The following is a 57,032-nucleotide window of genomic DNA, read 5'->3' as shown; positions in this document are numbered from 1 at the left end:
CGTCCTCGCACTCCGATAACCCGGGGCTGACTCGGATGTGCACTCGGTAGAGCGAACATCGACTCGCCCCGCAAGCATCGGATGACCGCGCGCCTCGCTCCAGCACCCCGGCTGCCGATCGTTGTCCCACGTCTACGAGGGGTGGGCTCGACAATGGTCGGTCAGGTCCCCGTTGTCGAGAATTGGTCCGAGCGTGGCCCACTGTCTGGCGGGATATGAGGGGTCGGCGCGTATGTACTCAGCCCAGCCTGCTCCGACGACCGAGATGTTCTTGAGTAGTAGACGATTGACCTTGACGGTGGGGATCCGTTCGGCGGTGAATCCGAGTACCACCGCCCTTCCACCGGGGGCGAGGCTGCGGAGGCTGTCGGTAAATCGTTCGCCGCCGACAGGGTCGAGGATGATGTCGACCCCGCGGCCTTGCGTGAGTTCGAGGACGTGGTCCTTGAAGCCGTCGACTCCGATGACGTGAGTGGCCCCGTGTGCGCGGGCGACCTCGGCCTTGGCGTCGGTGCTGACCACGGCGATCGTGTCGAGACCGAGCACCGAAGCGACCTGCAGGGCAGTCACACCGACGCCGCCCGCCGCGAAGGAGACCGTGTCCGGAAGTGGGAACACCGACCGGGGGTCGACGGCGACAGTCTGCTGCCAGGTCCCTGCGTCGGTGAATACCGCCACCCGCTGGCCGGGTCTGAGCCGTGGCCTTCGGGTGCGCTGCGTACAACCCCCGCTCCTTCCATACCGAGGAGTGCCGCCAGAGGGCGGACCACCTGATAACCCGCCCGGACTGCAGCATGTCCGGAAAGGCGACCCCAGTGGCGTGCAGGTCTACCAGAACCTTTCCGTCATCGACCGGTTCGTCGGTATTGAGGATCCTCAAACCATCGGGACCGGTGTACTCGACGAGGTGGACTGCGCGCACGGATGCCTACTAGTGGGTGTGCAGCTTGATACTGGGGCACCGGGCCCGGGGGAAGTGCCCGTTCTCGGCGCCCGGGTGTACATCGTCGTTGTACAGGTTGGGTACCGCGGTCAGTTACCCGACCTCGAGCACGATCTTGCCGAGGTGCTTGTTGATCGCGAGCCCTTCCTGGGCGGATGGCTTACAAATCACTCCTCTCGGGGAGGGTGCCGCGGCAGTGAGCGTCATGTCCGAAGAAGCGGTTCGGCGTCACCAGGTTCCTCGCGACCGGGTGGTTGATCGCTGGACGGCCTCCTCCGCGCCGACCGGTGGAGCACTGCGACGCTCAGAGTCATCCGACAGATTGCTTACGCCCACATTTGCCTGCGTTACACCCTGGTGTGCATCGAACTGGCAGAGGCAGAGGGGACCGTCAGAATGACGGTTAAAACCGCCGACTCGTGGCCTCACACCGATCGCGTTTGAGACAAACGCAGCCTGAGTTACCCAACCCGCGTGTTCAACCGAACCGGGGGGCAGTCTCCAGTACAGGACGGGTGCGAGAGGTGGGTGTGCGAAAATGTGGTGGTGTCTTCCCAGCTTCGGTCCGGTACCACCCCTGCACGGGAAGTACGCCGTCGAAACAGACTTGCGGACATCAAACGCGAGGAGTTGCTGATTGATCTCGAGGCGATCTTTCTCGCCGAGGGTTTCAGCGGGTTAACGACCGATGAGCTTTGCAGGAGGCTGAGTTGCTCTAAGTCGACCCTGTACAGCGTCGCGCCGACCCGGGAGCAGATCAACCAGGCAGTGGTTCGGCACTTTTTCGCACGGTCGACGGTCGAGATCGACGCACGGGTTGCTGAGGAGTCCGATACGGCCACAAAGATCTTGACGTACTTGGCAGGCGTGGGTGCGGCGATGCATCGCAACTCGCCAGCTTTCTATTCCGACATGATCAGCTACCCGCCGACCGCTGAGATCTACCGGCTGAACTCCCAGGCTGCCGCCCAGCGGGTGCAGTCGCTGATTGAGGACGGTGTGCGCGAGGGGGTCTTCCGGCCCACCGATGCCGCGCTCGCGGGTTTGACAGTGGGGTATCTGATGGACGGCGTTCAGTCTGGGGGGGTCCTTGAGGCGACGGGTCTGAGTGCTGGCGATGCATTCACCGAGTTGGGTGAGTTGTTGGTTCACGGCCTCGCGGTGCGCGCGAAATAGCGAAGGGCGCGGAGACTGGAGGTCTCCGCGCCCTTCGATCGTGGTCGGGGTCAGTCTTCGACGATGGGAACGATGATCCGGGACGGTCGCTTCTGGTCGTGGAAAATCCGGTTGTTCGCTACCCGCATGGCTGTTCCCTCCGTAGCAGGTTCGCCGGTGTTCAGGTTGCGGTCCCAGCGGGGGAAGTTGCTCGAGGTCACGTGCACGCGCAAGCGGTGACCTGCCTTGATGAGAATCGAGGTTGACCACAGGTCCACTTCGACCTCGTCGATACGTCCGGGTTCAGTGTGGACACGTTTGATGCCGTCGACGATATTGCGGGAGACGTCCTGCTCGTCGACCTCGCACAGTCGTACCACCCAGTCGGTGGACGGGCCGTCAGTTGCAGCGAACAGTGTCGCGCGCACACGTCCGGTGATCTCGAGATCCTCCTTGAGCGGTGCGGTGGTGAAGACGAGTACGTCGTCGCGGGACTCCACGTCGCGCTGGTCGAAGATTCCGGCCGGGAACTCGGTCGACATCACCAGGTTGCCTCCGCGTGTGATGACTGGGTCGGCCGGGTCGTAGGCGAATCCGGACTCGGCGCCTTCGGCCTCTGGTTCGGTCCACGTCAACGTCGAGTCCTGACACAAGTGGAGTGCGGTGTCCTTGGCCCGACTGAGCGGCCATTCCTTCTCGGCGCGCCATTGGTTGGCGCCCATCACGTACAGCAGTACGCCGGATTCATGCGCCTCGGTGGCCGGCATGTCCTTGAGCCAGTGGTCGTACCACTCACGCTGTACGTCCGTGATGGTCAGACCGTTGACGGTGAACGCCGACATTCCGAAGTTGACCTCGCCGACCTGCCCGCCAGCTTGGCCATTGTTGATAGTCATGTGGGTCCAGGGGCCGACGACGAGGCGCGCAGTCCTCCCGCGGGTGTGCATGCCGGCGAAGTTGTCCAGCGACCCCTGCAGGAAGACGTCGTACCAACCCGCGAACGTGAGGCTCGGGAGATCGATCTCGTGGTACCGACTCGCCACGCGAGAGTCGTCGGTCGTCGTCGGGTCGGCCAGTGCGCGTGCGACCCCGATGTCGGGCTGCCCTGCGGCCTCGAGGGCTGGCAAGCTGCCCGCGGGTAGCTGTCTGTAGGTCTGCGTCGCCAACAAGTCGAAGTCGCGGAGGCTTGCCTCCATCCTCTTCATCATGTCGTCGGACTCGAGCCCCGCTTTCGGGATCTGCCCCATCGCAGTGAACAGGCCCCACCAGGTGTTGAGGCCCAGCTCGATCGCGCCACCGCGGAACATCAGCCCGTCTTCGGGGTCACTCCAAGTGATCATCGGTGCGATCGCAACAAGTTGTGGCGCCCTCGAAATGGCGGTACTCCATTGTGTGCTGCCGAGGTAGCTGCCACCGAACATGCCGACCTTGCCGTTACTGTTCGGCAGCGATGCCGCCCACTCTGCCGTGTCGTAGCCATCCTCGCGCTCGTACTTCCAGGGCAGCCACTCGCCATCGGAGGCGAAACGGCCGCGAGAATCCTGGTGCACCACGATGTAGCCCGCCCGCACGACCGTCCTGGTGTCCAGAAAAGTATCGAGAGATCCGCTTTTGCCGTAGGGGTGGCGGGTGAGTAGAACCGGGTACGTGCCCTCTGCTGCAGGGCGGTAGACGTCGGCCCGTAGCACCGTACCGTCGCGCATTGGAACGGGAACATCGAACTCGATCCGGATCTCTTGCATCTGGCAGTCCCTTTCATGTGCCCTCAACCTTCGTGAGGGAACGTGTGACTACCCTAGCAAAGTGAGTACGATACCGCTATAGATCGTACTCATTCGGATACGATTACTTCTATAGTCGTACCATGGTGAGGTAGGCATGACCGGAACGGCGCAACCAATCGGGCCGCCGGGCAGTTCTCCCTGCTCGGCGATCCACTTGTCCAGGAATGCGCGCAGCGCCGCGGTGGCGCCGGGGTCGGGGTGTTCCCGAACGCGGGCGAGAAGTCGCTGGTGCTCGCGCCAGGCGGCGATGATGTCCTCGGCGAAGTCGAGGAAACGCAAGGACCAGATCAGCAGCGGTGACATCACCGCCGGATGGATGGCCGCGGTGGTGTTTTCGTTCGGTGTCGTGTCGGTGCGAGGTAGTGCTTGAGACCTTCGTTTTCCCAGGCGGGCATAGGGATTCGGTCCGTGGCCGGGCAGGTGTGGGGCGAAACCCCACAACAGTGTGACCGCGTTGAGGTCGTCCTGCGCGATGGCGATGGAGCAGCCGCGTCGGCCGATGTGGGCGGCGTAGTCGGCGAGCAGGTCGTGGTCCACCTCGTGAAGGCTGTTGCAACTGTGGTCGGTGAGCCAGGTGGCGATGCGCCGCCAGCCGAGGAACACCTGCGCCACGCCCGGCGCCGGCCATTCGACGCGGGCGGTAGCGGCTCGATGCAGCAGAGCGGCGGGGGTGGGCAGGTTCACCAGGGCCCAGCCTGCTCGGCGGAACGATTCGCGCAGTGTCCCGGGCAAGGCGGCCCAGTTCACCGTCTTGCTGCTCTCGGCGCGGCGGTGGCTCAGCACGGTGTAGTTCCGTCGCCGAACCGCGACATCCGGTCCGGGTCGGCGCCCCCGGGGAGTCGGCCGGAGGTGGCGAACGGGTCTTCGGGCCGAACGTGCCAGGTCTCGTCGGCCCGGCCGATGGCGGCGAGTGATGTTCTCACGTATCGAGCCTCCGATGCAGAAGTCGGTCGATCAGCGTTCGGTCGGTGTCGCTGATCGCGCGCAGCGCGACCGCCTGCTCCGCGGTGGTGGTGTGTTCGGCGAGCAGCAGGTGCAGGCGGTGGAAGTGCTCGCGCCAGTCCTGATCCCACACGGCCTGGTCGACGGTTCCCCATAGCTCGTTCAGTCCGCGGTGCAGATAGACCAGGCGCGGCAAGTGCCAGAACTTTCTTCACCTCCGATGTGGGAACGCCGGCTGGATGGCACCGCAATCTACCGTTCGGGGCCTCTGTGGAGGATCTCCCGTAGTCGCTGTGCGAATCGGGTCGGCGACATTCCGAACTGGATGAAGATTTCGTGGGCTGGTGCTCCGCCGAAGGGTGACCACCGGCGGGCGAACTGGACGATTTCCTCGGCTTCCTTGTCGAGTCTGATTCGCCCGTTTCGGGTCTGGTCCGCCTCACGGCGTTGGTCACACCACTGTCGGAACGCCCGGATGTCCATTCCATCGGTCGTCGCCAGGTCTTGCTGCGATGCAGCGCGTTCACTCACTGCCTGCGCCGTTTTCTTGTCATCCATTATCTTCTCGGTTTCGGCTGATGAAATTGCGGGTAGTGACGCCCACCCAGCGCCTGCTTAGCCGACTTCGCGCTAACACAAGGCGTGAGCAGCAGATGTGTTCTGCCGAACTACTTCTGCGGCACAGGCGCTGGGGGTTTAGTCGATCGGAGCTACCGGATTGATGATCCGATGCCGAGGCCGCCGTCGACGTCGAGGACGATGCCGCTGACGTAGCCGGCGGCGGGGGAGCACAGGTAGGCGGCGGCTTCGGCGATGTCGTTCGGGTCGCCGGTGCGCTTCTGGGGGACCTTGGAGACGAGTTTGTCGCGGGCGGGAGCGTTCATGGAGGCGAGCATGGGGGTTTCGATGAGGCCGGGGGCGATGGCGTTGGCGGTGATCCCTTCGCGCGCGGCTTCTAGGGCGATGGTGCGGGTGAGTCCGACGATGCCGGCCTTCGCGGCAACGTAGTTGGCCTGGCCGAAGTTCCCGCGCCAGCTCATCGAGCTGAACGAGACGATCCGCCCGTAGCTGCGGGCGCGCATGTGCGGCAGGACGGCCTGGGCGCACAGGAACGATCCGGTCAGCGACACGTCGATGACGGCGTGCCAGTCCTCGACAGTGATCTTCTCGATCCGGTTGTCGCGGATGATCCCGGCGTTGTTGACCAGGGCGTCGATGCGTCCGTGGGTGTCGGCGATCGTGTCGACCCAGTCTTGCACCTGCGGGGCGGAGGCGACGTCGACGGGGTGGCTGGTGGCGGGGCGGCCGTAGCGGTCGGTCAGCTCGGCGGCCAGTGCTTGTCCGGCGGTGTCGTGGATTTCGGCGATGGCGACGGTGGCGCCTTCGGCGGCGAAGCGGTGGGCCATGGCGGCGCCGAGTCCTTGGCCGGCGCCGGTGATGAGGACGACCTGGTCGGTGTAGCGGTTCATCGTGTTCCTGTCGGGGCGGGGTGGGAGTGGGTGGTGGTTGTCCTGCCGTGCAGGAAGTCGCTGAGAGCGGCGGGGACGTCGCTGGCCTGCCAGTGGGCGTCGAAGGCGTCGAGTTCGTGTGCGAGGCCGCGTTGTTCGTCGAGGCCGGTGAGGTCGACGAGCAGCGATTTGTAGGCGGATTGGGCGGGCCCGGCGTGCTCGGCGAGTTGAGTCGCGGCGGTCAGGGCTGTGGTGTGCAGGTGTTCGTGGTCGACGATCGCGTGCAGCCACCCGGTGTGCTGCAGGTCGGTCGCCGGGAGCAGGGCTCCGGTCAGGGCGAGCCAGCGGGCCATGGAGTCGCCGACCTTGCGGGGCAGGCGCACGCTGGCGCCGCCGGCAGGGAGGAGGTTGTTGCGGACGTGTCCGTCGCCGATTCGTGCGGTGGGGGTGGAGATGACGACGTCGCAGGCGAGCGCGAGTTCGAGTCCGCCGGCGACGGCGTGTCCGTGGATCGCTGCGACGACGGGCAACCGGCTCGCTTCCAGCCGGGTGGCAAACGCCGAAACCTCGCGCAGGAAGCCGAGTGGCGTCTGCCCACGGGAGTGCAGATCGAGAAAATGTTGGAGGTCGGCGCCGGCGCAGAAACTTTTGCCGGCGCCGCTGAGGACGACGGCCCGGGTGTCGCGGTCGTCCTCGGCGGCGGACAGTGCGGTGTCGAGTGCCTCGACCAGTGTGTCGTTCAAGGCGTTTCGCCGGTCCGGACGGTTGAGGGTGAGGATGCGTATGGCGCCGCGCTGGGTCACGACCAGTGGTGAGAGGGCGTCGGTCATGAGTGTGTTTCCTGTCGGGAAAGTTCTGCTCGGAGTTGCTGGCGGAGCTGGGCTCGCTGGATCTTTCCGCTGGCGGTCTTGGGGAGAAGGTCGACGAAATGCACCCGGCGCGGGTAGGCGTGGGCGGCGTACTTGGTCTTCACCCACTGCTGCAACTCGCGGACGAGCTCGTCGCCGGGGACCTGGTCGTAGTCCGGCACAGGGATGACGTAGGCCTCGATCACTTCACCGCGCACCTCGTCGGGCGCGGCGACCACGGCGCACTCACGCACTGCGGGGTGCTGCGCGAGAACGGATTCGACGTCAAAGGGGCCGATGCGGTAGCCGGCCATGATGATGACGTCGTCGTCGCGGGAGGAGAAGTGCAGGATTCCGTCGGCGTCGATGCTGGCGGTGTCACCGGTGAGGAAGTGTTTCTTGTCGGCGGTGAATCGGCCGGCGTCGCCGCGCCCGGCCGCGTATTCGGTGAAGGTCATCAGCGGGCTGGTGGTGACCACCACCGCCAGGCGCCCGACGGTGTCGGCAGGTGCGGGCTCGTCCTTGTCGTCCGCGAGGACGGTGAGCTCCCACCCGGGTAGCGCGACACCCATGGCTCCGGCGACCACCGGTATTGCGACGTCGGGGTGGTGCGGGAAACCTGCGGGCATGCCGAGTTCGGTTTGTCCGTAGTGATCGTGGACGAGTAGGCCGAGTGTCTTGTCGGCCCACAGGTTGACCTCGGGGGTCAGCGGTTCACCCGCGCTCGAGAGGCGGCGCAACGCGAGTGTGTTCGGCCGAGAGTGTTGTTCGGCGCGCAGGCCCCGGTACACGGTCGGCGCTGCGGCGTAGTCGGTGACCTCCAGCTGGGAGAGCACATCCCAGGTGGAGGCGGCGGAGAAGCCGCCGCGGGTCAGGATGGTCGGAACTCCGGCGGCCAACGGCGCGATGATCGCGGTGTACAGCCCGTACGCCCATCCCGGGTCCGCCGCGCACCAGAACACACTGTCCTCGCGGACGCCGAGTGCGAACCGGAGATAGCTGTGCCATCCGGCGATGTATGCGACCGGATGGACGACGCCCTTGGGTGTGCCGGTGGTGCCCGAGGTGAACATGTGCACCAATGCGCCGCTGCCGCCGACCGCGACGGACGGCCGGTCCTCGGTGCTCACCGATGCCACGGCGGCGGTCAGACTGTCCTCGTCACCGCCGGCCACCAGCACGTCCCAGTCGTCACTGGTAGCGACCTTGGCTCGGTACTGTGCGTCGACGACAACCAGTTTGGTCTCCGAATTGGTCAGGCGGGAGGTCACGGCGTCCTCGGCGAATGCGGTGAACAGTGGGACGTAGACGGCTCCGACCCGCCAGATGCCGAGCAGGACGGACGCCAGGTCGGCGCTTTTGCCCATCAGCGTGGCTACGCGATCACCCCGTCCGATCCCGCGATCGGTGAGCACCTGAGCGAACCGGGTCGAGGATGCCACGAGATCGCCGTACGTGTAGCGGGTGGTGGACAGGTCCTCGTCGACGATGGTGAGGGCCACGGAATGCGGTGGGTGCTGATCGCACAGCAGCCACGCCACGTTCGCGTCCTCGCCAGAGTACGAGGACAGAATCTCGCGCAGTCGCGCGTCGATTTCGGCGGGCACAGGGAACTCCTAGCGGGTACGTTAAAGAGTTGATAAGTACCCAACAATGTACCCAAAGCTGGTAGTGAAGGGAACCCCATGAGGAATGGGATTGAACCGGGTTGTGAAACACTCGACCGCATGGCACGTGCAGGAGCGACGCCGAATCGCTCGACGATCAACACCCCGCGCCGACGACGGGTCGACACCGCCCGCCGGGACGAACTGCTCGCGCGGATCGAGGAGATCTTCCTGACGGAGGGCTTCACGTCGGTCACCGTCGACGACCTGACTCAGCGTTTGCGGTGCTCGAAGGCCACCCTCTACAGCGTGGCGTCGACGAAAGAGCAACTCGTCGTCGCCGCCACCAAACACTTCTTCGGCGCCGCGGCCGAGCAGATCGAGGATGCTGTCGCCGACGAGTCAGATCCCCGCAAGCGGATTACCACCTATTTGGGCGGTGTTGCGTCGGCGATGCGCCGCAACTCCCGGGCGTTCTACGACGACATGGTCTCGTACCAGCCGACGGCGGAGATCTACGGCCGCAATACCGCGCAGGCCGCGCGCCGGGTGCACGAGTTGATCGACGAGGGCGTCGACGCGGGCCTGTTCCGGGCCACCGACGCGGCATTCGCCGCCCAGTTGGTGGCACTGGCGATCGACGCCGTCCAGTCCGGAATCTTGCTCGAACGTACCGGGTTGTCCGCGGCCGATGCGTTCAGTGAACTTGGTGACCTTCTGCTGCACGGACTCCTGCGTACCGACTCCTGCACCGATCGCGATGCGACCAACGGTCGCGGGAGCACGCCCACGGTCCGGTCGGTTCCCGCACCGTGACTGTGGATCTGGTCCATCCACTTTCGAAGGGCGGGGTCCTTGATCCCGATGAGAGATGCGGTGTTCACCACCGAAGCACGAGATCCGGAACATCGGAACCCGATGGCCATGGAGGTCGTGCCGTTGGCATTGCCTCCTTACCGGGTGAGGCAGCCCCGGCTCCGCGACGTCGGTCGCGGAGCTGACTGGGCTGGACGATCCTCATCCATGAAGGCGGGCTATGTCGTATTCGTGATCGGGTGATCCACGAACGTCTTCCCCGTAGGCGCCGTTGTAAAGCGAGAGCGGCGCTACCGTCACGGGAGATGATGCGCCACCGGAGTCGACGCGTTCACGCAAGGCGGACGTGGAGGGCCTGACTGTCGACGAACTCGCCGGTGCTCTCGAGCCGAGCGGCGAAGTCGTTCATGTACTGCACGTGGGCGGAGATCTCTTCCGGTGTCCACTGGTCCATCGGGACGTCGTTGGCCGATGCGGGCGCGCCACGGTAGTGCTTGAGCAGCAGGTACTTGGCCATCGTGTTCTCCTTGGTGTGGTACGGCCCATTGTGGCCGTGTTCACTTCGGGGACGAAGCTGCGCGCGGGTTCTCGACATCCCACGGCGACATTTCTTGACCATCTTCTCTGTCGGGCCACAATCCATCGCGGTAAGGGGAGAGCCGCGCAGTGGGGTTCACCCCGAATAGTGGACACCGAGATAGCGGGACCGATGGTCTCGCTGGAAGGATGTTCACCATGTCCCGTACCCGTCGGTCATATACGACCGAGTACAAGGTCGAGGCGGCCCATCGAGTGATCGATTCGGGTCGGACCATTGCCTCCGTCGCCCGTGATCTCGGCCTGAATGAGAGCCTGCTCGGGTCGTGGGTCGCCGACGAACGCCGCCGCACCGAGGCCGCCGCCGCCCAGGGGGACACGCCGTTGACCCCGGCCGAGCGCGACGAACTCACCCGCCTGCGCAAGCAGGTCGTCGAGCAGGAAAAGGACATCAGCTTCTTGAAAAAAGCAGTCGGAGACCTCGAGGCGGGTCGTGCGGATCACCAGCATATCCATGCGTACTTTGCGGCGAACCATCAGAAGTAGAGCGTTTCGAGCTGATGGCTGCAGAGTGCGCCGACACCGGCGTCAGCCGGATGGCGCGTCTGCTGGGCGTGTCGACCTCCGGATACTACGTTTGGGGTGAACCTCAGCTGCAGGTGATCCGGATTCCGGCGATGTCGTGGATGTTGCCGCGGATGGAGTCGAGAGTGAGCGGAATACCCTTGCGGGCGGCCTTGCCCAGGACGCTGTCGGCCGACTTCAGCCTCGACTCACGCTCCTACAGGGATGACAGTGCCCGCTACGTCTTCATCGGCGTCTTCATCGGTGACACCTCGGCCTCTACAGCACGGGTGATGCGCGTGAGAGCTATCGCTGCGAGGGCCGCGAGGATGAGAGGCACGACGACCGCGAGGTACATTGTGCGAGGTGTCATCACGCTGAGTGCGTATCCCGCCAGAATCGGCGCCAGGATACCCCCACCGCGCGCGACCCCCAACATCGTGCCGTACCCTTTGGCGCGCGCGAGTACCGGATATACGCTCGTCGACGTCGAGGTGTATCCGGCCATCGCCGCGAACGTACCGCCACCGAGCAGGCCGGCCATGGCCAGTGCGAACGGGCCCTGGAGTGTGACCGCGAACGCCGCGATCGCCACCGCGGCCACGAAAGACGACACGAAAGCGATCCGCGCACCACGGAACCGCAACCCGAAGGCGCCGAACAAGCTTGCCCCGACAACCGCGCCGAAACCGATCATGATCCCTGCGAGAGCACCGCTTTCCGCGTCACCACTGGCGTCCGTGATCAGCTGCGGCGTCCAGCTGCCGACAAAGTAGTACGCGGCGGTGAGCATCGTGTAACCGAACACCAGGAACACGGTGCGAGATCGCAGTTCACTGCCAAACAGGCGGATCGCTTCCTGCGGCGCGGCGTCTGTCGGATCGGCCACTGCCTTCGGGTCCTTCCGCGCAAAAAATTCTTCCGACTCCCGAAGGAAGGCCGCGGTCACGACGAACGACAGGACCCCGAGTGCCGACCCAATCCAGAACATGCCTTGCCATGCCCCGCCCGCCATGGACACCAGTCCTGCGCCCGCGAAGCCGGCGAGCATCGTGCCGAGCGGGTTACCGACCATGACCAGTCCGAGCGCTAAACTTCGCCGATTGGGCGGGACGATTTCCTGGCACAGGACGACAATGACGACGGTGATGGTTCCGATGGCGATGCCTGTGAGGAAACGCGTCACGAGGAGCGTCTCGAAACTGGTCGATAGCGCCGACGCCGCCAGTCCGACCGTGTTGACGGCTAGACCGATCAGCAGAACGCGTCGTCGACCGATGGTATCTGCGAGGCGGCCGATGCCGATCGCACCCACCGCCATACCGGCGAGCGCGGCGCTGATCAGATACCCCTTCTGAGTGCTGGTAGCGAAACCTTCGGGCAGATGGGGCATCGCAAAACCCATCACGAGAAGGTCATAGCCGTCCAGCATGTTCAAGAACATGCAAAATAACACGGTCGCAATCTGATACGGGCGCGAACCCGCCCGTGAGGTCCTTGTCGATTCCGAATCGAACACGCTGGACTCCTTCTATCGTGGCTGTAGGTCGGTGCTAAAGAAGGTGGAGATCGATCAGTAGTGGGGGTACCGGCACCGGTTCGCGACTTCATCGCAGTTCTAGCGAGCTGACCGACCCTTGAGTGCCAGTAACCCAGATCACAGTACTGACCGATCAGTACAGGCGCAAGGGCTGCTGAAACATTCGTAGAGTATCGAGGCGTTAGCCTCGATACTCTACTGATGGAATTTCCATGTAGCGGAGTGTCGAACCGAAGAAAGTGTCTACCTGAGCTGAGAAGATTGGGTTCTCACACGACAAATCAGACAGCTCACAGGCTGATCACAAACCCGATGGTTCACCGATCCGAAGTACACCACTCCATGGGGGCGCTATCCATCTGCTCGCCGACGAATTTTCGATCGCCACGCGGAAGATCGTCTCCGGAGCGGCAGATTCCGCAACGAAACTGACGACGCTGATCGTAGCGATGTGCGCCGGCGCCGACGGTATCGACGGCATCGACCTGCCGATCCGGCAATGAAAAACTTTGCGCAAGTTCAGCTTCGGGCACAATTGCCAATTCGAAATCGGTACTACGCGAGCATCACTTGCAAAACGTCGGTCAACTCCTGATATCGATCTATCGCCGCTGTCACCGCAAACATGTTGTTGTCGCATAACACCCCGAATCATTGGGAGACATGCCCTAGCTAGTCTAGGTCGAGCTTCGCAAATTACGATCGCGGCCGCATCAGCTAACCCCGGCAGGGGGCCTACCGATCGGTGCAGAGTCAATATCTTTACGCGACATACTCAGACCCGGGGATCTTCCGGCCCTTGCCTGTGTACTGGTCAGTCAGTACAATTGGGGTGTCCATATGAGAGATGGCGTTGAGGAGACCAAACTGATGACACAGGCACCAACGCGGCAGGACTGCGTGCGAATTGAGCGCCGAGGACATGCCCTCTGGGCGCGTCTTGATCGAGCCGAAGCCCTCAACGGTCTGAACCCGAGCGTCGCGGAAGGCTTGCATCAGGCCATGGACGTCGCGGCAGGCGAAGCTGGCATTCACGCCCTGGTGGTGACTGGTGATGGTCGCGCCTTCTGTAGTGGTGCTGATTTGAAGTATCTGCAGGGGGACGGCGACGGACGTCAGCCAGACTTTTCCGCGTTCCTTCAACGGGTGGGCGACGTCTTCGACCGGCTGGAGCAGTTCCCGAAACCCGTCGTCGCGGCCGTGAACGGGTTCGCCGTGGCAGGAGGCCTCGAGCTCCTGCTGTGCTGTGACCTCGTGATTGCAGCCGAGTCCGCCAAGATCGGAGACGGTCATGCGAACTACGGTCTGTTGCCGGGCGCCGGTGGTTCAGTACGCCTCTCACGCAAGATCGGCATCACCCGAGCCAAGCATCTGCTCTTCACGGGCTCCCTGGTCCAGGCAAGGGAAATGCTGAACGCTGGGCTGGTGAATCAGGTTGTGCCCGACGCCGAACTGGACCTCGCGGTCGACGCGCTTGTAGAAACACTCGCTGCCAAGAGCCCCATCGCACTCCGTCGGACCAAGCAACTCGTCAACGATGCCGGCGAAACATCGCTGCCTGTTGCCCTCCGCGCCGAGCAAGCCCTGAGCGAACTACACCGCCATTCGTACGACATGGCCGAAGGGCTAGCAGCGTTCTCGGAAAAGCGCGGACCACTCTTCAAAGGCTGTTAAGGGAGGAAATTGTGGATCTTCATGACAAGGTTGCACTCATCACCGGCGGAGCGTCCGGGCTGGGGCGGGCGACTGCGATGTCGCTCGCGGCTCGCGGCGCCAAGGTTGCGCTGTTCGATCGCGACGAAGGCGTCGACCAGGTCGCGCGTGAAATCGGTACGGAGGCCATCGCAATTCAGGGCAGCGTCACCGACGCAGCTGACGTACAGAAGGCAGTCGATGCTGCCTCTGACCGTTGGGCACGGCTGAACATTGTCGTCAATGGCGCCGGCGTGGCGACGCCGGGACGCGTGCTCGACGGGACCACTCCACATGACTTGGAACGATTCGCGCAGGTCATCAACGTGAACCTCGTTGGCACCTTCAACGTCCTTCGGCTCGCAGCTGCACGGATGGCGGAGAGCGAGCCTGAAGACGGTGAGCGCGGTGTCATCATCAACACCGCCTCCGGCGCCGCATTCGATGGTCAGATCGGACAGGCAGCTTACGCCTCATCCAAGGGCGGGGTTGCGTCCATGACGCTTCCGGTCGCCCGGGACCTGGCGAGCAGGCTGATCCGCTGCGTGTCCATCGCTCCGGGCATCTTCGAGACCCCAATGGTCTCGAAGATGCCAGAGTCCGTCCGCGAGGCGTTGGCCTCGAATGTTCCACACCCTCGCCGGCTCGGATCGCCCTCGGAGTTCGGGAGTCTCGTGATTCATATCGTTGAGAACCCCATGCTCAATGGCGAGGTCATCAGAATCGATGGCGCCCTCAGGATGGCGGCTCGCTAACACACACGGGCATCCCCCGGCGCGGTGGACCAATCATCGACAGCATGAGGAGATGCGTGCCGGACAACGAACATTCAGCCAACAGAAGGGTCCGAGATGACCGGATCAAACGTAAGCGAGGCAGTCCGATGACTGAATCAGATTCGTCCGAGACAGCAAAGTATCTTGAGGGCCTCGCCTCCGGCAAACTGCTCTATCAACAGTGCGCGGACTGCGAGGCTGTCGTCTGGCGTCCTCGCCATCTTTGTCCTGAATGTTGGGGCACATCGCTCAATTGGCTTGAATCAGCCCGTACCGGAACGGTCTATACGTTTACGGCCGTTCATGTTGCCCCCACCCCGGCTTGGGCGGAACGGGTGCCGTACACCATCGCGTCGATCGAATTGGGCGAGGGCTTCTGGGTCATGGTTCATATCGCTGAGGACGAGGTTGACACCGTCCAGATCGGCGATCAAGTCGAAGTCATCGCCGGCGATGGAGACGTCCCATTGGTGGCCCACAAGCGCAAGAAGTCAGTTGGAGGCACTCGGTGAACTTGAACGGAACAGTCGCGATCGCGGGTTTCGGCGACATCTACGGCGAGGAAGGCCGGGACAACCTGCCCACGCACCTGGCCGCCGAGGCGATTATCGCTGCGACAAAAGATGCTGGGCTGACAAAGGCCGATGTCACCGACCAAGCGCTGCTGACAGGTCGTTCCCCTTTCGGCGAAGGACGTCCACAGCAGTGGAACAGCAAACTGTCGAGCTATCTCCACCTTCCGACGCGCGTGAGCACTGAGATCACTTCGCACGCTGCTGGAGCGAATGCGATGCTCAAGCATGCGGCCTCTCTCATCCTGAGTGGCGTCACGGAATACGTGATCTGTGTCCACGCCGACACGCCTGGGCTTGTTCGGATGCTTGAGGAAGCGCCGATGGAGGACACACACGTCGATTTTGAGCAGCCGTTTGGTCCAACCATGCCCGCGCTGTACGCGATGATCGCTCGCCGATACATGTACGAGTTCGGCGCAACCTCCGAACAGCTGGCGCAAGTCGCCGTTCACGCGCAGAACTGGGCCGTCCATCACCCCTACGCCGCAAAGGCCAGCAAGGGTCAGATCACGGCGGAGGACGTTCTTTCCTCCCGCGAGATCGCCTCTCCCTACCGTCTGTGGGATTGTGCCCTGTGGGGTCCGAAATTCGGTACGGCGGGATCTTTCGTTGTGACCTCTGGTGAGCGGGCGCGCGATCTGACCGAGAATCCGCTGTACATCCTTGGGGTGGGGGAAGCGCAGGTCAGTGAGACGTTCTCGGAACAACTCGAGTCACGCGCCAATATGCCTGCAACCCTCACCACGACGAGTTGCGCCGCGGCAGCAGCACAAGCCTACGAAATGGCTGGAATCTCACCGAACGACGTTGACGTGGTCGGAGCAGGCGTCAACTTCACGGCCATGGCGCCCATTCTCCTGGAAGACCTTGGCTTCGCCGCAAAGGGCGAGGGCCTGCGCCTCTTCGACGAGGGGCGCACCGACGTAGGCGGAGACTTGCCGTTCAACACCAACGGCGGGTGGTTGTCGTTCGGCCAAGCTGGGGTCTCGTGCGGAATGGACACGATGATCGAGGTGGCGCGCCAGATGCGAGGAGAGGCACTCGGCCTGCAGGTTCCCGACTGCCGATTGGGAATCATCCAGAATCAAGGTGGCCCTCTGGCGTACAACACCGTCACAGTTCTCTCCACACAGCCGAATTAGGCGATCGACTCACGCACCCCGCCTTGCCGTAATCACGGGCCAGTCCTCCCCGACGCGATTACTTTCGCGGACACGAAAGAAACCATGGTCGAAGCGGCAGCTGTTGAACCAAGTGAGAAGTCACGCGTGGGACAATCCGCAGCATTGTCAAGTTGTTCAGATCCGCTGGTCTGAGACGACCAATTTACCGTTTGATCGGTACATAACTATGTACCGAGGACTCCGCTCATGTCGAGCAATGTAAGTCCCGAGCATGGTGTCATGCGTGTGAGCGGGCCGAGCTCATTCCCTCGAAAGGACCAATTTATGTCTGACTGCAGGTGGACTTCTGCCGGCCAGAGCGAGCGCCCTCCAACGACGCCGGAAATGGCCGACCGTGTCGCTGGTGTCCCCGGAGGGTGTGCTGGAAAAGTCGTACTCGTCATTGGCGGCACCCGCGGAATCGGTCGCGCTACAACGCTCGCGCTGGCTGAAGCGGGAGGGAATGTCATCGTGACCGGCCGCTCCGAGGCAGCAACCGAGGACGTCGTATCGGAAGCAGGCAGATGCGGCGGCTGCGTCACCGGCAGAGCGCTCGACGTCCGCGATCCGGAGGCCTCACGGAGCCTCGTGGCCGACGTCGTATCTACATTTGGGTGCGTCGACGGGGTGGTTGCCAATGCGGGCATTAACCCCTATTTCGTTCGGCCCGAGGACCTCACTCCTGCAATGTGGGATGAGATCATGGACGTCAACCTGCGTGGCATCTTCTTCGCCGTTCAAGCTGTGGCTCAGCAGATGCTCAAGCAGGGGTTCGGAAGTGTCGTCTCGATCTCGTCCGTGACAGCTCGCATGGGAACCGAGCGAGGCATGCCATATGTCGCTTCCAAGGGTGGACTCGACTCGATGACCCAAACCTTAGCGGTTGACTGGGCGAGTCGGGGGGTGCGTGTCAACGGCGTGGCACCCGGCTACATTGAAACTGATCTGACGTCAGGTCTTCGTGAACACGAACAACTGAGTTCGTCGATCTTGAAGAAGACTCCTATGGGGAGATTCGGTCGAGCAGAGGAGATCGCAGGAATGGTCGAGTTTCTCATCTCGGACCGTTCCAGTTACGTCACGGGTCAGACGTTTGCCATCGACGGGGGCATGGCCTCGGCCCGCTAGTGTCGACGAGATGCTTGGTGCCGACAGGCTGGCAGGTAAGAATGGGAAGCGATCAGAGTAGCCGCAGGTGGGCGCCTGCACGCGTGGCCATTTGTGCAGGTGCTCACGACTGGCCGTACAGTGTTTCGCTTAGGCGCGCGTAGTGGGCGATCTGCTCGGCAGCATCTTCGAATGCGACCCAGCGCTCCATGTTGGCGCTGCAATACCGAGCGGATGGCCTGCGGTTGACCGTACGGCTCACACCCTTCGTGGTGTATCTCTCCGCGGTCTCGGAGCGCAATCAGTAGCCAATACCCGGACTCTTTTACTTTGAATGCGCCGGTGAATTGATCCAGTTGGCGTGAATGCCCTTGCAGGGAATATAGCGCGGGTTAGCATGGACAATCACCGACCCCGTGTCGGACTGCTCCACTGGCTCTTTCGCGTTGTCGACGGGCAGAGTCGAGGGCGTTCGCGCCATGATTCGCAGTCTTATCCCGAACACGCTCTGGAACAACATCATCCACGGTTTCTCCCACGGCCAGTCTATCGGCAGATGCAGCGCCGGTTTCGGGCGGAGTCGGCAATCCGCGCCGGGCCGAGACCACCGTTCGGCGGATATTGTCGGTCCTCGCTTTCGCCAGCGCTGGGTTACCTGTCAGTGTCTCGGCGTCCCGGGTGAGATTGAAGGCCGTGACCGCGCCGACGAGCCACAAGTACGGATTAACACACCTGCATTGGCTACCAGTACGTCGATGCGGCCGAGCGCGCGACGACAACGGTCGCCTCGGCGTCAGCCAGGGTGATCGCGCGGCCGATTCCGCAAGTGCCGCCGATCACGAGAACGACTTTGTTGGCGCAGCTGATCGAAGTGGCCCGAGACTTACGATCCAGTTGCCATGGCCGGGAGACCTCTCGGTTCGACAGCCTTCCGTCGGGTCGAGGTTGGCGAACGCCTCCTCGACCCTCCTCCACGGTGTGAATGTCGCCCATTGGTCTTAGCATCCTCGATGCGCTTTAGCGACCGAACGGTACATAGTTAGATTTGTAGACATTACGTAGTTGGGATGGGTGAATCCGGCGGACTCAAGCGGGTTGTTTCGACCAAAAAGGCCTGTATATGAGTCTATTTGCCCACACATGTAGCTGCAATTTCGACCGAATGTCGACGATTCGCCTGCATGTATCTGTCGATGAACAAGCGGTGTCTACCGCGAAAAGTTCTTGCCATTGTACCGGTCAGTCGATAGTGTGGACTGAGGATCGGCCGGCACCTCGTCAGAGTGGCCCAAGTACTTCTAACTGTCAGGCGCGAGCCCCAAGTGGTCGACAGCTCTGTCGATTCACTGAGAGAGGACACGATATGTTTAGGCTAAGCAATTCGCTTTCTGAGCCTTATGAATCGCGTGATATTAGCTCCATCTTGGAACACCAGGCCATCGAACTCGAGGACCGCCCGTTCCTAGTATTCACCGACAGTGGTGAGTCCGTTTCGTACGGCGAGTTCAATGAGCGGGTCGATGCGCTCGCGATGGGCTTGCGTCGGCTTGGCGTCGGACTCGGCGACCGGGTCTGCATGATGCTCTCCAATCGGGTCGAGTTTGTGCTGACCTGGTTCGCGACTACAAAGCTGGGCGCCGTCCACGTACCGATCAATGTTCACCACAAGGGAGACGTTCTCACATACGTCGTCAACGATTCGGGAGCCGAGACGCTGGTCCTGGAGAGCGAGTACGCCGGTCGGATTGCGGCCCTTGTACCCGAGCTGACCCGCGTACGCCGCATCGCGATGGTGGGAGATGACGGGGGAGCCTTCGCCGGCGCCCGGAACGCCCATGGCGAGGCCGTCGAGATTGTCGATTTCGCCTCGATTGCGATCGCAGGAGAGCGTCTAGAGAACCGGCCCGCAGCCATGCCCTGGACGCCCGAGGCGATCGTTTACACGTCGGGCACGACCGGGCCTTCCAAGGGTGCGCTGGCGTGCCATCATCACAGGCTCGTCATTGCCGAGAGCTGGATGCACGCGAACGAATTCGGGCGGGGTGACACACTCTATGCGCCATTCCCGTTCTTCCACCCGATCGGAACAACGCTCGGCATTCTCCCCGTATTGCTGGCGGGCGGGACGATCGTTGTGGCGCCTCGGTTCTCGGCGTCACGCTATTGGCGCGAGGCAGGTGAGCATGGCGCTACGCACGGTCATATTCTGTTTTCGCTTGCCTTCATATTGCTCAAGCAGCCCCCATCGCCTTACGACCGCGCACATAAGGTACGGCGCGTGCACATCGCATCGTCGACGATCGCCGACGAATTCGAGCAGCGATTCGGCGCGCGCATCACAGAGGTCTGGGGCGGTGGCGAGGCAGGCATGTTCACCTACACTCCTCCGGGTATAACACCGCCGTCCGGCTCGTGTGGCCTGGCCAGCCCACGTTATGAGGTTGCGGTCTTCGATGATAATGACCTCGAGTTGCCCAACGGTCAGATAGGCGAGATGGTCGCCCGACCCAAGGAGCCATGGATCCTTCCTCTGGAGTATCTCAATAAACCGCAGCAGTCGTTCGAGAGTATGCGCAACGGCTGGTTCCACCTGGGAGATCTCGGTTATCGAGACGACGACGGCTTCTTCTACTTCGCCGATCGCAAGAAGGACAGTATGCGCCGACGAGGTGAGATGGTGTCCTCTTACGAGGTCGAGAGCGTGATAAACGCTCATCCGAGCGTGCTCGAATCGGCCGCCCTTGGCATCGATTCCGGACTCGCGAAAGGGGACCAGGACATCTTGGTGCACATCGTGCTGGCCGAGGGCGCCGCGTTCGACCCGGAGGCGCTCATTAAGCACTGTGACGACAATATGGCCTTTTTCATGGTGCCCCGATTCCTCTACGTGCGGGAATCCATGCCCAAGACGCCGACTGACAAGATCGCGAAGTACCAGCTGCGCGACGAACTGCTACCGAACGGTGCCTGGGATCGTGAGTCGGCCGACATTCGGTTGACACGATGATCAAATCCGTGGTGACCAGTTCGACGAATCGAAGCTCGACTGAGGAGACGACCCATGAGTGAAGTTCTAATTACCGGAGCGGCGATGACGCCATTCGGAAAGTCTCCCGAGCGCAGTCTCAAGGAAATCGCGGCGACGGCCGTTTCGAGCGCGCTAGCCGATACGGAACTAAGCGTCGAGGACGTGGGAATGGTCTTCTTCGCGAATGCGGCCGCCGGAGTCATCACGGGTCAGGAGATGATCCGGGGGCAGGTCGCGCTGCGCGAGACCGGACTTCTCGGAATTCCAATGGTCAATGTTGAGAACGCGTGTGCATCAGGATCGTCAGCCTTCCATCTCGCCTGTATGGCCGTCGCGTCAGGTCGCTGCGACCATGCGCTGGTGGTGGGCGCCGAGAAGCTGGCCCACAAGGACCGCCGGCGGCCGTTCGAAGCGCTGTTGACCGGCGTCGACCTCGAACGGCGCGAGGATCTCGACCGTTTCGTTTACAACGGCGCCGATCCGGGCTCGGGCTCCCTATTCATGGACATCTACGCACGGCTGGCGGGCCAGTACATGGACCTGAGCGGCGCGACGGCGCGTGACTTCGCCAAGATAGTCGTCAAGAATCACCACCATGGGAGCCTGAACCCGCACGCTCAGTATCGCAATGAGGTCACGGTGGACGAGGTACTGGGCAGTAGGGCGATCAGTGGTCCGCTCACCCTACTGATGTGTTCGCCTATCGGTGACGGCGCTGCAGCGTTGGTCGTATCCGCGGCCGACAAGGCCGCTCACGGGGGCGTCCGGGTGCGGGCAACAGCACTTGTGACCGGCCGCGACTCTGGAGAGGCCGCGGTAGTGCGCGCCGCCCGCGCCGCCTACGAGGAAGCCGGCGTCGGGCCGGAGGACCTCGACGTCGTCGAGGTACACGACGCCGCTGCGCCCGCTGAGCTTCAAATCTATGAGGAGCTCGGGCTGTGCGGCCACGGGGAGGGACCTGCACTGCTCGCCTCCGGCGCGACAGCCCTTGGCGGACGAGTTCCGGTGAACCCGAGCGGCGGCTTACTCAGTAAGGGCCACCCGGTAGGTGCGACTGGCTGTGCCCAACTGGTCGAACTGGTCGACCAACTGCGTGGCCGCGCCGGCAAACGACAGGTCGGAGGGGCACGCCTCGCTCTCGCGGAGAACGCCGGGGGATTCCTGTCAACCGATCAGGCGGTCGCTACTGTGACCATCCTGAGTGCAGAGAACGGCAGTGGACAGCGATGACATCGTCGCGCGTGACCGTTGCCTCAATCCTTGAGACGAGCTACGGGCGCTTCGCCGCCCGCCCGATGCTGGTTGACGGATTTGCACACCGCACCTACGCCGAAATCGGTGACAGAGTCCATCGCGCAGTCAACGGTCTCCGTGCACTCGGACTCGCCGCCGGCGACCGGATCGCGATCATAAGCCCGAACGGCCCCGGGTTCATCGAGGCCTCCCACGCCGCTTTCGTCGGCGGGTTCGTCCGGGTCACGCCGAGCACGAAGCTGCATGCCGAGGAGATCCGCCACATCTTGGACGATTCCGGCGCGCGTATTGCCGTTGTATCGCCGGACTGGGCCGAGTCCGTGCTGTCCTTCCGCTCGGAACTGCGATCTCTCACCGCCGTCGTGGTGTTCGGCGATAAGGTACCCGGTGCTATCACGTTCGACGAGCTCGTGCTGAGCGGCGACCCGGAGCCACCGCCTGTTTTGCCAAGCCCGCAGGATCTCTGCGCGCTGCTCTACACGTCTGGCACCACCGGCCGACCGAAGGGGGCAATGCTCACCCACGCCAACTGGGCGGCGATGATCCGAAACTCGTTGACCGAGCTGCCGTCGGTAGAGACCGATGACGTCGTCCTGCACGTTGCGCCGCTAAGCCACTTCAGTGGCTATGTCGAACCGACCTACAGCGCCCGGGGCGCCGCGCACCTCGTTCACGAGACCTTCGACCCGCGAGCTGTCCTTGACGCGATCGAGCGTCATCGCGTTACGGTCGTGCCACTGGTGCCGACGATGTTGAACATGCTTTTGCCGGAAGCAGAGGAGGGCGAGTACGACCTTTCCAGCCTGAGAGCGATCGTGTACGGCGGCTCGGCGATCGCGCCTGATCGGCTTGCACGTGCGGTAAAGGTGTTCGGGGATGTTTTCGTGCAGTTCTTTGGGCTGTCGGAGGCTCCGATGCCGCTGGCCGCCCTGTCTCCCCGCGACCATAGTTTCGATCTGAACGGCCCCCCTCCACCCCGACTGTCGTCGGCTGGCAGGGTCCATCCGTTCGTCGAGTTACAGATCCGTGGCGCTGACGGTGGGGGTCTTCCGGCCGGCGAGGTAGGTGAGATCGCGGTGCGCGGCGATACGGTGATGCGCGGATACTGGAACCAGCCGGAACAAACCGCGGAAATGATCGACGCCGATGGCTGGACCGAGACTGGTGACCTAGGGCGTCTGGACGAGGACGGTTACCTCTATATTGTCGATCGCAAACGCGACACGATCATCACGGGTGGATACAACGTCTACCCGACCGAGGTCGAGAACGCGATCGCAACGTTGCCCGAGGTTCAGGAGGTAGCGGTGGTCGGAGTGCCGGACGAAATCTGGGGCGAGGCCGTAATGGCCGTGGTCGTCGTGCGCGAGGGACAGAGCCTTGATTCTGAAACCGTCCTCGAGGCGTGCCGCCAGCGGCTCGCGAACTACAAGAAACCACGCGCGGTGGAATTCGTCCGAGAACTCCCCAAGACCGGGTCCGGGAAAATAATGCGCAGGGCTCTGCGGCAATCCCACTGGATCGGCCACGAGCGGAGCATCGGCGGATAAATGGCGTCTGGCGGAGTGGGGGTGAGGTCATGGAACTTTCGGCCTCGCGGTAAGCAGCGAAGTCCGTGCGCAACTCACGTCGATCAGTAGAGTGCTTCAATTTCGGTCGTTGTACTGTACGGTCAGTACAAACTCAGTACTACCCTTGGAGTAGTTGGTTGCATGCGGGCGGTTCATACTGCCACTTAGCCATTCGGGTTTCGGTGCACCAAATGGGCTGGACGACGAAATGGGCTGTAAAATACAGGCCTTACGTGCGCTTCATGCCTTACGTGCTCCGCATATTGGCAACTCTTACAGCCACAGTCGGATCGCTCTTTTAATTTTTTGAAACATCAATAAACGGAATTGTACCGACCGATCACCGTTGAAGGGAAAAGATTATGGACGCGGCAACGTATGAAGAATTTCGGCTCAAGACGACCACCGCTATGTGGCGCGATCTCGCGCCGTACGAACATCAGATAGAGGACGAAGAGCGCATCCCGCGCGAGGCGCTGTGGCCGAAGCTCAACGAAATGGGCGCGTTCGGTTGGATGATCCCGGAGGAGTTCGGCGGCTCGGGCCTGACTGTGGCGCAGTATCTTCCCATCATTGCGGAGCTCGCCAAGGTGCACGGTGGCATTCGCGCCATGATCCACGTCCACAACTCCATCGGGCACGCATTCTGGGAACTCGCTGACCAGCGTCAGCGGGACGAGGTACTCCCGCGCCTCACACGAGGAGAGGCGTCGGTCGCCTTTGGATTGACCGAGCCCGAACACGGCACTGGGCTCGATACAGGAACGGTCGCGCGACACGATGGAGACCAGTATGTTCTAGACGGGCAAAAGTGGCTGATCACGAACTCGGACTTCGCCAGCCACTTCATCGTCTTCGCGAAGACCGACCAAGATGGGGGAGCACGCTCGCTGAGCACCATTCTGGTCGAGCGTGACACTCCGGGGCTCACCATCGATGCGCTTCCGGAGACGATGGGATGTAAGGGCGGTGAGCATGGGATACTCCACTTCGACGGCGCGCGCGTGCCGCGCAAGAACCTTCTTGGAGAGGAAGGGACCGGCAGCGAAGGCATGGAGCGGGCACTCGAAATCAGCCGTGTCTTCGTCGCGGCCTCGTCTCTCGGCACTGCCGAGCGTTCCCTCGAACTGGCGACCGACCATGCCCTGGGCCGCGTAACGTTTGGCAAGCCGATTGCCAGCCGCCAAGCTGTGCAGCGTTACCTTGCCGAGATGGCCGTCGACATCCACGCGCTCCGGTTGATGCTCGACGATGCTGCGGCGAAGTATGATGCAGGCCAACGAATCCCCATGGAGGCCAGCATCTGCAAGCTGTTCGGACTTGAGGCCGTAGGCCGCGTGACAGATCGTGCGCTGCTGGTTCACGGTGGTATCGGCTACACTCGCAAACACGGAATCGAGAGGTTGTACCGCGACGCGCGTCTGAACTGGCTCGAAGAGGGAACGCCCACAATCCAGCAGCTTGTGATCGCGCGCGAAGTCCTCTCCAATCACGATCGTCGCGCGCGCGAACTGGAGTAAGGAGTCCTGTGAGCGACGATCAAGTCGGAGAGACGACAAAACAACGTATTTTCCGAATTGCGGCGGAGCTGTTTGCGGCGCGAGGCTTCGCGGCCACCGGAGTGGCTGAGCTGGCCGAGGCAACGGGCGTCGGCAAAGGAGCGTTGTACTACCATATCGGCAGCAAAGAGGAGCTTCTCTACGAGATCGTCAAACTCCACGTGGAGGAGGCATTGGTCTACGGCGAAGCGTTGGTGAAGGCGGAACTACCGGCAGAAGCGAAGTTGCGGCGTCTCGGTCGCCAGCAGATGCGCGTGATCGCCGACCATCTTCCGGAAGTCACCCTGTACTTCCGAGAGGAGGCAGCACTGACCGGCGAGCGCCGGGTGTCGCTAAGCCTCATCCGGAAGCGCTGGGAAGACGTGTGGAGCCGAATCCTCGAGCAGGGTGTCGAAGAGGGCGTCTTTCGAAGTGCGGATTCCATTACGGTCAAAGGAATTCTAGGCGCCTTCAATTACAGTTGGGTTTGGCTGCGACCCGACGGAGCTCTGTCGCCGGAGGAGATTGCTGACCGGCTTGTGGAAACAGTACTGCACGGACAGCTGGTTGTGCGGAACCTCCCGGTCTCGGCATCGAGCGCAGTCGGTTGAGAATGCGCACACCATCCACAGCACGACGTTCCAGCCTCGGCCGAGCTGGGATGTGGGTGGTGTGCGCGCGTCGGTTTGCTGCCGGGCCGCCTCGCGCAACGCGGTCTTGACCGCGGTAACCCGCCATCCCCGATGGCGTTGCCAAGTTGTTGTGGTAGAGCAGTTTTCGGGTGCAGCAGGGCATCATGCGGAACGGTCGGCCAGGAAGCGACGGGCTGTTCGAGGACCTGATTCCACACCTGGAATCGGTGGTGGATCAGGTGGCGGGGTGGGCGGAGATACCACTGAACGAGGCCAGAAACCGTTGCGCTGCATGTGAAAACCCGAACACCCCTGTGTTGGTCACACTCGAAAGATGAGCCCGTTGAGTGCAGGGGAGTCGGTTCGGCCGGTGCTCGCGACACTGAGCGCCCCCGCCGACCGCTGAGCTGTGGCGTATTAACTGAACTAGCGTTTCGCATCATTGCAGGTCGGAGGTCGTGCTGATGCTTTCCTCAGTGTGTGCGGCGAGACGCGGCGAGCTGATCTTGCCGGGCTTGTTGTTCCCGACTCGAGGCGGTTGATTTCGACAGGTTCCGAAGGCGAGCCGTACAGGTTGGTCGATGCGTCAGGTGAGGTAATCGATACAGCGACACTATTTTTCGAGGCACTTCACGCGTGTGACCGATCGTCGGCGACGATCCGATCGTACGGGCATGACTTGTTGCGGTGGTGGAGATTTCTGGCAGCGGTCGACGTGGGATGGGAGAGAGCCGCTCCGACGGAGGGCCGTGATTTTGCACGTTGGATGGAGATTGCGGATAAACCCAAGCCGTGAACACTGGCTGAGGCGTGGCGAAAAAGTCTCCGGCACAACACTTGTAGGTGGCAACGTGGCCGAGAGTAGACATTCGGTGGTCGACGAGGTCACCGGCAAGCCTCGGCAGGGACAGAAATTCTCCCCGGGCCACTCGCGTAGGTCTAGCGTGAGTTTCCTAGGTAGCCGAGTTTTCGTGTCGCGTCGTGCGTGTTGAGCTGGGCAAACGCGATCGGAGAGTGTATTACCTATATATGGCCTGAGTTGGCTCATTTCGTTAGTGCGTGAACTCAGGGCTCCACAATCCGGTCGAGCAGGGCCTGCGTGTCGGCCTCAACGTCGGGTGGAAACGTTTGGCGAGTCCCGTTGATCGCGATGGTCGCCGACCGTAGTGGTCTCAGCAGTTTCACGACCTTCCCGATCGCGAATCCGCTACGTTCCTGCACCACCCGCGAGACCGCCAACGCCGTGAACACCACGGTCAGGTGCGCCTCGATCGCATCACGGGTCCGGTGGAAGATCGGCCGCGCCCGCAGATGCGTCTTCGACATCCGAAACGACTGCTCCACATGCCACAACTCGTGATACTTCCCGATCACCTCACCCGGATCAATCACCGACACAGGAAGATTCGTCACATAGCCCTTCAAGCCCACGAGCATCCGCGCCCGCTCCAGCGAGGCCGTATCCAGCCGTCGGCCCTTCGCGGTCGCCTTGACGAACCGTGTCGACTTCGGGACGGTGTCACCGTCGACCACAGCACGAGCCCGCGCCTCCTGCGCGTTCAGGGTCTTCTCGTCACGAGCCGCCCGACTGCGCGAGTACTGCCACACCGCCCGCCACGCATTCGGATGCTCCGCCTGATTCCAGACGGGTTCGGCGCGTTTACGGGTGTTGTTCACCACGGAGCGACCATGCCGCGGCGTGATCGTGTCGATGATCTGCCCATCTTTGAAAACTGTACCGTTCCAATGGAAATGGGAACAGAGATCACCGGGCGCCTTCGTCACCCGTGACCCGACGATGAACTTCAGGCCCGCCCGATCCAACGCCGCCAGATTCGCCGCCGACAGCATCCCGGCGTCGGCGGCCACGACCATCTCGACGCCCTCGAGGTCGTGGCGGGCCTGGAACTGGCGCACGATCGGCACAATCGTGTGGGTTTCAGCGGCGTTGCCTTCGTAGCATCCGATTTCGAGGGGGAAGCCGGTGCGGTCGACGAGCAACCCCACCACGATCTGCGGGTCGACCCGACGTTCCTTCGAGTACCCGACTTTGCGCAGGTCATCCTCTTTTTCGGCTTCGAAGTACAAGGTCGTCACATCGTAGAGCAAAAGGCTCAGGCCGCCGGTTTCGGCAGCGTGGGCGAAGCACTGCTCGGCGATCTTGTCCCGGTACTCGCCGGTGATGACCTGCTTGAGGTGGCGTTTGATCGTGGCGTAGCTGGGCGGGTCGGCGCCGAGGTCCTGCAGGACCCGGCCGGCGTCGAGTTTCGAACCGGGTTCGACGATGCGGGCGTTCACCAGATCGCGGAACACCTCATCGTCGACGATTCCGAAGCCGAGTTGCTCGTACACGTCGGTCATCACCTGACGCAGCAGCACCGATCCGGTGGATTCGGTACGTCCCGGCGCATCGATCCTCGCGGGTTTCCCGGCGGGGTCGAGCAGTGCCTCCTGACCGGTGGGCAGGGGTTTTTCGACCGGGATCTGGGGTGTGACATCCAGATCGAGAGCCTGCTGGTCGGGTTCGAGCCATGCCCGGGCGCGTTCGAGGAGCATCCCGAGTTCGATGTCGGTGTGGGCGGAGCCGATATGTGTGACGATCTCCTGCCGGCCGTTTGCGTATCGGGCGATCTGCACGGCCGTGGCCCCGGATTTGGTGCGCACCTTCCTGACAAACGCCACCCGCCGAGCCTAAACCGATGCGATTAGTGCGTGAAATCCGCCCGATCCGAATGCGAACAAGCAGGTCACAGGCGTGAGTACCCGTTCAGGGCCGAAACGTGAGCCAACTCAGGTGGAGAGGGCGCTCGATGAACACCCTCTTTCCCGGGTCCTGACCTCGATGCCCGGCATCGGTTTCTTCGGCTGCAGCCCGGATCCTGATCGAGGTCGGCGGCGGCTCCGCATTCGCCTCCGCCGCCCATCTGGCGGCCTACGCCGGCATCGCACCGGTCACCCGAAAATCGGGCTCCTCGATCCGTGGTGAGCACCCGGCCCGCTCCGGCAACAAAAGGCTCAAACGCGCGCTGTTCCTGTCCGCGTTCTCCGCCCTCCACGACCCCACCAGTCGCGCCTACTACGACAAAAAGCGTGCCGAGAAGAAGAAGCACAACGCGGCCCTGATCTGCCTCGCCCGACGCCGCTGCGACGTTCTCTACGCCATGCTGAAAAACAGGGAACTCTACCGGGCACCACTCCCCTCAGCGGCTTGACAGGAACCATAGGGACACCCCGTTACGTTATTTACGGTCCTTCGCAGAAGGGCTACGGTCGCCAGACCCGGTATGACTCGTTGCCCCTGTCTCACGCATGATCCGGGGGGTGGTGTCGCCGGGTGTGGTGGCGTCGACGGACCGCTGATAGGGACACGGCCAACCGAAGTAGGGTAGGTCTCTTTGTAACGTGGGTGCCGGGCGTCGATGCCGGATCGGAGGCGACCGGCCGACCGGAACCCAAGGGACGACCCCCGAAATGGACTCGAACTATGCGGTGTACTGCGGCATCGACGTCGGCAAAGGTGAGCACCACGCCGTCGGACTGACCGCCGCCGGAAAGAAGATCTACGACAAGGCGTTGCCGAACGACGAAGCGAAGCTGCGGGCGGTCTTCGACCGCCTGGCCAGCCACGGATCGGTGCTGGTGGTCGTCGACCAACCCAATACGATCGGCGCCCTGCCGGTCACCGTGGCCCGCGCCTGCAGCCACGAGGTCGGCTACCTGCCCGGACTGGCGATGCGCCGCATCGCCGACCTGTACCCCGGACAGGCGAAAACCGATGCCCGAGATGCCTTCATCATCGCCGATACCGCCCGCACCATGCCGCACACCCTGCGCCGGGTCGATACCGGCGACGAGGCCCTCGCCGAACTCGAGGTCCTCGTCGGATTCGACGACGACCTTGCCGGCGAGGCCACCCGGGTCAGCAACCGCATCCGCGGCCTGCTCACCTCCATCCACCCCGCCCTCGAGCGGGTCCTCGGCCCCCGCATCGCCCATCCGGCGGTGCTCGAGGTCCTCTCCCGCTGCGGCGGGCCGGCCGGAATCCGCAAGGCCGGCAAGCGCAAACTCACCGCGATCGCGGTCAAGCACGCACCCCGCATGGGCACCCGACTTGTCGGTGAGATCCTTGCCGCCCTCGACGAGCAGACCGTGGTCGTGCCCGGCACCCAGGCCGCGGAGACCATCCTCCCCAAACTCGCCGACACCCTGAAATCCACGAAGATCGCCCGCGCCCACTCGGCGGGCTCGGCGGGCTCGGCGGGCTCGGCGGGCTCGGCGGGCGGCAGATACCGCGGCACGCCCGACTTGGCGTCGACGGTGTGCACGATGACCGTGACGGCGAACCCGGTCGCCGCGGGAAACCACTCCGCGGCCGCGACGTCGAACGGTGCGACGGTCGTGTGCACCTGCAGCTCGATGTCCGTTCCGGTGCGCGCCGCCGCTGTGATGATGTGGGGATCCGCCGATGCATCCTGTACGGCCAGGTTCGGCAGCGCCTGGTGGTCGTCGGCGCGGATGCTGCCTGGATCAGCGGACATAGGGCAAGGGTACGGGCCGCCGAAACGCGGCCCGCGGGGTGACGGCGATTAGTCCGACCGGCGCCCGATCCGGCAGAATGGGGTTTGACCTGCAGTGATGACAGGTCCCCTAACGGAAGGACTGGGCCGGTACCGGAGTGCGCGCAGGTTCGATTGGGCCGTCGCATGCGGACTCCTCCGATTTCAGCTGGTCGCGGCGGTACACGGCGCCAAGTAGCCCTGCCCTCGATTTCGCTCGAAACTGATGGATTCCATGAGTTACGCGTGCAATCCGCGAGTTTCTCGCAGATTCCGATACTTGCCGCGGCTGGGAGCACATGTCTGCACCGTTTGACGCCCCCCAGTTCGGGATTCTTCACCGGACCACCTCTACGGGAGTTCGCAGGTCGGCGAGTTCCAGTCATGGGACGACAATCGGAACGTGCCGGTGAGGGTCCTCCACCGGCACTGGGGCGTTCGGACTGAGGACCACGGAACGGAGCGCACACGCGTCATGATGATGGGTGTGCGGATCTGGATGCTGGTGGACCTCGAACCCGGATACGAGCGCCTGCACGTCGGCGACCGAATCGAAGCCACTACCGCATGGTGTCGGCCGGAGATGCTGCCGGCAGAATTGGTGAGCTGGGACGTCCCCGTGCAAGTCGAACGCGTCGCCGCGAACCTCCCCGGCGAATACGACTGGGTAGCCCACGGCAATGGACACGTCTCCGCGCTGCTCTCGGACTGGAAAGAATCAGAGGGTCCCACCGCGATCTCCGGCTGTCTGATGTACGACAGATACCTGCACCTGTTTCACCACGTTGTGCCGACGACGCGTGGTCGTATTCTTCACCGCGCCTGCATCACTCGGGACGCACACCGCATCCCGACCTCACACGGGGGCTACTCGGTGAACCCTTTGGGACCGCCTACTTTCACCGAGCACGGCGACGTTGAGTCGGACAGGACCGTGACATGGGACTGCGTCGAACTCGACACGGACGCCGAGTAGGTCATCAGGATCCGCGGCCCGGCCACTCTCGCTACGGCTGCAGGGCTGGTGCGTACGAAAGGCCTATGATCAGGCCCACGGGTGATTGGAGTCGTGCGACGGTCTGCCCCCCACGGCTGGATCGGCGCGCCGTGGATGAGGGCGAACCCCTTCTGGACCAATTCTTCAGCAGCGACCTGCACGCTGTCCGCGACCTCGATGCTCGCCTGCGGCACGGCGTAATCGAGAACCTGACCGATCACCATCCGCCGGCGTTCGGAGTTCGACGCCAGCTTGCACTCGACGACCCAAATTATACCACTTGGTATTTTTTCGGCAGCGGTCCGGTTTCGACTCCATAAAGGTCTTCAGGTTGGTTTCTAGCAAGGTTTCCATGATCGACAGACTGCTCTGTCGGTTCTTTCAAAACGGGGATACTGTTATGTATGGCTCCGCGCTCGTCCCGGAAGGGCGAAAGGCGGGGTTACTACATCTGGGAGAGGGATTCACCGTCATGGCACGTCAGCAGGAGCGCGCGCGACGCACTCGCGCTGCGCTGGTGGAGTCGGCCGCGATCGAGTTCGCCAAGCGCGGCTATGCGGCGGCGCCGGTCAACACGATCCTCGAAGGCTCGAACGCCACCAAGGGGGCGATGTACTTCCACTTCCAATCGAAGGAAGAACTCGCCCGAGCCGTCCTCCAGTCAGGAATCGAGCAGTTCTCTGCTCTGACCGATCGGTGGACGCGTCGCACGGACATCGGGCCGTTCGAAGCCCTCCACGGCTTCGTTCTCGATCTCGCGAAGCTGTTCCACTCGAGCGTCCTCGTCCGGGCCGAGTTCCGGCTGATCGTCGAACCCGAGTTCTATCCGGACGTACAGTCCGGTGGCTCGCAGGTCTGGGGGCGGACCGCGCACGAGTTCGCGATCCGCGCTCAGCGCGACGGACTGCTCCGCCCCGGCGCCGACCCCGAGAAGTTCACCCGGGTCCTGGCGGCGTCGCTCGCCGGCCAGCGGTACATGCCCGACATGGCGGCGCTGGAGGGCGACCTCGGCGAGCGGTTCACGGAATCGCTCGAAGTGATCCTCACTGCGATGGCTTCACCCGAATGGCTGGAGAACTTTGCGAGGGAAGGATGGCCGGATTCCGGCTCAGAACTGCCCGATTCGTAGTCTGACCGGGCTATTTGGGAAATTCTCGATCCGTGTCCTAAGCGACGTGAACCTGCCGTCGCACCTGGCCGCGAACGCGAGCGGTTCGCCTGACTCCGCCCTACTGGGAGCTCTTGAAGAGAGAGTTTTTCGTCGAGGAAGCCGGCACGACCTCCAGCCGCTGTAGCTCAGCACCGGCACCGGTGACGTCACCGTCAGCTTGGTCGAGTATTTGCAGGCCTTTCTCCACTGCGCGCCAGTCCGCTGACAGATCGAAATATCCCAGGAGATCAACGACCTCGGCGACCCACCGTTTCGCGCCGCGTCTGTCACGTCGCAGCTGGGCGTAGTAGGTCACCATGGCGTCGCTCACCGACTTCTTGCGCTGCCCCACTTCTCGCCCTTCCGGGCCGCCTCACTGGCCAGTTGCCACAGCTGTGCAACGTCGACGTGCCGATCCAGCACCGGTTCCCTCACACCTGGCACAGTAGCGATCCAACAGGACAGGTGATAGCGACCCTGCTGCATGTAGCCGATCCGCTAGCGGTGACAGTTCAACGCACCTTGACGGCTGTCAATAGCGTTCCGGGCGAGGATTGACGGTGTCGCTGTCCCACTGGACGCTCATCGTGGCGGACACCTCCAGCGCTTCCAGATCCGGGCAGTTGATGATCGCGTCGATACACCTCGCGGATCCACCGACGTAGGTAGCCATGAGGTCGGTGTCAGTTGCCACGCACCAGGCGCGGTCGTCCGACCACCAGAGGTTCGGTGACAGGAGGCTGCGGAAGCGGTTTCCTGCCGCCGCGATGGAATCTTTGATCAGGAACATGCCCTTGTCGTATATCTCGAGGCGGCCGGCGTTTTGGCGGACGTCATCGAGGATCGTGTGGCTTCCCATATCGCGTACCAACACTGGTCGGTGGTTGTCGTGAAGTTTGCGAGTACACCGGCGAGGGCTTCGGCAGTGGGGCGGGCGAGTTCGCCGGTGCCAGGCGCCTTATCCCACAGCCCGGGTTGCCCTGTTCTGGCCGCGGTGGCAGGAAGCAGGAACTCCCATTCCATCAGTGGATGCGCGGTGCGCCCGTTCGCCGCAGCGACTGCACGCCAGGTGACCGGTTCGACCTGGCCAGCGGATGGGCCGGTGCGTCGGTGGGCGGGGTGGAATACCCTTGCGTAGGAGTCGAATTCGGTCGGCAATACCGAACCGACGACGACGGCGCGGTGGTCTCTGGCGAATCGCTTCAGACTCTCATCTATCCATTTTCCTGCCGAAACATCTCGTTGGAAGCTGTCCGCAGTCCACATGAACAGTAGGTTCTCATGATTCCGGCGGGTGGTACTGGAATCAGACCGGGCAGTCCCGGTAATGGATCGGCTTGCGTGCGTGCGGGCCCTCGTCGGCGGTTCCGGGAGGCCGGGTGTTGCGGGTTCGGCGTAGAGCCGTGCCGCGGTCACTGGATCACCGTCACGTTCGTGCGGGTACTCCGCGGTGGCGGGGTGGCGGGGCTGTACGTCGGCGACCTTCGGGCCTTCGTGGGTTTACTGGACAGCCGGTAGCCGGTAGCGGAAGAGCGGGCGCCGGCCCATGCCCAAATGGAACCGAGTCGGCGCGGGCGCGGTGCATTGTTGCGCCAGGACGGCTAGTAGCCGATCGACGGCAGCCATGCGCCCTGCGGCTCGTTGTAGAGCCCGATCGTCATCAGCGTCGACTGCTGGACGATCTTCAGTCCAGCATCGAAGCACCAGGCCATGAGGCGGGTGTTGCGTGAGGGCACGAGGAACCCGAGGCCGGTGAACTCGTCGGCGCCGGCCAGCAGCGCGATGACGTCGTCGTCGGCCTTGCCGACCGCGTGCCAGGTGTAGCCGAAACCCGTCGCATAGCCGGTGATCTGGCCGCCACGCTCGACCACGCGGGCGGTGCCGACATTGACCCAATGCTGCAGCTCGCCGTGGCGGTCGTGGCCGTGCACCTGCCGGCAGATCTCGTCGCAGGCGGCGATCTCGTCCGGTGTCGCCGGACGCACGACTGCGCCGGGTATCGCGGACCCGCGTGGCGTTCCCTGGAAGACGGACAACAGCTCACGCACGGCGAAGCCGAGCTTGGCGTACAGGGAGAAGGACCGGTAGTTGTACGCCGTCTGTACCAGCCGCACGCCGACGACGTCGCGCTCGCGCGATCGCTGAAGCAACGCAGTCATCAACGCACGGCCCGCCCCCGCGTCCGACGCCGCCGGGTCAACGGCCACGGGTCCTATGCCGACGATCTTTCCGCGCTCGTCCTGTAAGGCGCTGCCGACGATTCGGCCGTCCCGCTCGGCAACCAGACCATAGATGCCGTCAGTGTCCAGCATCGCCTTGATCTGGAAGTCGGCGAATTCGGGCGTGCCCGCTTCGATCGGAAAGTTATGGCGCGTGGCGAGCCCCTCGAAGGCGTCGAACATGAGGTGCCCACACACCTGGGCATCGTCCGGCGTCGCCTCGCGGATCTGCAGCTCGGTCATTCACCTATTGTCGCGCGTACGCTGCCGACGGTTGTCCAAATGGCGGATCGGCGACCGGTCAACGATCGGCTACTGAACAACACCGACCAGGCACGGACGACTACCGCGCCACAGGAGCTGTTCGATGTCTCGGTCGCGCGTCCACCAGGTGCGCGATGAGTTGTACAACCGCGACGAGGAACCCAACGACTGCCAAAGGGACAGCGATAAGCAGCAGCCCCCAGAATGAGGTCCAGTTCAGCAGTCCAACGAACCCGCGGGCCGTTCATCGCTGCTACGCCGTGTTGGATCGTCGTGAACACACCCACTACGGCGGTAATCCCGTGCCGCTGGACGATCCGCTTGAGGGATCACAAACTACTCCTCACATGGGTGTCAGAGCGCCCTGATCGCCGGCGCGGCAGGGACATCGTCACGACTCGTCTCGCTTCGTAATGGCTGAGGAAATGCCAGGGAATTGAGACTGATTGCTGTGGCCATGCCGTGAGGCAAGCAACAAGTCCGCAGTTCGCAGCGTCTCAAAACGCCACCGGCCGCGAGACCCTACAGAAGCTGTAGGGAATCAGAAATCGTGGCCAAATCTCAGCCCGGATGGCCACTAGGTGGCCAATTGGCCAATCCGGTGAGATTCGGCAGGTCAGGGGCTCGAGGTGCAGCGCAACCGCTACCATGAAAAGAACCGAATCTGGCGGGAAGTGGCGGACCGATGGCGGCTTCGCCACCTGGGCCATGTCTGGAACTCTTCCTGGCCGCCACCACGGATTCTCCTTCCTCCGTTGACGGTCGCTCTGCGACGGCCCATGCCTTCGGAGCGGTCGGCAAGTGGCCCTCGGGTGAGCCCATGCCCCCCTGGGGGGTACTTCCCGCACCCTAGGAGGGGATAACGGCGTGATCACACGGGAAGAGGATTGAGCCGGGTCATCACGCCCCCGAGGACGATCAGCCTGTTCATCCTTGTCCACCTCTCAGGACCCGATCTCATGAAACCCACCGGCCTCCGTGCCACAACTCGCCCGCCCACCCTGCCCGGAGGGCAGCCGACCACCGACACGGGCGGCAGGCAGTGCCATGTCTGACCAAGGACCCGTACCGTACGAAAGTCTTACCCCGCACCTCATCCACGCGGTGACCCCGCGTCCAGGAGACTCGGTCGGGACGTGGACGTCAAATTTCCTCCTATGCGTCGCCGCCCCGGTCTGGCTCCCGTTGAGCGCGATCAACGATGGATTACACAATGCGAGCGCGGCCTACATCAACTTCGTCGCAACCAAACTTCCGTTCGCGGAGAACGACTCGAAGGCCGTCAAGGCATTGAAATTCCTGGGAGGTGTGGCCCAACCGGTCCTGATGCCGTTCGCCGCGCTGTGGTGGAAAGGCACCGGCACACCCCTGGTCGTATGGGAAATGCTCGAAAAGGCCAAGGAACACGACGAACCCGCAGTGCATGCTCCCGAGCAACCCCCGGCGCCGGCACCGACACCGAGCGGACCCGCCACCGCACCGACCGGTCCGACATCGAGCCTCGCCCCGGCCGGCGCCGGGGGACTCGGCAGCACCGCTGCCAATGCCCTCGCACCCCTCGCGGCGGTACTAACGCTCGCCGCCGGTGGCCTCGTTTGGAGCCAGCACCAAGACACGCCGACGACCAGTGGGCCGGCCCCCGTCGTCGAGCCGGTTCACGGTACCGGCAATGGAGTGAATCAGCCCGCCGCAATTCCAGGCGATCCTGGGCCCGCCTCGGCTCCCGCGGATTCTGCTCCTGCCGACCCGGCTCCTGCCGTCGAGGCGCCTCCCGCACCTCCCGCGTCGCCCGCGCACGTCCCACCGGCAGCGGATGCACCTGTGGTCCTTGCTCCTGTCGCGCCCGCTCCGGTGCCTGATGTGCCCGCCCCGGCACTCGTCGCACCCGCCCCGCCTGCCCCGATGCCCGACGCCGGACATGGTGGCAGCGATCAAACAGCTATGAGCGGGCACGATGCACCCGCGCACCCTGCGCCTCCTGCGCCTCCTGCGCCTCCCGCGCCTCCGATTGAAGCCGCGCCTGTGGCGCCGATGCCCGACGCCGGACATGGTGGCAGCGATCAAACAGCTATGAGCGGGCACGATGCACCTGCGCCCCCGGCGCCCCCGATTGAAGCTGCGCCCGTGGCCCCGATGCCTGATTCTTCACATGGCGCACCCGCTCCAACTGACTTGGGCGGATACAGTGCGGATCCCGGAACCTACACGGAACCGGGGACGACGTATGCCGATCCGGGCACGACGTTAACCGAACCGGGGACGACGTATGCCGATCCGGGCACGACCGGCGGCTACACGGATCCGGGGACGACGTTAACCGATCCGGGCACGACCGGCGGCTACACGGATCCGGGGACGACGTTAACCGATCCGGGCACGACCGGCGGCTACACGGATCCGGGGACGACGTTAACCGATCCGGGCACGACGTTAACCGAACCGGGGACGACGTATGCTGATCCGGGAACCAGCGGCGGCTACACCGATCCGGGGACGACGTTAACCGATCCGGGCACGACGTTAACCGAACCGGGGACGAGGTATGCCGATCCGGGAACCAGCGGCGGCTACACCGATCCAGCTGACGTCGGCGGATACGGTGCGGATCCCGGCACGTACACGGATCCGGGGACCAGCAGCGGCTACACCGATCTCGGACTCACCGATAGCGGCACCACTGGCTAGATCGATGTGAGCGAGTGCCGTCATGCCGTGTTGAGCACTGCAGACACGGCAAAGCCCCGGCAGCCGAGCTTGCCGGGGCTTTGTCGTCTCCGTCGGTCAGTGCCGGGAGTTCCACCAGTCCAATATCGGGGCCAGTCACGGGGTCCAGATCTGTCAGCTGCCACCGAGTCCATACGGCGGAATCGGAATCGTCGTCATCAACCTCCTGAGTCTGTATCGGCGTGAAGAGTCGGATCGCAACGCGGTGAGTGACCCCTGGTGGGAGGCCGTGAACGGCGTGCAGCGGCTCGTTTCCGGGCGGGGCGTTCGGGCACCGGTGGGTTGGGCGCGTAATCAGCCGAGGAGGCTGTCACTCGAGGCCTGCATGCGACCGCCGCCGAGGTCGCTAGTGGCAAACGACGGCCGGAGACGGGAGGGTTACACGAGAACATTGTCGATATCCTCCGAACCGTGGAAGTCCGGACAGTCAGTGCCACCGCCGGTGTTGTGACAAGTCCACGCCGACTTCTCACGTCGGCGCCCCCGGATCGCTTCGGGTTGCTGGTTCACCGATGAAACGCCTGTGAAGTTCCTCGGTGAGTACGTGAATCTGGCGAGTCAGTTCGGTGTTGGTGAGCAACTCGAGTTCCTGGGCGTGGAAGTCGTGGTCGGCCTTTGCTTGTTGGAAGGCGGATTGACGGTTTTGGCCGATCATCACGAAGGTGGACAGGAAGATCGCTTCGAGGGACACGGCGAGGGTCAAGGTGGGCCAGGGACTTCGTTCCACAAGGAGCATCCACACCGTAAACAGCGCCACATGGAGCCACACGAACTGCATCGACCCGGCGAACGTGGTGATTCGGTCAGCCAGCCGCAGCTGCAGATTGCCGCTCCGCCGCTTCGCCTCCGCTAGTACGATCGGATGGTGAACGCTGTTCCCGCGTAGCAACCGGCGTGGTATCAGTTGTGGTGTGTGCCAGTCGGTTGCCGAGCGCTTGCTGGTCATTCCAATCGTCCCTTCGGGTGATTGGCCGGATTTCGGCGGATCGGGTTCTGGCACCGCGGCTGATTGTTGATGGGGTGATCCGGCCCTCGAGTGTGATGGCGGGTGCGTTGATAGTTCTTTCCACCGTGTTGCCCATCGTGCTCTTCCCTTGTCCATCGGGTCCAGAGGCCGGGTGACCGGATCGGACGGCACTGGTAGTTGACCGCGGGCAAGGTGATGACAAATGCGGGCCTGGTGTTGTCGGCGTCTACGCCAGCCTGACCACGACCCGACGTGCTCGTCGGGGTGGGCCTGTCGCAGGTCAGATGAACGAGTAGCTGCCGGATCTCGGGTACCGTGTGCGCTCGTCCGACCGACGACTGGTCCCTTAGAATGTGGCGTTGACCTTCGGTGACGGCAGATCCCCTGGCGGAAGTGTTGGCCGCGAATGCCACACTGCCAGAATTCTTCTCGAAGCCACCGAGCGGCACAATTCTGATCATCGCCCCCGTCAGGGCAGGATTAGACCGTGAGTGACCGAACCGCAGCACACCTCGAGCGTGAACTTGCCATGCTCGCCTCCGTGCGCGACCGCCTCCGGGCCTCGGAAGGCACGGCGTCCAGACGGCGCCGCGGCAGTACAAAAGACTTCCGTATCCCGACCACCGCCGTCGACCAGGTTCTCGATGAGCTCAACGGTCTCGAACAATCGCCGTGGGATCCGGCATGATCCGTCCGTGCAGAGCCCGAGGCAATGGTCACGGATGCCCGCGGGTGGCGTTCACAGTTTGCGGTGGGTCCCGTGTTTGTTGGCGGGCGCTCTTCGCCAGGTGATGGTGTGGCGTTGACGGGGTGGTCGTGGGGGCGCAGGCTCGGGGTTGTGAACTCGGTGGAGGAGGCCCGCCAGATGTCCTTGGTGACGGCTCGGCTGATCACGAGGTTCCTGACGGTGCCGCACGGTGCGGTAGGGCTCGCGGCGGAGCAGGCAGTGGCGCGTTTCGCGCAGGCGCGGATCAGAGATTTCGTGCCGTGATTCGTCGAGCGCGATGCGGCGGCGAAGCTGGCCGCGCTGATCGGCTCATGACCCCGAGGCCGAGGGTGGAGAACTCCGATTCGGCGCAGGCTCGCGTGTTCCTGGGAGTTCTGTGAGAGGAGATCGAGGCCGTCTCGCGAATTATCGAGAACGCGCAGGCGCTCGTCGAGAACACCCAGAAGGCCGGCAGGCGCGGTCTCCGGGACCGGTTGCGTGCGGAGGTGACCGTTGTGCGGGGCGAGTTGTATGAGGTGCACCGTCTTGTCGATGCGCTCGTGTTTCGGTTTCCGCAGCGGCGCAGTCTTTGTCCGAGACCCCGTGCGGCACGTACCTTCTGCCGCGCCGAGCAGGAGAAACGAGCCGATGACCCCGATCGCGCACGATCCCGACACGGCCCAGGCCGACGTCTTTCTGTCCCTGCTACTGGCCGAGACCGACGGCCTCCTCGATCACATCGCGCACGCACAGACCCAGCTCGAACAGCTCTGGCCCACCGATCGCGACCTCGAGCGGTATTGGCGGGCCGAGGAACACGCGTTACGCACCCAACTTCACCAGGCGCAGGTGCTGGTCGACCGGCTGCTGGTCCGGTTCCCGGTGCTGGCGGACCGCCCACATGCGCCCGCATCCGACCGGTCGGCGAAATGACTACCGCCGATTTCTCGCGGTCTGATCCAGGCGTGCCAGATCGAGCGTCGCGACCATCGGTGCCAGACCGATCCGCGCGGTACGTGCACCGTCCGGCCGTGCACGCCTGCAGATCCGGGCGGGCGAGGTACGGGTCCGCGACGGCGATCCGGTCCGTCCCCGCCCACACGTCGAGGTAGGACCACCGCGCCGACCGATCCGCCGGGTCGGTCAGTGTCCGGGTCTCACGGTGGGCTCGCTGGGCAGGGGTGCCGGTGGCCGTGAGCGCCAGGTACACCGCGAGCCCGCTGCCGAATGCGACGATCCGCCCCAGCTCCAGCGTCACCTGCGGATCGGCGGCCAACACGCGGTGACCGTGCACCCGGACGCCCCCGCACGGTGGTGGAGGGTTCGCCGGCCAGCGTCGTCGATGCACAGCCTGATCGTGCACCCATCACGGTGGTCGCAGCAACGGATGAAACCTGTGAATATCCTGAGTACCTGCGAAAACGCCGATTGCGGGCACGCCGAACACCCTTTCCGGGCTCTACACTTTGTGCTGACATATCACGGTGATGGGGAGGGCGGTCATGGAGCAGAACACCCGAGGTGAATCCGGAGCGGACCAGGACGTGCACCTGTCCGCCGACGACCTGGCGGGCGTGGTCGAAGCACTCACCGGCGAGCGTGTGACCCCTCGACCCGCACGTCGACCCGCACAGGACAAGCAAGCCGGGTCCGCGCGGCGGGCGCAGGGTTGACCCGCTCCAAGTCCTCGACCCGGACCGATCGGGGATCTATATCCAGGCGTTTCCCCTTGTAGGAGGGATGTCGGAGGCCTCCTCGGGAGTGCTCGCGGTAGTCCACCTCCACCACGGTGACGGGACGGAGCCACCGGACACCGGGTTGCTCCTCCCCGGTCGGTGATGCTCGGTGAACGGACTGTCGGACCGCTCGAGTAGGCGGAACTCCTCCCGGAGCTGACGGTGACTTTTCCCCCCAGCAGTTGCCCGGCCCGAGCCGACCTGAGTCAGCGGGCCTCTTCGACGTACGAGGCCAGGTTGGCCAGCGAGGCGGCGATCCCGGCCTCGTGTGCCGCTTGGTCGATGCCGGTGGCACGTCGGTGGCGGTGACGGTCACCTCGGTCCCGTCACCGGCGGCAGTGAGGTGCCAGGTCATCGTCATGGTGCCCGCGTACGACGGATCGTCAGCGTCGAACACCGCCCGCTGCACCACGCGCTCCGGTGGCGCGGTCGGCGAATCCGACAGCGACGACATCCGTCGCAGCTGAGGTCTTTGCCGGGGCTGTCGGCGGGGTCGAGGTAGGTGAGGATCATTCGGAACCCGCCACCGGGGCGGGGATCCCACCGCTCGACCCCGTCCGTGCATGCCGTCCGGCGGCAACCAGGCCTCGAGGGACTCCCAGTCGAGGAGGGCGCCGTAGACGGTCGCCGGTGGTGCCGCGATCACCCGGCTGGCGCGGTCGGTCCTGTCCAACTCGGCGTCTCCGCCATCATTCATCGACACCGGTGGTCACACGTAGTGGCGCGCCCCTATCGTGCCTTTACCGCACTGTGGAATTGTCAACGGGAGCAGATTTCACCGCATCGGGCGGGCTTGACCGGACACTTCACCCAGCGTCCACGAAAGCAGCTCTACCCGTGTTCGCGGAGTTCTCCAGCAGTTACACGCCGTGGCTAGCCTTGCCACACGAGCCAATAGGGAGCGTGAGTGTGGAGTTCAGGCATCTCGTCTCATTCATCACCATCGCCGAGGAATTGCATTTCGGACGGGCCGCGGCACGGCTGCACCTGACCCAGCCCTCGCTCAGCGCGCAACTACAGAAGCTGGAGAAGTCCCTCGGGGTCCGGCTGGTCGCGCGAACCTCGCACGAGGTGAAGTTGACGTCGGCGGGTCGGGAATTCGAGGCGCAGGCCAGGCTGATCGTCGCCCAGATGGACAAGGCGGCGCGGATCGCGAAGGCGACCGCGGACGGTCGCTCGGGAACTCTCAACGTCGGCTACAACATGCCGGCCAGCCGGCATGTCCTGCCGTCGGTCCTCGCCAAGATGTGTGCCGAGCACCCGGACATCGTGGTCTCGTTGTGGGAGAAGCGAACCGGGCCGCAGCTCGCGGACCTCGCGGACGGCGCCCTCGACATCGCCCTGGTGTACGGGCATCCCCGCACCGCGGATTTCCGGTACCACCTGGTCCTGCGGAAGATTCCCCTGGTGGCGGTCGTCGGCAAGGGGCACAGCTGGGCGGCACGGCCGGCGGTGCCGTTCGCCGAGCTGGCGTCGCAGGAGTGTGTGATGTTCTCCCGCGACCAGTGCCCGGCGATGTACGACTCGATTTTCGGCGCCGCCGCCGACAGCAGGATCTCGCTCGATGTCGCGCAGACCGCAGACGATCCGGGCGCGACCGCGCACATGGTGTCGGTCAAGCCGTTGGTCGGGTTCGCCTCGCTTGCGCGCGCCGGTTCGGGAGGATTCGGCGCGATGGGCGCGGATTCGGTGGCGGTGAAATTGGTCGATCCGGTTCCGACGATCGATTTGTATGCGGTCTGGCGGACCGCCGAGGTGAATCCGGCGGTGTTCTCGTTCCTCGACTGTATCGATCCTTCCGAGGAAGCGAGTCGCACCGAACGCGGGTTGGTCGCGATCTGAGACCGGCGGCCCGGACATTCGAGGAAGCTGCACCCGCGGGCAGTGGTCCTGGGGCAGTCCCGGGCTTACCGTCGTGGGAATGATGATCTCCTCTCTGCCGTCGATGGCAGCGAGCAGAGTGCCGCGCTGTTCGCCTGGCTCGAACCTGGCTAGAAGGCCGAGGACCGGGCGTTGCGGTGCTGACGCCGAATCATGCAGTGACACGGGCGGATCCGAATCGGACACAGGCCCGTCCCGGCTGGGGGCGGGAACCAGCATCGAGCAACTCGATGACGTGGCCCCAGGGCAGTTGGCCAACGGGTCGTTGACCGATTGCATCGTGGTCGGGCCCTGCCTCGGCGAACCTCGGCATGTACTCGAGACCCGGCCGCCGAGTTTGGGGGTATGTCCGAGAAGGTTCGCCGACACGCTGAGTGCAGCGGCCTTCCGGCTGGTGGCGTCGGGCGTGGTGCGCACTGCGCGGTGGCTGGGGTCGGTCAACCGTTCGGTGGGATGGGTTGGGGGCCAGTGGTACTGCTGCGTCTTCAGGTGTGGGGGGACGCGGTCTGACGGTGCCAGGCCAGTTCGCGGAGCCGGACCCAGTCGACGGTGGGTGCGGCGGGGCGGACCCCGGGGCGGTCGCGGGGGACCCGGACGCGGAGGGCGCCGGGCTCGATGGTGCACCGCACCGGGGTGGGCAGCAGCAGGGATTCGCCGTCGACGCCGACCGGGGTCTGACGTGTGTGGGCGTCGACGACCACCTCGGCGGTGGTGTGCTGGGTCAGCCCGCGGACGTTCGCGCGGCGCAGCAGCCCGATTGCCTGGTGGGCGCTGGCGACCGAGACGGTCACGGCGCCGAGGACGCCGCGGTCGAGTCGGTCGCGTCGGTTCAGGCCGGCGAGATCGCTGGTGCCGTAGGGGTTGTTGCTCACCAGCACCGCTTGTGGGTTCCGCACGGTGACGTTCCCGATCCGGGTGACGAGTGGGGCACCCGCTTGTCCGGCGAGCAGGTCCGGGAGCATCTGGAGCACGGTTCCGGTCTTGTCGTCGCGGTAGGCGGGGCTGCGTACCACCTCGGCGTAGACCCCGAAGGAGGCGTTGTTGACGAACGGGCGGCCGTTGATCCGGCCGAGGTCGACGGCGAACTCGACGCCCTCGCGCAGGGCGTCGAGACACCGGCTGGGATCGGTGCGGTCGAGTCCGAGGTCCATCGCGAAGTGGTTGCGGGTGCCGGCGCTGATCACCAGGAACGGCAGGTCGTTCTCTGCCGCGACCCCCGCGACGAGGGCCTGGGTCCCGTCGCCGCCGGCCACGCCCAGCAGGTCGGCTCCGGCCTCGACCGCATGCCGGGCCAGTTCGGTGACATCGACGGTGCCCGGTCCTTCGAGCAGGACCACCTCGGCGCCGAGTTCCTCGGCCTTGCGTTGCAGGTCGAATTTCGCGACCTTGCCACCACCGGAGTGCGGGTTCATGATCAGCACTGGATGCCGTACCGGTGGGGCGGGCACCTCGCGGACGGCGGTGTCCGAGGTTCGTCCGCGCAGGGCGGCGCGGGCGCAGGGCGCCGTGAGGAGCGCGAGAACAATGGAGGCGACGACCTCGGCGAGCAGGTGGGCGCGGATGAACAGGACCAGGACGACGATCGGTGACAGTATCGCGATCGCCAGTGAGATCCAGCGCAGCACACCGCGACTGGTGAGGAACCAGTACAGGGCGGCGACCATGACGACGACGCCGCCGATTCCGACGAGGAGGCTCCCGACGGTGCTGAGCAGACCGGCGGCCATCAGCGGCACCGCCGCCGCGAGGATCGCCAGTGCGAACGCCGCCCGTGCCCACCAGCGGCGGGCTCCGGTCGTGGTGTCGGGGGCGGCGGATCGGTCGTCGCTCACCGTCAGGTCCCCGGGTGTGCGGTGATCCGGCCGTCGTCGATGGCCTGGCGCAACGCGGCGTGATCGCGTTCGTTCTGGTCGGCGTAGGTCTCGGCGAAGGAGGCCAGTGCCTTGTCGAAGTCGTCGTCCGAACCGAGGTACCCGGCGATGGCGAACCGGTCGCCGGCGCGGGCGTGCGCGTACGCGAGCACGCGGGCGCACAGCCGGCCGTAGAGGGTCATCAGATGGGCGGACATGGTCTCGATGACGGCCGAGCCCTTGCCGTCGCGCAGTTGGCGGACGTAGTAGTCCCGGACCGTCCCGTCCGGGTCGGGTCCCTGCTGCCAGCCGAGGAGGATGTCGCTGGCGGCCTGGATCCGGCGTTGCCCGGTGACGACGCGTTCGCCCTGGTTGGTGACCGTGGGGCCGTCGAGGTATTCCGCGAGGACCGAGGCCCGCGCCTCCTTGGCCTGCAGGAACAGGGGGTCACCGCCGGTGCCGCGGAGCAGGATGATCCAGGCCCGGGTGCCGACACTGCCCACCCCGACGACTTTCCGTGCCGTCTGGACGTAGTCGAATCGATCGAACAGGACACGTCGGGCGGGTTGCAGGGTGTCGCGGTATTCGCGCAGTCGCTGGATCAGCTCCTGGTCGATGTGGTCGGCTTCGGTGTCGGTGAAGATCTCCTCGATGGGGACGACCAGCGGCGGCGTGCTCACGATCCGCGGGGTGCCGTCCACGAGGGTGGTCAGTTTGGACAGTGCCTGCATGCTGTCGCGGCCCCAGGATTTGTGGATCGTCTTCCTCACGCGTTTGCGTGCCGAGGAGTCCAGGACATTGCGGAGCTCGTTCAGTTCGGTGGCGGCATCGATGTGGGAGTACCAGACCGCGAGCTCGCCGCACTCGGCCTGGCGGGACATCGTTTCGCGGTATTCGGCCGCGCAGGCGCGGGCGATCCGTGTGCGCTCTTTGCCGCGGAATCCGTTGTCGCGGCCGGCGACGGAGAGGCTCGCGACGAGTCGTTTGATGTCCCATTCGAAGGGGCCGGGATAGGTTTCGTCGAAGTCGTTGACATCGAAGGCGAGGTCGCGTTCCGGTGTCGCGAAGAGCCCGAAGTTGCTCAGGTGGGCGTCCCCGCACAGCTGGGTGTGCAGGCCGGTTTCCGGGGCGTGGGAGAGGTCGTCGGCCATCACCAGGGCGGCGCCCCGGTAGAACGCGAACGGTGACTCGGCCATCCGCCCGTACCGGATGGGGACGAGGTCGGGGACCCGGGTGGTCGCCTGGGATTCGAGCAGGCCGACGGGGTCACGGTCACGGGTCCGATCGTGTTCGGCGATGGCGCCGAACGGGATTCGGTGCCGAACCGTTTCGCCGTGCTCGGTGCGAGCGGCCCGGGTCGGATGGTCGACCACGTCGGCGGGCCGCGGATCGGGGAACGTGTCGCGTGCTGTCATGGCGTGGTCCCTTGGGTATCGTCCGCGGATGGGGGTGGTCAGACGCGGTCGGGGTTCCAGCGTAACTTTCGCCATGGCGGGCATGCTCAATGTTCTGGTCATCAGCCTTCGCAGCCGCGGCGGCGGGCGCATCCCCGGAAACGAGTGACCAGCCAGGTTCCCGGGGCGTCAACGGCGACAGTCCTGACGAGGTAAGCGAGCGATGCTCTGGCCCATGTTCACGACCGGTCACCAGTGATCCTGCCGCCGCGCTTCCAGGAGCACTGGCTCGACCCACGCTCACCGACAAGGAGCTGGTCCAGGCGTTGATTGCGTCGATTCCCGAACCCCGGCTCGAGCGAGCGAGGGGAGTCGATCCGCTCGTTGACCCGGCCGCTGGCTGGGCGGAGGATTTTTCTATGACGCGCGATGAAGAGCTGCTACACATCGACCGAGTCATCGACCGCCTCGACGTGCGGTTCCCGGACCTTCCCCGGAAGACTGTCGAGCAGGTGGTGCGCTCGGCGCACGAGCATTTCACGAACGGCAAGGTGCGCGACTTCGTTCCGCTGCTGGTCGAGCGGCTCGCCCGCGAGAAACTTCAGGGGCTAATGCCCGTCGTACCCCTCGTGCCTGTCGTGGTGGCGCCGACGGCCGGTGCCGAGGTGATCGCTGACCGCCGGCGGTGGTGGTGGTGGTCAGGTTGGATGCGAGGCTGGTACCCGTACACCCGAGTGTCGATCGTCGCGTCGGCCCCGGTGGAGGCTTTTCCCGGCCCGGGTCGGACATGATCGTCTGACCCGGATCACCGACCTTCGAGTTCGTGGCCGTCGGTCGTCGTTCGGTGACGACTCGTCATCGTGTGGCGGGACACGATCTTCGCCCGCCGATCAGTCACCGCGACAACGCCAACCGCCTCATTCGTCGGCGCGCATGATGGGGCGCAGTCGTTCGGTCTTCTCCGGTGTCCACCCGGGTGGTTGGAGGACGGCGGCCCAGCCGTTGGCGACGTCTTCGACGTAGCGGTGGCCGTGCCCGTCGGGGACGTCGATCGCCACGGCCATGTCGGCCGAGACCTGCAGGAACGTGACGACGGGGATCCATTGCATGTCGTCGGGGACGTCGTCGCCGCGGGGTTCACGTAGCCAATCCGGCTTGGCGAACAGCAGGTCGGGGTTCCACCAGGCGATCGGGTCGGAGGCGTGCTGTAGGTACACCACGCGCGGAGTTGCCCACGGGTCGGCGGGGCGTTCCAGGTTCTCTGGACGGGCGACGAACCGGATGTTGTCGCCCTGCTGATAGATCGGCAGCCATTGCGGTGAGCCGTCATCACGGTGGGCGGTGACGTCCTTCCACATGGTGTTGTTGAACGTCGGACCGCTGAACAGGGCGCCGTCGGTGCGGGCCTCGATGTTGTTGGGCGACAGGAACGGGGCCTCGCCGCCGAACGATCCGAGGCTTTCGCCGAACACGACGAGCTTGGGTCGCTGGCCTTCCGGCAGCGCCCGCACCCGGCGGTCGACCGCCTCGAACAGCGCCTGCCCGGCCTGACGCGCGTTTTGCTTGTCCACCAGAAACGACAGCCAGCTGGGCAGGAACGAGTACTGCATACTGACGATCGCGGTCTCGCCGTTGAACATGTATTCGACCGCGTCGGCCTCTGCCTCGTTGATCCAGCCCGTGCCGGTCGTGGTGGCGACCGCGACCACCTTGCGCTGCAGCCCGCCGGTGCGCTCGAGTTCGCGCGCGGCCAGCTCGGCGGTGGCCTGGATCCCGTCGGCCGAGTTCAGGCCGGCGTAGGCCCGGATCGGCTCGACCGCGGGCGCGCCGTTGAACGCCGACAGCTGCGCTGTGGTCGGCCCGCCGCCGACGAAGATGCGGCCCTGATGGCCCAGCGAGTCCCACGACACGAACGAGCCGGGGCCGCCCGAGCGCAGCGGCGACGCCGGCGCCGGGGTGTTCGGGCTCTGTTCGTTGTTGACCGCCGCGAAGGTGCTGTTGAGCGTGTGCATCGCGAACTGCACCACCACGCCGTTGAGGAGTGCGATACCCAGCGCCGCCACGAGCAGCACCGCCACTACCGCCGAGACCCGGGGCGGGGCGACACGATTGAGTTGCCGGATCAGATACCGGATCAGCCTGCCGATGAGCTGGCCTATCTCGACCAAAACGAACAACACCACAAGGGCCAGCGCCGGGGTCAGCAGGTAGTCGGGCCTCGTCAGCCGCGGCACACCCATCAGGTCGCGCACGTGGTCCTGCCACACGTGGAACCAGACGATCATCGCGATCGTGCCGACCGCGCCGACCACGATCAGCACAATCCACGCCACCCGTGGCGCGGGCAGGCTGGCATCCTTCGAGGTCATGTAGCGCACCAGCCACACCGCGAACACCCCGATCGCGTAGCCGATGGCGCCCGCCGCCGCGCTGACCAGTCCCTGGAACAGTGGCCCACGCGGAAGGAGCGACGGGGTCATCGACAACCATAAAAACACCAGCCCGACAGCCGTTCCGGTGAACGTGTAGTGGCGCTTCCACCAGTCTGGCGTGGCTGCCGGTTTCGTGGCCTCCTCGGTGTGGGACTGAGCTCCGGCCTCGTCCTGCTCGGGAGTCGATGACTGCGTCGTGTCAGATTCATTCATCTTGTGCACGTCTTTCGCTCACGCCAAGGGGCTGCACAGCCCCCTGGCGATCGGCGGCAGCCCCGCGCGGGGCTTCGTGGTCGCGAGCGTTCAGGTCGGCGTAGGCCTCGGTGAAACGGGTGAACGCGATGCCGGCGTCGCCGTCGCTGCCGTGGTGGGCCGTGATCGCGATCCGATTGCTTGTGCGGGCATGCGCGCGGCCCGGCGCGTATCCGCAGGATCGCCCGGTATCGGCGAGCAGTTGTGGGTGCATTGCCTCCACCGTTGCCGAGTCCGTCCAGTCGCGAAGTCGACGCACGTAGTATAGCGGTGGGTTTGCCCAGCTCAACTGGGGGTTCGCTCGTCCTCACGGCTGCAGCTGTGGGGCTATTCGACTCGCACGCCGCTACCGCACAGGTCAGCCGAAACGAATCGAGACGGCATCCAAGACGACGGACATGGACGCGCCGTGTAGTCCACTTGCTTGGGCGAGTGGCGGGTTCCGTGTAGCTGCCGGTGGCGGGATCCCAGCCGGCTGCTGGCCGACCGGGTCGAGTGTCATGGTCGCGGTGGTCGGAGCCCGAATCGGCCGGTCAGGTTGGAGGGTTCGGCCCGACATAGCGGGGACCGCGGTCAGGATGCACGATCCACAGACCACCCTTCGCGGTCTTCCCGGTCGGCAGAAAGCGCGCGGCACTGTGGGCGGTCGCGGCCGCAGCCAGTTGGTCGAACACCTCCCCGTGGGTGCACCAGAGGGTCCCGTCGTCGCACCGGCCGAGCGCGGAGAGCAGTGCACCGACCGGGGCGTCCCTGATCAGACGCGGGTCGTCGACGATCGGCAATCCACGCGCCACCGCCAGGGGTTGCAGGGTTTGCCGACAGCGCACGGTGGGACTCGAGAACAATGCGGACAGTGTGACATCGGCGAGGGCATCGACGAGATGAGCGGACTGCTGGCGGCTGAGAGGGCGGACCGCGTCCGGGCCCTGCCACGCCTTCTTGGCGACGGCGTCCGCGTGACGCACCAGAACGAACATGGTTGCCCTCCCGGGGACATCGGCGCGGCGTTGTGCCACCGCCGGACAGGATAGTGCCGGCGGTCGTCGGGCAGCGGCAGACGCCGACCGTCGGGATGCCCGACCGAACGCCCCGCCGATACGCCGTTCGCGTTCGGTCGACGCCCAGTCGAGGGGGTCGGCCCGCGAGCAGTAGGTCTGATCGAGCGTCATTCGGGCGAGTGCCACGTCCTCACCGCGAGATCGGTGTGAGTGGGTGTCGCGCTCATGTATGAGTGCGGGCGAAGGTACGGTGCGGTTGCGTGCCCGACGAGTTCACTGCACCGTCAAAGGGTTTCGCGACGCCTGTTGGCAGTCGCTAGGCCGCCGCGATGGATCGACACCACTTCCACTTCCCGCGAATGTGGATTGCACCGACGTGCACCCCTTTTGCGGATGGGCGCGGTGACGGCGGAGAAAGTGTGGGCACCCTATGGGCGTCGTGTTCGTGTACATCCGGTGAAAGGTTTGTTGAGACACACGCTGGTTCCCGCGAATCCAACTGTGAGGCAACTTGTTACATCGAGCATGCCGCCCGCGACGGTTGCGTCGGGCGTGCGAGCCGATAGGCTGGGGGAGCGAGATCGGTCACCATCGTCACCAGACAGGGCACATGCATCCCCGGGTCCTTCTTCGCGCTCACGGACGGTGGCATGAAAGTGGAGAACCTGGACCTATCCGATCCGGGAATCCTCGACGAATCCGGACAACTCATCGCGGGGGAACGGCGCCAGGGCGACATTGCCTTTGACGTTCCGCCCGGCTCGACCGTTACCAAGATCGTGCTTTACCACGGCACGATCAACCCGTCTAAGGCCTACTGGACGGCGTGAACCCGGCTCCGACTGGCCGATGACTGCGTCGTACAACGTCGTCGCGGAGTTGGATGCGGCGTTCGGCGAGGAATCGGAATTACATGACCGCTGACACCTACGGTGATTGGCGGGGTGCGCTGGGTCTGCCGGATCTGGCGGAGAAGGCGCGCACGCTTGTGGCGGAGTCAGCCGACGGCCGCGCGGCGGGCGACACCGATTCCGGCCGCGACGCATAGAGACCGCAGCTGATGCTGGTTGCCGGTGAACGGTTGTGTCGATGATGTGAGCACCTTGGTCTGCGGGCGGCTGCGGGTCGCCGCGCCGCCGGGGGAGACGGTTGCGTTTGCTGTGGTTGTTATCGCCGTGTCAGCGGATTGAGCTGAGTCATGGCTTTCATTCGGAGGGTGGTGACGGTGGTCGCGTCGAGGAGATGGAGCCACCTGCGGTGGGTGAGTAGATAGCGGAGTCGGTGCCAGTAGTGTTCGGGACTGATTCCGAACCCTTCCCAGATTTGTTCTGGTGGGGGGCTGCCGTACGGGAGCCATGTGACGGCGAGGGAAACGAGCATGTCCTCTTCGTTCGGGCGGGTGCTTCTCGATGACCGTGTGGTGGACCTGCTGTCGCGGCAGGCGAGTGGTTTGCTGGATTCTGTTGGACGGGTGCGATCTTCAGAGGAGGTGTTGCCGCGGACGCCTGTCGTACTGGCCATGATCGGATACCTTTCCGTCGAGACTGCGCCGTGTGGACATGCCCGGTGTTGTCCGGGCCGTTCCCGCATTCGCACGGCGGTACCTGTCGCCGGGGTGAGGTACGCGCCGGTGACCGGGGAGGGCATCGGGTCACCGGGCGCGATCGGGATCAGAGAGATAGGAGTACCCGACTACGCGCTGAGTGGCGCGGCGGCCTGTGCAACGAATTGCTTGAGGCTGAACTCCGGTTCCGCGGCGTGGTTCGGAGTGAGCGGGCGGGTGCCGCCGAGGATCTTGCGCGCCGCGAGGTGGTCGGATGGGTTGTTGACCGACTCGACACAGGCGAGGGTGCCGGCGCGGAAACGGAGGATTGAGAATCGTCTCGTAGCGGTATCACCGTGCAGCATGAACTGGTCGGCCGGCGACCCGAGTCCGGCGATCTGGATATGCATCTCGAACTGGTGGGTCCAGAACCACGGCACGGCCGAGTAGCCGGCGGCGGGCGCTCCGGTGATCCGGGCCGCGACGTGTCGGGCGTGGTCGCTGGCGTTCTGCACGGATTCGAGCCGCACCGTGCCCGGTGCGTGCACGGTCGGGTACCGGGCGCAGTCACCGATGGCGCTGATCCGGGGGTCGGAGGATATCAGTTGCTCGTCGACGACGATCCCGTTCGAGACCGCCAGCCCCGCCTCGGCGGCGAGATCGGTTGTCGGCAGAACACCGATGCCGGTGACGACGAGATCGGCGGGTATGACCTCCCCGGTTACGAGTTCGACGCCGGTCACTTTCCCGTCCCTTCCGTGGATGCAGGCGACCGACATGCCCAACATCACGGTCGTGCCCCGACTGGTGTGCGCGGCAGCGATGTACTCCGATATCTGCGGCGCCACGGCACGGTCCATCACTCGGTCGGCTGCGACGATGATGGTGACCTGGTGGCCGGCCGCTGCTGCTGCGGCGGCGACCTCCATTCCGATGAACCCGCCGCCGACGACCACGATGCGGGCGTGCGGCGACATCATCGCCCGGATCAGGTCGGCGTCCTCGCGTGTGTGCAGCGACGCCACGCCGGCCAGATCGGCTCCGGGAATCGGAATGCGGCGGGGCCGAGCGCCGAGTGCGAGTACGAGATGGCCGTAGTCGACGTGTGTACCGGAGCCGAGTACCACCCGCGAGTGCGGGCGATCGATGGCGGTAACGGGATCGCCGAATCGCATGTCGATCCCGTGCCGTTGGTAGAACGACTCCGGGCGCAGCGGCAGGACTTCCGGGCCTGCGGATCCGGTGAGGTAGGCCTTCGACAACGGCGGCCGCTGATACGGCAGGCAGTTCTCGTCACCGACGATCGTGATCGGTCCCTCGAACTTGTGCTCGCGCAGCGACAGTGCGGTCTGGAATCCGGCCTGGCCGGCGCCGACGATCACCACACGCTCGGGATGGGTGTTCATCACTGTGCCTCGGGCAATTCGACGACGATGCCATCGTGGGCATCATTGATCGGAAGTTGGCAGGACAGTCGGCTGCCCTCGCGCCGGGGGCTCACGGCGCAGTCGAGCATTTCGTCTTCGGCGGCCTCGATCGCCGGAAATTCGTGCAGTCGCTCAGGGTCGAGGTAGATGTGGCAGGTGGCGCACATCCCGTTCCCGCCGCATTCGGCCACGATGCCGTCGATGCCTGCGGAGACCGCGGCCTGCATGACGGAGGTCCCGTCGAGGGCATCGACGTAGTTCTCTGCGCCGTCGGCTGAGCGGTAGATGATCTTGGGCATTGTTGTGTCTCTCAGCTATTGATGTTGGAGTGTGCGTATGGCGTCGACCCGCTGCGTGGCGAAGAAACTCCCCGGCCGGCCAGATGACAGCCAAGGGGGCGGTCATCTGGCCGGCCAAGGTCTCCGCTGGGTTCACACCGACTGCTCTCAGCGCGGGTGAATCCGCACCGGCTGTGACTCGAGGCTGCGGATGAGGTTGTTGACGTGGCGGATGGGCGGTCCGAGCGGCTCGATGCGATCGACTCGCGATGTCAATTCGGTGAGAAGCGAGAAGATTTCGAGGTTCGATACGGATTTGCCCATGCAGGCGTGGACACCGAACCCGAATGCCAGGTTGTCGGCGGGATTGCGGCGCACATCGAAGCGGTCGGGGTCCGGGTACTTGCGTTCGTCCCGGTTTGCCGCGCCGTACGAGTGGAGTAGGCGGGTGCCGGTTGGCACGACGACGTCACCGAACTCGACGTCCTGGGTGGTCACTCGGGTGAACCACTGTGCGGGTGATTCGATGCGGACGCCCTCCATCACGGCGCTGGGAATCAGTGACGGGTCGTCGCGAACCAGGCTCCACTGATCGGGGTGGTGCGCGAAGAGCATCATCAAGCTTCCGATGGCGCTGGCGGTGGTGTCCAGGCCTGCGGTGGCGTAGCCGCCGAGGATGCCCATGGCTTGTTCGGGGGTGATGACACCGCGGTCGGCGGCCTCCCAGGTTTGGTGGCCGATGCTGCCGGGGCGGAAGCCCTCGGGCCCCATGTTCTCGAGGACGTACCCGTAGAGCTTCTCCATGCTCGGCAGGGTGTCGTCGAAGGTGCCGTCCGGGCCGCAGCAGTTGTACGAATCCGTCGCCCAGTGCAGCAGATTGATACGGGTCTGCTGATCGGGGTCGAGGCCGATCAGGTCCAAGATCACCGAGGTCGGTAGTAGCTGGGCGAACTCGGTCACTGCGTCGAATTCGCCCTGCTCGACAACGTTGTCGACCAGGCGCTTGGCCGCGGCCTCGATCGTCTCCTTGTGCTGTGAGGCCGCCTTCGGGCCGATGCTCTGCATCATGACCCGACGCAGCGGCGCGTGGTCGTCGCCGTCGAGGCACGGCGCAAATTCGGCCCATGCCGTGTTTACGGTGTCGTTCATAGCGATTCCCCGGCCCGAGACGAAGATCTCCGGCTGGGACAGGACCCGCTTGACGCCTTCGTACCGGGTGACCGCCCACATGTCGTAGCGGGTGAGGTACCCGATCTCACCGATGTCGCGCAGCGACTGGTAGTCGGCGTATGGATCGAGCAATGAGGCGCGGCTGAACAGATCGACATCCGTCCCGTAGGTAAGGCGGGGATCGGGGGAGGTTGACAGTGTCATCGTCGGTTCACCTGACTTTCGTTTCCGGTGGCGGAAGGGTTGAAAGAAAAAGCGCTGGAGTGTTTCTTGGATCTGGTGTGTGGCGCCGCGGGATCAGCGGACATCACGAGAGTCGATCGCGCAGTGAGGTCAATGCGTCGGCGACTGCGGGGGCGATCGCCTCGCCGAGTTCCGCCGGTTCGACCTCGGTGCTGTACACGACCACGGATTCGTCGCCGAGCGCGATCACATCCACCGTGCCGAGATGCCGCTCGACCGGTAGGTCGCCACCGACGATGCGGTACTGGAACCGCCTCAGCGTGGCATCGCGGTTCTCGATGATCTCGTCGACCTTCGTTCCGTCCAGCAGAATGACGGTGCGCCGGTCCCCGTCCACTGTCGACGACTCGATCAGCGGATACCACGTCTCGATCGCGGTGTCGGCGACGACGCCCCACACGGTGTCCGGGGGGCTGGCAATGACGATCTCCGACCGCAAACTGACCATCGATCTCTCCTTCGCTATGTGCAACTGGATCCGGTGAATCGGCTCGATATCGACCGGATAGATGGGCGCCGGACAATCTCCGTGCCGTCTGTGACCGCTGTCACTAGCTCTATTTCAGGTCTGCGAGGCACCGCATGTTGTCGCCGGCGTGCGCATCCGCTGTCGCATTCGTGCACAGTCGCGATGACGTTGCTGCACTCCACGACCGATCAGGTCACGCAGCAGGTTGCGGTAGTGCACTCTCGCAACAGCCGGTGTGCACGAATACGAAGGGCCCTGTGCCGGTGTGGAGTTATGTTCGTCACAAATGTGTACGGTTGAGAGCAACGAAGCAGTGTCCTTCTGCGAGTCGGCGGAGGAAAAACAGATGCACACGGCAGAGGGTGGCCGAACACCGACGACCAGCCAGCAGAACAGCCCGGCGGTGGTCGCAGAAGCCGCGCCGGCCACCCGCGGCGATCAGCTCGATGCCTGGAAGGAAGCGGTCAATGACACCTTCTTGCCGCTCAAGGTGCAGGCGGCTCGCCAGTCGGAGTTCACATGGCAACTGAAAACTGGTTACGTCGGCCCACTACAGCTCACTCACGCCGAGGCGGATGCCGAACTGGTGGGACGTACTCCCAAGCTCGCCGCCTCCGACGACAACGATCACTACGCGATCGCGCTGCAAGGTCGAGGATCGTGCCGCTTCCGGCAGGACGGCCGCGAGGTGGAGGTCCGACCGGGTGAATTCACCATCTATGACTGCACTCGCCCGTTCGATATCGAGTGGTCCATCCGCCACCGCACGGTCGTCGCGATGTTCGATCGGACGACGCTCGACGTGAAGGCCGACGACGTTGCCCGAGTCACCTCGACACCGATATCGGGGCGTGACGGAATGGGCGCATTGGTCCGCTCCATGCTCATCCAGCTCTCCCGGAATCCTGAGGCCTACAATGGGGCCGCGGCGAACCGTGTAGCAAACTGCTTCCTCGATCTCGTCGCCGCCTTCTACAGCTGTCGGCTCGCTGCCGAACCCACACGATCGGCTGCGGCGCAGAAGACGCTTCTGTTCCGAGTCAAGGCGTTCATCGAGGATCAGCTCTGCGATCCCGAACTGTCCGTCGAGGTTGTTGCGGCCGCGCACTTCATTTCCGTGCGTTACCTGTACAAACTCTTCCAGAACGAGCAGATGACCATCGCCCAGTGGATCCGCCACCGGCGACTCGAGCACAGCCGAAGAGACCTCGCCGACCCGCTCCAGGCGCTGCGCCCGGTCGGTGAGATCGCCGCCCGCAACGGCATGCTCAATGCTCCCCATTTCAGCCAGATCTTCCGCGCAGAGTACGGGGCGAGCCCCAGCGAGTATCGCCGGCGAGTCCTGCGCCCTTCCTAGCTATTGCTCTACCACTCCAGCAGTTCGACTCGACAGGAATCCTCGTGCCCACATTGTTCATCCATGCTCTCTTGGCGATCTTCGGCGTCATCACAGGTCGGCGATGCGTAATTCCGCATAGGCTGATCCGACAGCTGGCGTACGCACGAGCAGCCGTGTTGTGGTCGTCCGCGATGACACACCAGGACCCCGCCGATGACGGAACACTTGCTCCGTGATCCGCGGTCGGTTCGCGCCGAAGTTGGATTGATTCGGGTACACCGTGGTGAAGCACTGAGCCTGCTCGCGGCTCGCACCCGATTGCTGGGCCGTGTGCTGTGCCGGGGGGTGATGGTGTTGTGACCTGGTGTGATGACATGCCCCCGGTTTGTGATGTGGGGCTGCAGGTCGACGTGTCGGGGGAGTGTCGACGTCGTGGTGCGGGCGGTTGGGCGGGCGTCGCGGGATGCCCGTTTTCAACTCTTTTGAATCATATTGGTGTACATCGATTTTCGGTATCAAATTGTTGTATAGGTAGTTTCGATATTTCTGCACCATTGAATTTTGGTGAACGTCGAATAGTGTTGGTGCTTATCATCTTTCGTGTTTAGAGGTTTTCTGATGTTTTGGATGGCATGGAGGTAGGTGGTACGCTGTGGGGTATGACATTGAGCGGCGCGGGAAGGCGAGTGGGAGGCGGGTCGGGCGCACACACCCGCCTCCCCAGCCTCGTTGGGGTGTGGGGGACTGGATCAAACGTGCCGATGAAAAATCCAGGGAGAAATCTAATTTCGGAAACTCAGAGGAGCGAAGCGACTCGATTGGCGGCAACGGGAGTGGACCCACTGCGAGCCGCGCAGCGGCTCCCTGGTGGGGAGCGAAGCGACTCGCCCCGTCTCCCGGCGCGGAGCGCCGGGAGC

The 57,032-nt window shown here is 64.3% G+C and carries 51 protein-coding genes and 8 pseudogenes; 29 read left to right on the top strand and 30 right to left on the bottom strand.

Features of this window, described 5'->3' with window-relative positions; genetic code table 11:
* Positions 1-162: 162 nt before the first annotated feature.
* A pseudogene (locus tag ACFVJ3_RS36870) lies at positions 163-922 on the bottom strand (zinc-binding dehydrogenase); the annotation flags it as partial.
* Between the two features lie 567 nt (positions 923-1,489).
* Here ACFVJ3_RS36870 and ACFVJ3_RS36865 point away from each other — a divergent pair.
* Positions 1,490-2,119 (top strand): TetR/AcrR family transcriptional regulator, encoded by a 630-nt coding sequence (locus tag ACFVJ3_RS36865; protein WP_378456760.1) that lies wholly within the window; start codon positions 1,490-1,492, stop codon positions 2,117-2,119.
* 50 nt (positions 2,120-2,169) lie between these two features.
* Here ACFVJ3_RS36865 and ACFVJ3_RS36860 read toward each other — a convergent pair whose 3' ends face one another.
* The 8 genes from ACFVJ3_RS36860 to ACFVJ3_RS36825 all read right to left on the bottom strand — a co-directional run bounded on the left by ACFVJ3_RS36860 (position 2,170) and on the right by ACFVJ3_RS36825 (position 8,727).
* Positions 2,170-3,840 carry a CocE/NonD family hydrolase gene (locus ACFVJ3_RS36860; RefSeq protein ID WP_378456759.1) on the bottom strand — a complete coding sequence of 557 codons (1,671 nt, stop codon included), beginning with the start codon at positions 3,838-3,840 and terminating at the stop codon, positions 2,170-2,172.
* Between the two features lie 48 nt (positions 3,841-3,888).
* The gene (locus ACFVJ3_RS36855; RefSeq protein WP_378456758.1) at positions 3,889-4,665 is read right to left on the bottom strand and encodes a hypothetical protein; all 777 of its coding nucleotides are present in this window, start codon (positions 4,663-4,665) and stop codon (positions 3,889-3,891) included.
* Positions 4,659-4,805 carry a hypothetical protein gene (locus ACFVJ3_RS36850; RefSeq protein ID WP_378456757.1) on the bottom strand — a complete coding sequence of 49 codons (147 nt, stop codon included), beginning with the start codon at positions 4,803-4,805 and terminating at the stop codon, positions 4,659-4,661. Before ACFVJ3_RS36850 ends, ACFVJ3_RS36855 begins: the two co-directional genes overlap by 7 nt.
* Positions 4,802-5,020 carry a hypothetical protein gene (locus ACFVJ3_RS36845; protein WP_378456756.1) on the bottom strand — a complete coding sequence of 73 codons (219 nt, stop codon included), beginning with the start codon at positions 5,018-5,020 and terminating at the stop codon, positions 4,802-4,804. Before ACFVJ3_RS36845 ends, ACFVJ3_RS36850 begins: the two co-directional genes overlap by 4 nt.
* A 56-nt stretch (positions 5,021-5,076) precedes the next feature.
* Positions 5,077-5,382 carry a DUF3263 domain-containing protein gene (locus ACFVJ3_RS36840; RefSeq protein WP_378456755.1) on the bottom strand — a complete coding sequence of 102 codons (306 nt, stop codon included), beginning with the start codon at positions 5,380-5,382 and terminating at the stop codon, positions 5,077-5,079.
* Between the two features lie 152 nt (positions 5,383-5,534).
* The gene (locus ACFVJ3_RS36835; RefSeq protein ID WP_378456754.1) at positions 5,535-6,293 is read right to left on the bottom strand and encodes an SDR family NAD(P)-dependent oxidoreductase; all 759 of its coding nucleotides are present in this window, start codon (positions 6,291-6,293) and stop codon (positions 5,535-5,537) included.
* Positions 6,290-7,102: an enoyl-CoA hydratase/isomerase family protein gene (locus ACFVJ3_RS36830; RefSeq protein ID WP_378456753.1), complete on the bottom strand. Its 813-nt coding sequence runs from the start codon at positions 7,100-7,102 to the stop codon at positions 6,290-6,292. The genes ACFVJ3_RS36835 and ACFVJ3_RS36830 overlap by 4 nt, the downstream gene beginning before the upstream one ends.
* Positions 7,099-8,727 carry an AMP-binding protein gene (locus ACFVJ3_RS36825; protein ID WP_378456752.1) on the bottom strand — a complete coding sequence of 543 codons (1,629 nt, stop codon included), beginning with the start codon at positions 8,725-8,727 and terminating at the stop codon, positions 7,099-7,101. The genes ACFVJ3_RS36830 and ACFVJ3_RS36825 overlap by 4 nt, the downstream gene beginning before the upstream one ends.
* Positions 8,728-8,847: 120 nt before the next feature.
* Here ACFVJ3_RS36825 and ACFVJ3_RS36820 point away from each other — a divergent pair, with 120 nt between their 5' ends.
* Positions 8,848-9,543, top strand: coding sequence for a TetR/AcrR family transcriptional regulator (locus tag ACFVJ3_RS36820; protein WP_378456751.1), 696 nt, complete (start codon positions 8,848-8,850; stop codon positions 9,541-9,543).
* Between the two features lie 349 nt (positions 9,544-9,892).
* Here ACFVJ3_RS36820 and ACFVJ3_RS36815 read toward each other — a convergent pair.
* Positions 9,893-10,162 (bottom strand): annotated as a pseudogene (locus ACFVJ3_RS36815) (hypothetical protein); the annotation flags it as partial.
* Positions 10,163-10,269: 107 nt separating this feature from the next.
* Between ACFVJ3_RS36815 and ACFVJ3_RS36810 the strand changes: the two are divergent.
* Positions 10,270-10,626 carry a transposase gene (locus ACFVJ3_RS36810; protein WP_378456750.1) on the top strand — a complete coding sequence of 119 codons (357 nt, stop codon included), beginning with the start codon at positions 10,270-10,272 and terminating at the stop codon, positions 10,624-10,626.
* A 106-nt stretch (positions 10,627-10,732) separates the two neighbouring features.
* Here ACFVJ3_RS36810 and ACFVJ3_RS36805 read toward each other — a convergent pair.
* From ACFVJ3_RS36805 to ACFVJ3_RS36795, 3 genes and pseudogenes are all read right to left on the bottom strand, one after another.
* A pseudogene (locus tag ACFVJ3_RS36805) lies at positions 10,733-10,855 on the bottom strand (GTP pyrophosphokinase family protein); the annotation flags it as partial.
* A gap of 27 nt (positions 10,856-10,882) precedes the next feature.
* Positions 10,883-12,076, bottom strand: coding sequence for an MFS transporter (locus tag ACFVJ3_RS36800; protein ID WP_378456749.1), 1,194 nt, complete (start codon positions 12,074-12,076; stop codon positions 10,883-10,885).
* A gap of 425 nt (positions 12,077-12,501) precedes the next feature.
* Complete coding sequence (locus tag ACFVJ3_RS36795; protein WP_378456748.1) at positions 12,502-12,726, bottom strand: hypothetical protein; 225 nt, start codon at positions 12,724-12,726, stop codon at positions 12,502-12,504.
* A 328-nt stretch (positions 12,727-13,054) separates the two neighbouring features.
* Here ACFVJ3_RS36795 and ACFVJ3_RS36790 point away from each other — a divergent pair, with 328 nt between their 5' ends.
* The 5 genes from ACFVJ3_RS36790 to ACFVJ3_RS36770 all read left to right on the top strand — a co-directional run bounded on the left by ACFVJ3_RS36790 (position 13,055) and on the right by ACFVJ3_RS36770 (position 17,518).
* Positions 13,055-13,858 (top strand): enoyl-CoA hydratase/isomerase family protein, encoded by an 804-nt coding sequence (locus ACFVJ3_RS36790; protein ID WP_378456747.1) that lies wholly within the window; start codon positions 13,055-13,057, stop codon positions 13,856-13,858.
* An 11-nt stretch (positions 13,859-13,869) separates the two neighbouring features.
* Entirely contained in the window at positions 13,870-14,631 is a 762-nt protein-coding gene (locus ACFVJ3_RS36785; protein ID WP_378456746.1) for an SDR family NAD(P)-dependent oxidoreductase, read from the top strand.
* A 128-nt stretch (positions 14,632-14,759) separates the two neighbouring features.
* The gene (locus tag ACFVJ3_RS36780) at positions 14,760-15,164 is read left to right on the top strand and encodes a Zn-ribbon domain-containing OB-fold protein (RefSeq protein WP_378456745.1); all 405 of its coding nucleotides are present in this window, start codon (positions 14,760-14,762) and stop codon (positions 15,162-15,164) included.
* On the top strand, positions 15,161-16,369 hold the full coding sequence (locus ACFVJ3_RS36775) for a thiolase family protein (protein WP_378456744.1): 1,209 nt from the start codon (positions 15,161-15,163) through the stop codon (positions 16,367-16,369). Before ACFVJ3_RS36780 ends, ACFVJ3_RS36775 begins: the two co-directional genes overlap by 4 nt.
* A gap of 228 nt (positions 16,370-16,597) precedes the next feature.
* Positions 16,598-17,518 carry an SDR family NAD(P)-dependent oxidoreductase gene (locus ACFVJ3_RS36770; RefSeq protein ID WP_378456743.1) on the top strand — a complete coding sequence of 307 codons (921 nt, stop codon included), beginning with the start codon at positions 16,598-16,600 and terminating at the stop codon, positions 17,516-17,518.
* A gap of 475 nt (positions 17,519-17,993) precedes the next feature.
* Here ACFVJ3_RS36770 and ACFVJ3_RS36765 read toward each other — a convergent pair.
* Positions 17,994-18,210 (bottom strand): annotated as a pseudogene (locus ACFVJ3_RS36765) (IS1380 family transposase); the annotation flags it as partial.
* Positions 18,211-18,920: 710 nt separating this feature from the next.
* On the opposite strand from ACFVJ3_RS36765, the gene ACFVJ3_RS36760 reads away from it, so the two are divergent.
* From ACFVJ3_RS36760 to ACFVJ3_RS36735, 6 genes are all read left to right on the top strand, one after another.
* A complete protein-coding gene (locus ACFVJ3_RS36760; protein WP_378456742.1) occupies positions 18,921-20,504 on the top strand; it encodes an AMP-binding protein in 1,584 nt (527 codons plus the stop codon).
* A gap of 54 nt (positions 20,505-20,558) precedes the next feature.
* Positions 20,559-21,755, top strand: a complete 1,197-nt coding sequence (locus ACFVJ3_RS36755) for a thiolase family protein (protein ID WP_378456741.1) — start codon at positions 20,559-20,561, stop codon at positions 21,753-21,755.
* Positions 21,756-21,766: 11 nt separating this feature from the next.
* Positions 21,767-23,329, top strand: coding sequence for a class I adenylate-forming enzyme family protein (locus ACFVJ3_RS36750; RefSeq protein ID WP_378456740.1), 1,563 nt, complete (start codon positions 21,767-21,769; stop codon positions 23,327-23,329).
* A gap of 383 nt (positions 23,330-23,712) precedes the next feature.
* A complete protein-coding gene (locus ACFVJ3_RS36745) occupies positions 23,713-24,870 on the top strand; it encodes an acyl-CoA dehydrogenase family protein (protein ID WP_378456739.1) in 1,158 nt (385 codons plus the stop codon).
* Positions 24,871-24,878: 8 nt separating this feature from the next.
* Positions 24,879-25,499, top strand: a complete 621-nt coding sequence (locus ACFVJ3_RS36740) for a TetR/AcrR family transcriptional regulator (RefSeq protein WP_378456738.1) — start codon at positions 24,879-24,881, stop codon at positions 25,497-25,499.
* Between the two features lie 499 nt (positions 25,500-25,998).
* Complete coding sequence (locus tag ACFVJ3_RS36735; protein WP_378456737.1) at positions 25,999-26,316, top strand: site-specific integrase; 318 nt, start codon at positions 25,999-26,001, stop codon at positions 26,314-26,316.
* A gap of 269 nt (positions 26,317-26,585) precedes the next feature.
* Here the strand turns inward: ACFVJ3_RS36735 and ACFVJ3_RS36730 are convergent, their stop codons facing one another.
* The gene (locus ACFVJ3_RS36730; protein ID WP_378456736.1) at positions 26,586-28,202 is read right to left on the bottom strand and encodes an IS1634 family transposase; all 1,617 of its coding nucleotides are present in this window, start codon (positions 28,200-28,202) and stop codon (positions 26,586-26,588) included.
* Between the two features lie 112 nt (positions 28,203-28,314).
* Here ACFVJ3_RS36730 and ACFVJ3_RS36725 point away from each other — a divergent pair.
* Both ACFVJ3_RS36725 and ACFVJ3_RS36720 read left to right on the top strand, forming a co-directional pair.
* Positions 28,315-28,732 (top strand): annotated as a pseudogene (locus tag ACFVJ3_RS36725) (transposase); the annotation flags it as partial.
* A gap of 259 nt (positions 28,733-28,991) precedes the next feature.
* Positions 28,992-29,738, top strand: a pseudogene (locus tag ACFVJ3_RS36720) (IS110 family transposase); the annotation flags it as partial.
* On the opposite strand, the pseudogene ACFVJ3_RS36715 reads toward ACFVJ3_RS36720, so the two are convergent.
* Positions 29,738-30,058 (bottom strand): annotated as a pseudogene (locus tag ACFVJ3_RS36715) (N-formylglutamate amidohydrolase); the annotation flags it as partial. The pseudogenes ACFVJ3_RS36720 and ACFVJ3_RS36715 overlap by 1 nt on opposite strands.
* A 421-nt stretch (positions 30,059-30,479) precedes the next feature.
* Between ACFVJ3_RS36715 and ACFVJ3_RS36710 the strand changes: the two are divergent.
* The gene (locus tag ACFVJ3_RS36710; protein WP_378456735.1) at positions 30,480-31,052 is read left to right on the top strand and encodes a hypothetical protein; all 573 of its coding nucleotides are present in this window, start codon (positions 30,480-30,482) and stop codon (positions 31,050-31,052) included.
* Between the two features lie 493 nt (positions 31,053-31,545).
* On the top strand, positions 31,546-32,202 hold the full coding sequence (locus tag ACFVJ3_RS36705; RefSeq protein WP_378456734.1) for a TetR family transcriptional regulator: 657 nt from the start codon (positions 31,546-31,548) through the stop codon (positions 32,200-32,202).
* A gap of 100 nt (positions 32,203-32,302) precedes the next feature.
* Here ACFVJ3_RS36705 and ACFVJ3_RS36700 read toward each other — a convergent pair whose 3' ends face one another.
* The 3 genes from ACFVJ3_RS36700 to ACFVJ3_RS36690 form a co-directional block, all read right to left on the bottom strand.
* Positions 32,303-32,575, bottom strand: coding sequence for a hypothetical protein (locus ACFVJ3_RS36700; RefSeq protein ID WP_378456733.1), 273 nt, complete (start codon positions 32,573-32,575; stop codon positions 32,303-32,305).
* Positions 32,576-32,755: 180 nt separating this feature from the next.
* Positions 32,756-33,082: a hypothetical protein gene (locus ACFVJ3_RS36695; RefSeq protein ID WP_378456732.1), complete on the bottom strand. Its 327-nt coding sequence runs from the start codon at positions 33,080-33,082 to the stop codon at positions 32,756-32,758.
* Between the two features lie 742 nt (positions 33,083-33,824).
* Positions 33,825-34,685 (bottom strand): GNAT family N-acetyltransferase, encoded by an 861-nt coding sequence (locus ACFVJ3_RS36690; RefSeq protein ID WP_378456731.1) that lies wholly within the window; start codon positions 34,683-34,685, stop codon positions 33,825-33,827.
* Positions 34,686-36,839: 2,154 nt separating this feature from the next.
* On the opposite strand from ACFVJ3_RS36690, the gene ACFVJ3_RS36685 reads away from it, so the two are divergent.
* A complete protein-coding gene (locus ACFVJ3_RS36685; protein ID WP_378456730.1) occupies positions 36,840-37,391 on the top strand; it encodes a hypothetical protein in 552 nt (183 codons plus the stop codon).
* A gap of 508 nt (positions 37,392-37,899) precedes the next feature.
* On the opposite strand, the gene ACFVJ3_RS36680 is transcribed toward ACFVJ3_RS36685, so the two are convergent.
* Positions 37,900-38,376, bottom strand: a complete 477-nt coding sequence (locus ACFVJ3_RS36680) for a DUF1003 domain-containing protein (RefSeq protein WP_378456729.1) — start codon at positions 38,374-38,376, stop codon at positions 37,900-37,902.
* A gap of 508 nt (positions 38,377-38,884) precedes the next feature.
* Between ACFVJ3_RS36680 and ACFVJ3_RS36675 the strand changes: the two genes are divergently transcribed.
* The 4 genes from ACFVJ3_RS36675 (at position 38,885) to ACFVJ3_RS36660 (ending at position 40,776) form a co-directional block, all read left to right on the top strand.
* Positions 38,885-39,085 (top strand): hypothetical protein, encoded by a 201-nt coding sequence (locus ACFVJ3_RS36675; protein WP_378456728.1) that lies wholly within the window; start codon positions 38,885-38,887, stop codon positions 39,083-39,085.
* Between the two features lie 108 nt (positions 39,086-39,193).
* Complete coding sequence (locus ACFVJ3_RS36670; protein WP_378456727.1) at positions 39,194-39,388, top strand: three-helix bundle dimerization domain-containing protein; 195 nt, start codon at positions 39,194-39,196, stop codon at positions 39,386-39,388.
* Positions 39,389-39,751: 363 nt separating this feature from the next.
* The gene (locus tag ACFVJ3_RS36665; RefSeq protein ID WP_378456726.1) at positions 39,752-40,036 is read left to right on the top strand and encodes a hypothetical protein; all 285 of its coding nucleotides are present in this window, start codon (positions 39,752-39,754) and stop codon (positions 40,034-40,036) included.
* Between the two features lie 569 nt (positions 40,037-40,605).
* The gene (locus tag ACFVJ3_RS36660; RefSeq protein ID WP_378456725.1) at positions 40,606-40,776 is read left to right on the top strand and encodes a hypothetical protein; all 171 of its coding nucleotides are present in this window, start codon (positions 40,606-40,608) and stop codon (positions 40,774-40,776) included.
* A 100-nt stretch (positions 40,777-40,876) separates the two neighbouring features.
* Here ACFVJ3_RS36660 and ACFVJ3_RS36655 read toward each other — a convergent pair.
* Positions 40,877-41,293 (bottom strand): annotated as a pseudogene (locus ACFVJ3_RS36655) (SRPBCC domain-containing protein); the annotation flags it as partial.
* Between the two features lie 455 nt (positions 41,294-41,748).
* Between ACFVJ3_RS36655 and ACFVJ3_RS36650 the strand changes: the two are divergent.
* Positions 41,749-42,681, top strand: coding sequence for a LysR substrate-binding domain-containing protein (locus ACFVJ3_RS36650; RefSeq protein WP_378456724.1), 933 nt, complete (start codon positions 41,749-41,751; stop codon positions 42,679-42,681).
* Positions 42,682-43,205: 524 nt separating this feature from the next.
* Here ACFVJ3_RS36650 and ACFVJ3_RS36645 read toward each other — a convergent pair.
* On the bottom strand, positions 43,206-44,552 hold the full coding sequence (locus ACFVJ3_RS36645; protein ID WP_378456723.1) for a diacylglycerol/lipid kinase family protein: 1,347 nt from the start codon (positions 44,550-44,552) through the stop codon (positions 43,206-43,208).
* Between the two features lie 2 nt (positions 44,553-44,554).
* Positions 44,555-45,985: a DUF2252 domain-containing protein gene (locus ACFVJ3_RS36640; RefSeq protein ID WP_378456722.1), complete on the bottom strand. Its 1,431-nt coding sequence runs from the start codon at positions 45,983-45,985 to the stop codon at positions 44,555-44,557.
* Between the two features lie 234 nt (positions 45,986-46,219).
* Between ACFVJ3_RS36640 and ACFVJ3_RS36635 the strand changes: the two genes are divergently transcribed.
* Both ACFVJ3_RS36635 and ACFVJ3_RS36630 read left to right on the top strand, forming a co-directional pair.
* The gene (locus ACFVJ3_RS36635; protein WP_378456778.1) at positions 46,220-46,294 is read left to right on the top strand and encodes a hypothetical protein; all 75 of its coding nucleotides are present in this window, start codon (positions 46,220-46,222) and stop codon (positions 46,292-46,294) included.
* 89 nt (positions 46,295-46,383) lie between these two features.
* Positions 46,384-46,755: a three-helix bundle dimerization domain-containing protein gene (locus tag ACFVJ3_RS36630; RefSeq protein ID WP_378456721.1), complete on the top strand. Its 372-nt coding sequence runs from the start codon at positions 46,384-46,386 to the stop codon at positions 46,753-46,755.
* Between the two features lie 126 nt (positions 46,756-46,881).
* Here the strand turns inward: ACFVJ3_RS36630 and ACFVJ3_RS36625 are convergent, their stop codons facing one another.
* The 3 genes from ACFVJ3_RS36625 to ACFVJ3_RS36615 all read right to left on the bottom strand — a co-directional run bounded on the left by ACFVJ3_RS36625 (position 46,882) and on the right by ACFVJ3_RS36615 (position 49,832).
* Positions 46,882-48,609, bottom strand: coding sequence for an alpha/beta hydrolase (locus ACFVJ3_RS36625; protein ID WP_378456720.1), 1,728 nt, complete (start codon positions 48,607-48,609; stop codon positions 46,882-46,884).
* Positions 48,602-48,907, bottom strand: a complete 306-nt coding sequence (locus tag ACFVJ3_RS36620) for a DUF2252 family protein (protein WP_378456777.1) — start codon at positions 48,905-48,907, stop codon at positions 48,602-48,604. The genes ACFVJ3_RS36625 and ACFVJ3_RS36620 overlap by 8 nt, the downstream gene beginning before the upstream one ends.
* Before the next feature lie 274 nt (positions 48,908-49,181).
* A complete protein-coding gene (locus ACFVJ3_RS36615) occupies positions 49,182-49,832 on the bottom strand; it encodes a SixA phosphatase family protein (protein WP_378456719.1) in 651 nt (216 codons plus the stop codon).
* A gap of 464 nt (positions 49,833-50,296) precedes the next feature.
* Between ACFVJ3_RS36615 and ACFVJ3_RS36610 the strand changes: the two genes are divergently transcribed.
* Together ACFVJ3_RS36610 and ACFVJ3_RS36605 are read left to right on the top strand one after the other, a co-directional pair.
* The gene (locus tag ACFVJ3_RS36610; RefSeq protein ID WP_378456718.1) at positions 50,297-50,476 is read left to right on the top strand and encodes a hypothetical protein; all 180 of its coding nucleotides are present in this window, start codon (positions 50,297-50,299) and stop codon (positions 50,474-50,476) included.
* Positions 50,477-50,559: 83 nt separating this feature from the next.
* Entirely contained in the window at positions 50,560-50,694 is a 135-nt protein-coding gene (locus tag ACFVJ3_RS36605; protein WP_378456717.1) for a hypothetical protein, read from the top strand.
* 644 nt (positions 50,695-51,338) lie between these two features.
* On the opposite strand, the gene ACFVJ3_RS36600 is transcribed toward ACFVJ3_RS36605, so the two are convergent.
* From ACFVJ3_RS36600 to ACFVJ3_RS36585, 4 genes are all read right to left on the bottom strand, one after another.
* Positions 51,339-52,595, bottom strand: coding sequence for an NAD(P)/FAD-dependent oxidoreductase (locus ACFVJ3_RS36600; protein ID WP_378456716.1), 1,257 nt, complete (start codon positions 52,593-52,595; stop codon positions 51,339-51,341).
* Positions 52,595-52,915, bottom strand: coding sequence for a 2Fe-2S iron-sulfur cluster-binding protein (locus ACFVJ3_RS36595; RefSeq protein ID WP_378456715.1), 321 nt, complete (start codon positions 52,913-52,915; stop codon positions 52,595-52,597). Before ACFVJ3_RS36595 ends, ACFVJ3_RS36600 begins: the two co-directional genes overlap by 1 nt.
* 147 nt (positions 52,916-53,062) lie before the next feature.
* A complete protein-coding gene (locus ACFVJ3_RS36590) occupies positions 53,063-54,268 on the bottom strand; it encodes a cytochrome P450 (RefSeq protein WP_378456714.1) in 1,206 nt (401 codons plus the stop codon).
* Positions 54,269-54,371: 103 nt separating this feature from the next.
* Complete coding sequence (locus tag ACFVJ3_RS36585; RefSeq protein WP_378456713.1) at positions 54,372-54,755, bottom strand: SRPBCC family protein; 384 nt, start codon at positions 54,753-54,755, stop codon at positions 54,372-54,374.
* Between the two features lie 367 nt (positions 54,756-55,122).
* Between ACFVJ3_RS36585 and ACFVJ3_RS36580 the strand changes: the two genes are divergently transcribed.
* Positions 55,123-56,133 (top strand): helix-turn-helix domain-containing protein, encoded by a 1,011-nt coding sequence (locus tag ACFVJ3_RS36580; protein WP_378456712.1) that lies wholly within the window; start codon positions 55,123-55,125, stop codon positions 56,131-56,133.
* The last annotated feature ends 899 nt before the right edge of the window (positions 56,134-57,032 follow it).

It is taken from the genome of Rhodococcus sp. NPDC127593 (genome assembly GCF_042671975.1).
Taxonomy (GTDB): Bacteria; Actinomycetota; Actinomycetes; order Mycobacteriales; family Mycobacteriaceae; genus Rhodococcus_F.
Note: the sequence above shows the minus strand (reverse complement) of the source record. Positions and strands in the feature narration are given on the sequence as shown.

Coding starts and splice junctions, on each gene's coding strand:
- ACFVJ3_RS36860 (WP_378456759.1), bottom strand. CDS start 3,840: ATGCAAGAGATCCGGATCGAGTTCGATGTTCCCGTTCCAATGCGCGAC.
- ACFVJ3_RS36840 (WP_378456755.1), bottom strand. CDS start 5,382: ATGGATGACAAGAAAACGGCGCAGGCAGTGAGTGAACGCGCTGCATCG.
- ACFVJ3_RS36835 (WP_378456754.1), bottom strand. CDS start 6,293: ATGAACCGCTACACCGACCAGGTCGTCCTCATCACCGGCGCCGGCCAA.
- ACFVJ3_RS36830 (WP_378456753.1), bottom strand. CDS start 7,102: ATGACCGACGCCCTCTCACCACTGGTCGTGACCCAGCGCGGCGCCATA.
- ACFVJ3_RS36820 (WP_378456751.1), top strand. CDS start 8,848: ATGGCACGTGCAGGAGCGACGCCGAATCGCTCGACGATCAACACCCCG.
- ACFVJ3_RS36810 (WP_378456750.1), top strand. CDS start 10,270: ATGTTCACCATGTCCCGTACCCGTCGGTCATATACGACCGAGTACAAG.
- ACFVJ3_RS36800 (WP_378456749.1), bottom strand. CDS start 12,076: ATGCTGGACGGCTATGACCTTCTCGTGATGGGTTTTGCGATGCCCCAT.
- ACFVJ3_RS36790 (WP_378456747.1), top strand. CDS start 13,055: ATGACACAGGCACCAACGCGGCAGGACTGCGTGCGAATTGAGCGCCGA.
- ACFVJ3_RS36780 (WP_378456745.1), top strand. CDS start 14,760: ATGACTGAATCAGATTCGTCCGAGACAGCAAAGTATCTTGAGGGCCTC.
- ACFVJ3_RS36770 (WP_378456743.1), top strand. CDS start 16,598: ATGTCGAGCAATGTAAGTCCCGAGCATGGTGTCATGCGTGTGAGCGGG.
- ACFVJ3_RS36755 (WP_378456741.1), top strand. CDS start 20,559: ATGAGTGAAGTTCTAATTACCGGAGCGGCGATGACGCCATTCGGAAAG.
- ACFVJ3_RS36745 (WP_378456739.1), top strand. CDS start 23,713: ATGGACGCGGCAACGTATGAAGAATTTCGGCTCAAGACGACCACCGCT.
- ACFVJ3_RS36705 (WP_378456734.1), top strand. CDS start 31,546: ATGGCACGTCAGCAGGAGCGCGCGCGACGCACTCGCGCTGCGCTGGTG.
- ACFVJ3_RS36695 (WP_378456732.1), bottom strand. CDS start 33,082: ATGGGAAGCCACACGATCCTCGATGACGTCCGCCAAAACGCCGGCCGC.
- ACFVJ3_RS36690 (WP_378456731.1), bottom strand. CDS start 34,685: ATGACCGAGCTGCAGATCCGCGAGGCGACGCCGGACGATGCCCAGGTG.
- ACFVJ3_RS36685 (WP_378456730.1), top strand. CDS start 36,840: ATGCCTGATTCTTCACATGGCGCACCCGCTCCAACTGACTTGGGCGGA.
- ACFVJ3_RS36680 (WP_378456729.1), bottom strand. CDS start 38,376: ATGACCAGCAAGCGCTCGGCAACCGACTGGCACACACCACAACTGATA.
- ACFVJ3_RS36665 (WP_378456726.1), top strand. CDS start 39,752: ATGACCCCGATCGCGCACGATCCCGACACGGCCCAGGCCGACGTCTTT.
- ACFVJ3_RS36660 (WP_378456725.1), top strand. CDS start 40,606: ATGGAGCAGAACACCCGAGGTGAATCCGGAGCGGACCAGGACGTGCAC.
- ACFVJ3_RS36640 (WP_378456722.1), bottom strand. CDS start 45,985: ATGACAGCACGCGACACGTTCCCCGATCCGCGGCCCGCCGACGTGGTC.
- ACFVJ3_RS36630 (WP_378456721.1), top strand. CDS start 46,384: ATGACGCGCGATGAAGAGCTGCTACACATCGACCGAGTCATCGACCGC.
- ACFVJ3_RS36625 (WP_378456720.1), bottom strand. CDS start 48,609: ATGAATGAATCTGACACGACGCAGTCATCGACTCCCGAGCAGGACGAG.
- ACFVJ3_RS36610 (WP_378456718.1), top strand. CDS start 50,297: ATGAAAGTGGAGAACCTGGACCTATCCGATCCGGGAATCCTCGACGAA.
- ACFVJ3_RS36605 (WP_378456717.1), top strand. CDS start 50,560: ATGACCGCTGACACCTACGGTGATTGGCGGGGTGCGCTGGGTCTGCCG.
- ACFVJ3_RS36600 (WP_378456716.1), bottom strand. CDS start 52,595: ATGAACACCCATCCCGAGCGTGTGGTGATCGTCGGCGCCGGCCAGGCC.
- ACFVJ3_RS36595 (WP_378456715.1), bottom strand. CDS start 52,915: ATGCCCAAGATCATCTACCGCTCAGCCGACGGCGCAGAGAACTACGTC.
- ACFVJ3_RS36590 (WP_378456714.1), bottom strand. CDS start 54,268: ATGACACTGTCAACCTCCCCCGATCCCCGCCTTACCTACGGGACGGAT.
- ACFVJ3_RS36585 (WP_378456713.1), bottom strand. CDS start 54,755: ATGGTCAGTTTGCGGTCGGAGATCGTCATTGCCAGCCCCCCGGACACC.
- ACFVJ3_RS36580 (WP_378456712.1), top strand. CDS start 55,123: ATGCACACGGCAGAGGGTGGCCGAACACCGACGACCAGCCAGCAGAAC.